At 63.1% G+C, this 56,016-nt stretch carries 55 protein-coding genes, 1 tRNA gene and 1 pseudogene (2 of these 57 cut by a window edge); 16 read left to right on the top strand and 41 right to left on the bottom strand.

The window, feature by feature from the left end; genetic code table 11:
* The 5 genes from AC0L2P_RS19550 to msrB form a co-directional block, all read left to right on the top strand.
* Window positions 1-625 carry the 3' portion of an AAA family ATPase gene (locus AC0L2P_RS19550; protein WP_473503109.1) on the top strand. The gene continues 215 nt to the left of window position 1, outside the view, so the window shows 625 of its 840 coding nt (coding positions 216-840); its start codon lies off the left edge, out of view; the stop codon is at window positions 623-625.
* A gap of 105 nt (window positions 626-730) precedes the next feature.
* Window positions 731-1,177: a GNAT family N-acetyltransferase gene (locus tag AC0L2P_RS19545; RefSeq protein ID WP_473503107.1), complete on the top strand. Its 447-nt coding sequence runs from the start codon at window positions 731-733 to the stop codon at window positions 1,175-1,177.
* Window positions 1,178-1,185: 8 nt separating this feature from the next.
* The gene (locus tag AC0L2P_RS19540) at window positions 1,186-2,376 is read left to right on the top strand and encodes a vWA domain-containing protein (protein ID WP_473503105.1); all 1,191 of its coding nucleotides are present in this window, start codon (window positions 1,186-1,188) and stop codon (window positions 2,374-2,376) included.
* The gene (locus AC0L2P_RS19535; RefSeq protein ID WP_473503103.1) at window positions 2,377-3,198 is read left to right on the top strand and encodes an MBL fold metallo-hydrolase; all 822 of its coding nucleotides are present in this window, start codon (window positions 2,377-2,379) and stop codon (window positions 3,196-3,198) included. It abuts the gene before it with no gap.
* A gap of 103 nt (window positions 3,199-3,301) precedes the next feature.
* Entirely contained in the window at window positions 3,302-3,706 is a 405-nt protein-coding gene (msrB, locus tag AC0L2P_RS19530; RefSeq protein ID WP_473503101.1) for a peptide-methionine (R)-S-oxide reductase MsrB, read from the top strand.
* 3 nt (window positions 3,707-3,709) lie between these two features.
* Here msrB and AC0L2P_RS19525 read toward each other — a convergent pair whose 3' ends face one another.
* The 13 genes from AC0L2P_RS19525 to AC0L2P_RS19465 all read right to left on the bottom strand — a co-directional run bounded on the left by AC0L2P_RS19525 (window position 3,710) and on the right by AC0L2P_RS19465 (window position 18,320).
* On the bottom strand, window positions 3,710-4,024 hold the full coding sequence (locus tag AC0L2P_RS19525; RefSeq protein WP_473503099.1) for a hypothetical protein: 315 nt from the start codon (window positions 4,022-4,024) through the stop codon (window positions 3,710-3,712).
* Window positions 4,025-4,093: 69 nt separating this feature from the next.
* Entirely contained in the window at window positions 4,094-4,534 is a 441-nt protein-coding gene (locus AC0L2P_RS19520; RefSeq protein WP_473503098.1) for a hypothetical protein, read from the bottom strand.
* A 50-nt stretch (window positions 4,535-4,584) separates the two neighbouring features.
* On the bottom strand, window positions 4,585-4,845 hold the full coding sequence (locus AC0L2P_RS19515) for a DUF2312 domain-containing protein (RefSeq protein WP_023719653.1): 261 nt from the start codon (window positions 4,843-4,845) through the stop codon (window positions 4,585-4,587).
* A gap of 160 nt (window positions 4,846-5,005) precedes the next feature.
* Window positions 5,006-8,464 (bottom strand): pyruvate carboxylase, encoded by a 3,459-nt coding sequence (gene pyc / locus AC0L2P_RS19510; RefSeq protein WP_473503097.1) that lies wholly within the window; start codon window positions 8,462-8,464, stop codon window positions 5,006-5,008.
* A 234-nt stretch (window positions 8,465-8,698) separates the two neighbouring features.
* Window positions 8,699-9,829, bottom strand: a complete 1,131-nt coding sequence (locus AC0L2P_RS19505; RefSeq protein ID WP_473503096.1) for a branched-chain amino acid ABC transporter substrate-binding protein — start codon at window positions 9,827-9,829, stop codon at window positions 8,699-8,701.
* 138 nt (window positions 9,830-9,967) lie between these two features.
* Complete coding sequence (locus AC0L2P_RS19500; RefSeq protein WP_254816421.1) at window positions 9,968-10,315, bottom strand: DUF6867 family protein; 348 nt, start codon at window positions 10,313-10,315, stop codon at window positions 9,968-9,970.
* A gap of 18 nt (window positions 10,316-10,333) precedes the next feature.
* Window positions 10,334-11,062: an ABC transporter ATP-binding protein gene (locus tag AC0L2P_RS19495; RefSeq protein ID WP_473503095.1), complete on the bottom strand. Its 729-nt coding sequence runs from the start codon at window positions 11,060-11,062 to the stop codon at window positions 10,334-10,336.
* Entirely contained in the window at window positions 11,062-12,228 is a 1,167-nt protein-coding gene (locus AC0L2P_RS19490) for an ABC transporter ATP-binding protein (RefSeq protein WP_473503093.1), read from the bottom strand. Before AC0L2P_RS19490 ends, AC0L2P_RS19495 begins: the two co-directional genes overlap by 1 nt.
* A complete protein-coding gene (gene livM, locus AC0L2P_RS19485; protein WP_473503091.1) occupies window positions 12,228-13,856 on the bottom strand; it encodes a high-affinity branched-chain amino acid ABC transporter permease LivM in 1,629 nt (542 codons plus the stop codon). The genes AC0L2P_RS19490 and livM overlap by 1 nt, the downstream gene beginning before the upstream one ends.
* A 4-nt stretch (window positions 13,857-13,860) precedes the next feature.
* Window positions 13,861-14,763 (bottom strand): branched-chain amino acid ABC transporter permease, encoded by a 903-nt coding sequence (locus AC0L2P_RS19480; protein WP_023678052.1) that lies wholly within the window; start codon window positions 14,761-14,763, stop codon window positions 13,861-13,863.
* Between the two features lie 334 nt (window positions 14,764-15,097).
* Window positions 15,098-16,099 (bottom strand): 4-hydroxyproline epimerase, encoded by a 1,002-nt coding sequence (locus tag AC0L2P_RS19475; protein ID WP_473503090.1) that lies wholly within the window; start codon window positions 16,097-16,099, stop codon window positions 15,098-15,100.
* A 28-nt stretch (window positions 16,100-16,127) separates the two neighbouring features.
* Window positions 16,128-17,378 (bottom strand): NAD(P)/FAD-dependent oxidoreductase, encoded by a 1,251-nt coding sequence (locus AC0L2P_RS19470; protein WP_473503088.1) that lies wholly within the window; start codon window positions 17,376-17,378, stop codon window positions 16,128-16,130.
* Window positions 17,379-17,426: 48 nt separating this feature from the next.
* Window positions 17,427-18,320, bottom strand: coding sequence for a dihydrodipicolinate synthase family protein (locus AC0L2P_RS19465; RefSeq protein WP_473503086.1), 894 nt, complete (start codon window positions 18,318-18,320; stop codon window positions 17,427-17,429).
* A 166-nt stretch (window positions 18,321-18,486) separates the two neighbouring features.
* On the opposite strand from AC0L2P_RS19465, the gene AC0L2P_RS19460 reads away from it, so the two are divergent.
* Window positions 18,487-19,077 carry a GntR family transcriptional regulator gene (locus AC0L2P_RS19460; protein ID WP_473503198.1) on the top strand — a complete coding sequence of 197 codons (591 nt, stop codon included), beginning with the start codon at window positions 18,487-18,489 and terminating at the stop codon, window positions 19,075-19,077.
* A 12-nt stretch (window positions 19,078-19,089) separates the two neighbouring features.
* Here AC0L2P_RS19460 and AC0L2P_RS19455 read toward each other — a convergent pair whose 3' ends face one another.
* Window positions 19,090-19,386 carry a hypothetical protein gene (locus AC0L2P_RS19455; protein WP_473503084.1) on the bottom strand — a complete coding sequence of 99 codons (297 nt, stop codon included), beginning with the start codon at window positions 19,384-19,386 and terminating at the stop codon, window positions 19,090-19,092.
* Between the two features lie 399 nt (window positions 19,387-19,785).
* Window positions 19,786-21,282 carry a CoA-acylating methylmalonate-semialdehyde dehydrogenase gene (locus AC0L2P_RS19450; protein ID WP_473503082.1) on the bottom strand — a complete coding sequence of 499 codons (1,497 nt, stop codon included), beginning with the start codon at window positions 21,280-21,282 and terminating at the stop codon, window positions 19,786-19,788.
* 375 nt (window positions 21,283-21,657) lie between these two features.
* On the opposite strand from AC0L2P_RS19450, the gene AC0L2P_RS19445 reads away from it, so the two are divergent.
* Complete coding sequence (locus AC0L2P_RS19445) at window positions 21,658-22,539, top strand: LysR family transcriptional regulator (RefSeq protein WP_473503080.1); 882 nt, start codon at window positions 21,658-21,660, stop codon at window positions 22,537-22,539.
* A 38-nt stretch (window positions 22,540-22,577) separates the two neighbouring features.
* Here the strand turns inward: AC0L2P_RS19445 and AC0L2P_RS19440 are convergent, their stop codons facing one another.
* The 8 genes from AC0L2P_RS19440 to rsfS all read right to left on the bottom strand — a co-directional run bounded on the left by AC0L2P_RS19440 (window position 22,578) and on the right by rsfS (window position 30,814).
* Entirely contained in the window at window positions 22,578-23,906 is a 1,329-nt protein-coding gene (locus tag AC0L2P_RS19440) for a D-amino acid dehydrogenase (protein ID WP_473503196.1), read from the bottom strand.
* Window positions 23,907-23,969: 63 nt separating this feature from the next.
* The gene (alr, locus tag AC0L2P_RS19435) at window positions 23,970-25,121 is read right to left on the bottom strand and encodes an alanine racemase (RefSeq protein ID WP_473503078.1); all 1,152 of its coding nucleotides are present in this window, start codon (window positions 25,119-25,121) and stop codon (window positions 23,970-23,972) included.
* A gap of 29 nt (window positions 25,122-25,150) precedes the next feature.
* The gene (locus tag AC0L2P_RS19430; protein ID WP_473503076.1) at window positions 25,151-25,672 is read right to left on the bottom strand and encodes an RNA pyrophosphohydrolase; all 522 of its coding nucleotides are present in this window, start codon (window positions 25,670-25,672) and stop codon (window positions 25,151-25,153) included.
* A gap of 1 nt (window position 25,673) precedes the next feature.
* Window positions 25,674-26,870 carry a divergent polysaccharide deacetylase family protein gene (locus tag AC0L2P_RS19425; RefSeq protein ID WP_473503074.1) on the bottom strand — a complete coding sequence of 399 codons (1,197 nt, stop codon included), beginning with the start codon at window positions 26,868-26,870 and terminating at the stop codon, window positions 25,674-25,676.
* A 201-nt stretch (window positions 26,871-27,071) separates the two neighbouring features.
* The gene (locus tag AC0L2P_RS19420) at window positions 27,072-28,397 is read right to left on the bottom strand and encodes a S41 family peptidase (protein WP_473503072.1); all 1,326 of its coding nucleotides are present in this window, start codon (window positions 28,395-28,397) and stop codon (window positions 27,072-27,074) included.
* Window positions 28,398-29,741: a murein hydrolase activator EnvC family protein gene (locus AC0L2P_RS19415; protein WP_473503070.1), complete on the bottom strand. Its 1,344-nt coding sequence runs from the start codon at window positions 29,739-29,741 to the stop codon at window positions 28,398-28,400.
* Window positions 29,742-29,892: 151 nt separating this feature from the next.
* On the bottom strand, window positions 29,893-30,375 hold the full coding sequence (gene rlmH, locus AC0L2P_RS19410) for a 23S rRNA (pseudouridine(1915)-N(3))-methyltransferase RlmH (protein WP_473503068.1): 483 nt from the start codon (window positions 30,373-30,375) through the stop codon (window positions 29,893-29,895).
* A 61-nt stretch (window positions 30,376-30,436) separates the two neighbouring features.
* On the bottom strand, window positions 30,437-30,814 hold the full coding sequence (gene rsfS / locus AC0L2P_RS19405) for a ribosome silencing factor (RefSeq protein ID WP_023678068.1): 378 nt from the start codon (window positions 30,812-30,814) through the stop codon (window positions 30,437-30,439).
* A gap of 237 nt (window positions 30,815-31,051) precedes the next feature.
* Between rsfS and AC0L2P_RS19400 the strand changes: the two genes are divergently transcribed.
* Window positions 31,052-31,906, top strand: coding sequence for a mechanosensitive ion channel family protein (locus tag AC0L2P_RS19400; protein ID WP_473503066.1), 855 nt, complete (start codon window positions 31,052-31,054; stop codon window positions 31,904-31,906).
* Window positions 31,907-31,932: 26 nt separating this feature from the next.
* Here the strand turns inward: AC0L2P_RS19400 and AC0L2P_RS19395 are convergent, their stop codons facing one another.
* The 5 genes from AC0L2P_RS19395 to obgE all read right to left on the bottom strand — a co-directional run bounded on the left by AC0L2P_RS19395 (window position 31,933) and on the right by obgE (window position 37,639).
* A complete protein-coding gene (locus AC0L2P_RS19395; protein WP_473503064.1) occupies window positions 31,933-33,222 on the bottom strand; it encodes an MFS transporter in 1,290 nt (429 codons plus the stop codon).
* 74 nt (window positions 33,223-33,296) lie between these two features.
* Complete coding sequence (locus AC0L2P_RS19390) at window positions 33,297-33,884, bottom strand: nicotinate-nucleotide adenylyltransferase (protein WP_352687105.1); 588 nt, start codon at window positions 33,882-33,884, stop codon at window positions 33,297-33,299.
* Window positions 33,885-34,150: 266 nt separating this feature from the next.
* Window positions 34,151-35,437 (bottom strand): glutamate-5-semialdehyde dehydrogenase, encoded by a 1,287-nt coding sequence (locus AC0L2P_RS19385; RefSeq protein WP_473503062.1) that lies wholly within the window; start codon window positions 35,435-35,437, stop codon window positions 34,151-34,153.
* A gap of 13 nt (window positions 35,438-35,450) precedes the next feature.
* Entirely contained in the window at window positions 35,451-36,605 is a 1,155-nt protein-coding gene (gene proB / locus AC0L2P_RS19380) for a glutamate 5-kinase (RefSeq protein ID WP_473503060.1), read from the bottom strand.
* 2 nt (window positions 36,606-36,607) lie between these two features.
* On the bottom strand, window positions 36,608-37,639 hold the full coding sequence (obgE, locus tag AC0L2P_RS19375) for a GTPase ObgE (RefSeq protein ID WP_473503059.1): 1,032 nt from the start codon (window positions 37,637-37,639) through the stop codon (window positions 36,608-36,610).
* Window positions 37,640-37,808: 169 nt separating this feature from the next.
* Between obgE and AC0L2P_RS19370 the strand changes: the two are divergent.
* Window positions 37,809-38,676 (top strand): annotated as a pseudogene (locus AC0L2P_RS19370) (endonuclease/exonuclease/phosphatase family protein).
* 185 nt (window positions 38,677-38,861) lie between these two features.
* Here AC0L2P_RS19370 and AC0L2P_RS19365 read toward each other — a convergent pair.
* From AC0L2P_RS19365 to AC0L2P_RS19355, 3 genes are all read right to left on the bottom strand, one after another.
* Window positions 38,862-39,449: a GNAT family N-acetyltransferase gene (locus AC0L2P_RS19365; RefSeq protein ID WP_473503057.1), complete on the bottom strand. Its 588-nt coding sequence runs from the start codon at window positions 39,447-39,449 to the stop codon at window positions 38,862-38,864.
* Between the two features lie 117 nt (window positions 39,450-39,566).
* A complete protein-coding gene (rpmA, locus tag AC0L2P_RS19360; protein ID WP_023678077.1) occupies window positions 39,567-39,836 on the bottom strand; it encodes a 50S ribosomal protein L27 in 270 nt (89 codons plus the stop codon).
* A 98-nt stretch (window positions 39,837-39,934) separates the two neighbouring features.
* A complete protein-coding gene (locus AC0L2P_RS19355) occupies window positions 39,935-40,585 on the bottom strand; it encodes a 50S ribosomal protein L21 (protein ID WP_473503055.1) in 651 nt (216 codons plus the stop codon).
* A gap of 336 nt (window positions 40,586-40,921) precedes the next feature.
* Here AC0L2P_RS19355 and AC0L2P_RS19350 point away from each other — a divergent pair.
* The 6 genes from AC0L2P_RS19350 (at window position 40,922) to AC0L2P_RS19325 (ending at window position 45,442) form a co-directional block, all read left to right on the top strand.
* Window positions 40,922-41,011, top strand: a tRNA-Ser gene (locus AC0L2P_RS19350).
* A 264-nt stretch (window positions 41,012-41,275) separates the two neighbouring features.
* Window positions 41,276-41,914 carry a DUF1326 domain-containing protein gene (locus AC0L2P_RS19345; protein WP_473503053.1) on the top strand — a complete coding sequence of 213 codons (639 nt, stop codon included), beginning with the start codon at window positions 41,276-41,278 and terminating at the stop codon, window positions 41,912-41,914.
* A 61-nt stretch (window positions 41,915-41,975) separates the two neighbouring features.
* Window positions 41,976-42,773, top strand: a complete 798-nt coding sequence (locus AC0L2P_RS19340) for a DUF2182 domain-containing protein (protein ID WP_473503051.1) — start codon at window positions 41,976-41,978, stop codon at window positions 42,771-42,773.
* 736 nt (window positions 42,774-43,509) lie between these two features.
* The gene (locus AC0L2P_RS19335; RefSeq protein WP_473503049.1) at window positions 43,510-44,424 is read left to right on the top strand and encodes an alpha/beta fold hydrolase; all 915 of its coding nucleotides are present in this window, start codon (window positions 43,510-43,512) and stop codon (window positions 44,422-44,424) included.
* Between the two features lie 107 nt (window positions 44,425-44,531).
* A complete protein-coding gene (locus tag AC0L2P_RS19330) occupies window positions 44,532-44,855 on the top strand; it encodes a hypothetical protein (RefSeq protein ID WP_473503047.1) in 324 nt (107 codons plus the stop codon).
* A 119-nt stretch (window positions 44,856-44,974) separates the two neighbouring features.
* Window positions 44,975-45,442: a hypothetical protein gene (locus tag AC0L2P_RS19325; protein WP_473503046.1), complete on the top strand. Its 468-nt coding sequence runs from the start codon at window positions 44,975-44,977 to the stop codon at window positions 45,440-45,442.
* Here the strand turns inward: AC0L2P_RS19325 and AC0L2P_RS19320 are convergent.
* The 10 genes from AC0L2P_RS19320 to uxaC all read right to left on the bottom strand — a co-directional run bounded on the left by AC0L2P_RS19320 (window position 45,360) and on the right by uxaC (window position 55,395).
* On the bottom strand, window positions 45,360-45,710 hold the full coding sequence (locus tag AC0L2P_RS19320; protein ID WP_473503194.1) for a DUF982 domain-containing protein: 351 nt from the start codon (window positions 45,708-45,710) through the stop codon (window positions 45,360-45,362). The two genes, AC0L2P_RS19325 and AC0L2P_RS19320, sit on opposite strands and share 83 nt — an antisense overlap.
* A 349-nt stretch (window positions 45,711-46,059) precedes the next feature.
* Window positions 46,060-47,895 (bottom strand): DNA helicase RecQ, encoded by a 1,836-nt coding sequence (gene recQ, locus AC0L2P_RS19315; protein ID WP_473503044.1) that lies wholly within the window; start codon window positions 47,893-47,895, stop codon window positions 46,060-46,062.
* A gap of 362 nt (window positions 47,896-48,257) precedes the next feature.
* Complete coding sequence (locus tag AC0L2P_RS19310; RefSeq protein ID WP_473503042.1) at window positions 48,258-48,596, bottom strand: cupin domain-containing protein; 339 nt, start codon at window positions 48,594-48,596, stop codon at window positions 48,258-48,260.
* 23 nt (window positions 48,597-48,619) lie between these two features.
* Window positions 48,620-49,387 (bottom strand): 2-dehydro-3-deoxy-D-gluconate 5-dehydrogenase KduD, encoded by a 768-nt coding sequence (kduD, locus tag AC0L2P_RS19305; protein ID WP_473503040.1) that lies wholly within the window; start codon window positions 49,385-49,387, stop codon window positions 48,620-48,622.
* Window positions 49,384-50,241: a 5-dehydro-4-deoxy-D-glucuronate isomerase gene (gene kduI / locus AC0L2P_RS19300; protein ID WP_473503038.1), complete on the bottom strand. Its 858-nt coding sequence runs from the start codon at window positions 50,239-50,241 to the stop codon at window positions 49,384-49,386. The genes kduD and kduI overlap by 4 nt, the downstream gene beginning before the upstream one ends.
* 23 nt (window positions 50,242-50,264) lie before the next feature.
* On the bottom strand, window positions 50,265-51,041 hold the full coding sequence (locus AC0L2P_RS19295; RefSeq protein WP_473503036.1) for a FadR/GntR family transcriptional regulator: 777 nt from the start codon (window positions 51,039-51,041) through the stop codon (window positions 50,265-50,267).
* Window positions 51,042-51,051: 10 nt separating this feature from the next.
* Window positions 51,052-52,332, bottom strand: a complete 1,281-nt coding sequence (locus AC0L2P_RS19290; protein ID WP_473503034.1) for a TRAP transporter large permease — start codon at window positions 52,330-52,332, stop codon at window positions 51,052-51,054.
* Window positions 52,333-52,338: 6 nt separating this feature from the next.
* Complete coding sequence (locus tag AC0L2P_RS19285; protein ID WP_473503192.1) at window positions 52,339-52,866, bottom strand: TRAP transporter small permease; 528 nt, start codon at window positions 52,864-52,866, stop codon at window positions 52,339-52,341.
* 103 nt (window positions 52,867-52,969) lie between these two features.
* Window positions 52,970-53,947 (bottom strand): TRAP transporter substrate-binding protein, encoded by a 978-nt coding sequence (locus tag AC0L2P_RS19280; RefSeq protein WP_352465632.1) that lies wholly within the window; start codon window positions 53,945-53,947, stop codon window positions 52,970-52,972.
* A 38-nt stretch (window positions 53,948-53,985) separates the two neighbouring features.
* A complete protein-coding gene (uxaC, locus tag AC0L2P_RS19275) occupies window positions 53,986-55,395 on the bottom strand; it encodes a glucuronate isomerase (RefSeq protein WP_473503032.1) in 1,410 nt (469 codons plus the stop codon).
* A gap of 176 nt (window positions 55,396-55,571) precedes the next feature.
* Between uxaC and AC0L2P_RS19270 the strand changes: the two genes are divergently transcribed.
* Window positions 55,572-56,016: the start of a mannitol dehydrogenase family protein gene (locus AC0L2P_RS19270; RefSeq protein ID WP_473503030.1), read on the top strand. The gene runs 1,058 nt beyond the window's last position; 445 of the gene's 1,503 nt are visible here — the first part of the coding sequence; its start codon is at window positions 55,572-55,574; its stop codon lies off the right edge, out of view.

The raw sequence follows: 56,016 nt of genomic DNA, 5'->3' as shown, positions 1-56,016 counted from the left end.
TGATGCCGTCTCGCGGCTGCGCGACAGCCAACTCGGCGACGAGCGCTTCAACGACATCCGCAATTACATCAAGCGCGGCAAGCTGTGGGACGCCTTTGCCGCCGGCAGGAAAGTCGTGCTTCTGATCGACGAGATCGACAAGGCCGATATCGAGTTCCCCAACGATCTGTTGCAGGAACTGGATCGGATGGAGTTCTTCGTCTACGAGACCGGCCGGATCATCCGCGCCACTGTCCGGCCGATCGTCATCATCACCTCCAACAACGAGAAGGAATTGCCGGACGCCTTCCTGCGCCGCTGCTTCTTCCACTACATCCGCTTTCCCGACGTCGAGACGCTGCACAAAATCGTCGACGTGCACTATCCCGGCATCAAGCAGAACCTGGTGCGCGCCGCACTCACGCAATTCTACGAGATCCGCGATGTGCCGGGCCTCAAGAAGAAGCCGTCGACCTCCGAGGCACTCGACTGGATACGCCTGCTGGTCGCCGACGACATCGCGCCGGAAAACCTGCGCGCCGACCCGAAGAATGCGCTGCCGAAACTGCATGGCGCGTTGCTGAAGAACGAACAGGACGTGCATCTGTTCGAGCGCCTGGCTTTCATGGCGAGACGGCAAGGGTGAGGGGCGGTCGACGAAGGCGCCGGACAGCACTTTCCCGTCGCTGGACCGTTGCCGCCAGCGAGGCGTGGAGGCAGCTTCGGGTTGCCGAGTTCAGAGGGAAATAAAATGACCGAGATCACCGTCCGCCCGCTTGCGCAATCCGACCATGCCGACTGGCGGCGTCTATGGACCGCCTACCTCACCTTCTACGAAACCAAGCTGCCGGAAGCGGTTTACGCCGTCACCTGGAAGCGGCTGTTCACGGCGGGCGAGTTCGAGCCAAAGGGTTTCCTCGCCACCCTCGACGGCAAGGCCGTCGGCCTGACGCACTATCTTTACCATCGCTCCTGCTGGTCGGAGGTAAACAACTGCTATCTGCAGGACCTGTTCGCCGACCCGGATGTGCGCGGCAAGGGCATCGGCGCCGCCCTGATCGAAGCGGTCAAGCAGGAAGCCGGCAAGATCGGTGTCAAGAACGTCTACTGGATGACGCACGAGACCAACACCACAGCGCGCAAGCTCTACGACCACGTGGCGCGCAGGACTGGCTTCATCGAGTACGATTTGATGTAGATGGTGAGATGTTCATCCCCTTCTTCCTCGAATTGAAGGCAGCGCGGGTTCCGGTCTCGCTCCGCGAATATCTGTCGCTGCTGGAGGGGTTGGAAGCCGGGCTGGTCGACTATGATGTCGAGGGCTTTTACTATCTCGCCCGCGCCGCGCTGGTGAAGGACGAGCGATACATCGATCGCTTCGACCAGGTCTTTTCGCACATCTTTGGAGGTGTCGAGGCACTGGCCGGCGAAGACCCGGTCGATGTCGCAAACATCCCGGAGGAGTGGCTGCGGAGGCTCGCCGAAAAGCACCTGACCGATGAGGAGAAGAGGCTGATCGAGGCGCTGGGCGGCTTCGAAAAGCTGATGGAAACACTGAGGAAACGGCTGGAGGAACAGAAGGGCCGGCATCAGGGCGGTTCGAAATGGATCGGGACCGCCGGCACCTCGCCCTTCGGCGCCTATGGCTACAATCCCGAAGGCGTGCGCATTGGCCAGCACGAAAGCCGCAACCGCCGCGCAATAAAAGTCTGGGACAAACGCGAGTTCAGGAATTTCGATGACGCCGTCGAACTCGGTACCCGCAACATCAAGGTCGCGCTGAAGCGCATGCGCCGCTGGGTGCGCGAAGGCGCCGAACAGGAATTCGACCTCCCCGGCACCATCCACGCCACCGCCGAGCACGGTTATCTTGACGTTAAGACACAACCCGAACGTCGCAACGCGGTCAAGCTGCTGATGTTCTTCGATGTCGGCGGCTCGATGGACGACCATATCAGGCGTGTCGAGGAGCTATTCTCGGCCGCCCGCGCCGAGTTCCGTCAGCTCGAATATTTCTACTTCCACAATTGCCTCTACGAAGGGGTGTGGAGGGACAATCGCCGCCGCCACGCCGAGGTGATTCCGACCTTCGATCTCCTGCATAAATATGGCCCCGACTACAAGGTGATCGTCGTCGGCGACGCCTCGATGAGCCCCTATGAGATCGCCCAACCCGGCGGCTCGGTCGAGCACTGGAACAAGGAGGCCGGCGCGATGTGGCTCGGCCGGATGCTGCAGCAATGGCCAAATGCCATTTGGCTCAATCCGGAAGACGAGAAGAACTGGGGCTATACCGATTCGATTGCCATGATCCGCGATATCTTTGGTGGCCGCATGTTTCCGCTGACGCTCGCCGGCCTCGAAGCCGCGACGAAGCAACTTTCAAGGAAGCACTGAATGGATCCACGCAAAACAGGACGGTCGACCTGTTTCCTTTGCCTGCAGTGTGGTGTCCAGTTCGCGGCGACAGCGGCGCCGCCGCGACATTGCCCGATCTGCGAGGACGAGCGGCAGTATGTGCGCTGGGAGGGCCAGGCCTGGACCACGCCGGAAGAGCTCGCCGCCGGCCATCGGGTCGTGATCAAGGATGATGCCGGCGTGCTCGCCTTCGGCATCGAGCCCCGCTTCGCCATCGGCCAGCGGGCGTTGCTGGCGCAAACGCCGCACGGCAATGTGCTATGGGACTGCATCTCGATGGTCAGCGACGAGGCGGTGGCCGAGATCAACCGCCGGGGCGGCCTGGCCGCGATCGCCATTTCGCACTGCCATTATTATTCGGCAATGGTCGAGTGGAGCGAGGCGTTTGGCGGCGTGCCGATTTATCTGCACGCCGATGATCGTCAGTGGATCATGCGGCCACATCCGGCGATCATCAGCTGGCAAGGCGAGACGCGCGCCATAAACCCGGCGCTGACACTCATCCGCTGCGGCGGCCACTTTGCCGGCGGCCAGGTGCTGCACTGGAAGCGCGACGGCGGCAATGCCATCCTGGCCGGCGACATCCTGCAGGTCACGCCGACGCGCCGTCATGTCAGCTTCATGTACAGCTATCCGAACTATATCCCGCTCAACGCGACGAAAGTGCTCGGCATCAAGGCTGCGCTGGAGCCTTTCGCGTTCGACCATATCTACGGCGCGTGGTGGAACCAGAACGTCATCGGAGATGCAAAGGCGGCATTTTCAACATCGGTCGCGCGCTATCTCGAGGCCATCGCCTGAGGAATTCTTTGCAGCAGGAATGGAAATACCGGCAAACGCCGTAACGAATGCCTATTTCAGGCGAAGTTGGGAAGGCAAATAGCGACGTAGCTAAGAGGAAAAAATGGACAGCCAAACCTACCCCGTTACCCGCACCGACGCCGAATGGCGCGCCCGGCTGACGCCCGAGCAATATGCGGTGATGCGCAACCACGGCACCGAGCGACCGGGAAGCTGCGCGCTGCTGCACGAGAAGCGCGCCGGCACCTTCTCCTGCGCCGGCTGCGACCAGCCCTTGTTTGAATCCAAGCTGAAATTCGAGAGCGGCACCGGTTGGCCGAGCTTCAACGACCCGGTTCCGGGCTCGGTCGAGACCACCGTCGACCGCAGCTACGGCATGGTCCGCACCGAGTGCCATTGCGCCCGCTGCGGCAGCCATCTCGGCCACGTCTTCGAGGACGGCCCGCCGCCGACCGGCCTGCGCTACTGCATCAACGGCGTGGCGCTCAAATTCGAGCCGGCCGCCTGATCGTCAGGCCACGACCACCAGGATCAGCCACAACGTGGCGCCAAGCGTCATCAGCGAGGGCTTGGCGCCTCTTGACTTTGCGGCAGTTCGCCAAACGGCAAAGGTCAGGAAGATATTGTAGGGCACTGGCACGAAATGCATTGCCAGCACCAGCGCAAGCGGCAGCTTCAGCCCGAGCAGAATGAGTGCCGCCACCGACGACGCGACATTGATCGCTGTGCCGACAACGACCAGGTCGCGCCAGAACAGCCGATCGAGCGGCACGCCGCCGAGCCAGCGCGAGCGGAAGAAAGCGGCAACGCGCGACATGATCGTCATCGATGACCGGCTCCCTCGCTGCTCACCAGAGCGATCCTTCCACAAGGATTGCGTCTGGAAATCCCTGCTTTATTCCTGACCCAGAACTTCGGCAATCGCGCGCTCGAAACGCGAGGCTTCCGTCACCAGCCAGTCGGTCATCGCCGGCCAATTGTCCTCGGCAAAACAATTGACCCGCCACATCGAATTGATGCCGAGGCCGGTGCAGCTTTGTTCTGGCCTGAGCTTCAGCCTGTCTTCGATGGCCGGCTGGAACGGCTTCAACCGCGACCAGGCTTGCGTGGCACCGAACTTCTCGTTGCGGCCGAAGAAGACGCCGACATGATTGTGCGCAGGCGCGACATACATTGAAATGACCAATGCGAAATCGGGCAGCCCACGCTGCCAGAACCACGGCCCGCGCCTCGCCAGCCGAGCCCTTTCATCCGGATGCCATTCCGCGAACAGCGTCCAGAAGCTGCGTTGGCGGAATTCAGAGGCGCGGCGGGCGCCAAAATCGAATTCGCTCATGTTCGAACCGTCGAGAGGCGCCGCAGCCGGCGCCCAAGGCTGTTACCGGCCTACACCATTCCTAGCGCGGCCTTGTACAGATCGAGAATGGATTCCTCTTCCTGCCGCTCGGCCTGGTCCTTCTTGCGCAGCCGGATGATCGACCGCATCGCCTTGGTGTCGAAGCCGGTGCCCTTGGCCTCTGCGAACACTTCCTTGATGTCGTCGGCAATTGTCTTCTTCTCTTCCTCGAGCCGCTCGATGCGCTCGATGAAGGCGCGCAGCTGGCCGGCGGCAACAGTCTGGCTGGTCTCGGTGATGTCGTCGGCCATAGTCTTCTCTCCGCGTCGTTTCTCGCCGCGACTCGGGGTGACCCGAGCGGCGAATTGCAGCGGTTCGATGCCCGACCGGGCGCGGCGGGTCAAGGTACTATCGATGCGGCATGGAGGGCTGCTGCCAGGCGCCGACGAGACGCTCTGACGCCGGCCTATTTCACCCGAACGCGATCAGCAGATCCTTGGCATCGATCTGGTCGCCGGCCTTGACCAGCACCTCGGCTATGGTGCCGTCGCGCTCGGCATGCAACGCCGTTTCCATCTTCATCGCTTCGATCGACAGCAGCACGTCGCCGGCCTTCACGGCCTGGCCGGCAGCGACCGCAAGCGCCGAGACGACGCCAGGCATCGGCGCGCCGACATGCGCCTCATTGCCCGGCTCCGCCTTGCGCCGTGCCTTGGCGGCGGACGCGCCATGCGCCCGGTCCGGCACCTTCACCCGGCGCGGCTGGCCGTTGAGCTCGAAGAACACGGTGACCATGCCCTTTTCGTCGACATCGCCCATGGCAAGGCAGCGCACCACCAGCGTCTTGCCTTTTTCGATGTCGACGAAAATCTCGTCTTCCGGCTTCATGCCGTAGAAATATGTCGGCGTCGGCAGCACGCTGACCGGCCCGTAGGTCTCCTGCGCGGCGGCAAAATCGGAAAACACCTTCGGATACATCAGCCACGACGCGAACTCGAAGTCACTGACCTTGCGCTCGAGCTTTTCCTCGACCTCCGTACGGCTGGCCTTGAGGTCGGCCGGTTTCAGCAGCGAACCCGGCCGCACCGTAATCGGCTTTTCGCTCTTCAGCACCTTCTTCTGCAATAGCTTTGGCCAGCCGCCCGGCGACTGGCCGAGATCGCCGCGCAACATCGACACCACCGAATCCGGAAAGGCGATGTCCCTCGCCGGATTCTCGACATGGGCGACGGTAAGGTCCTGGCTGACCATCATCAGCGCCATGTCGCCGACGACCTTGGATGACGGCGTCACCTTGACGATGTCGCCGAACATCAGATTGACGTCGTGATAGGTCTGCGCCACTTCGTGCCAGCGTGTCTCCAGCCCGAGCGAGCGCGCCTGTTCCTTGAGGTTGGTGAACTGCCCGCCCGGCATTTCGTGCAGATAGACCTCCGATGCGGGCCCTTTCAGGTCGCTTTCGAAGGCTGCATACTGGTTGCGCACCGCCTCCCAGTAGAACGAGATGTGCCTGATCCATTGCGGGTCGAGGCCCGGGTCACGCTCGGTGCCTTTCAGCGCCTCGACGATCGAACCCAGGCACGGCTGCGAGGTGTTGCCAGATAGCGAATCCATCGCCGCGTCGATGGCGTCGACACCGCTCTCCACCGCCGCCAGCACGGTTGCCGCCGACAGGCCGGATGTGTCGTGGGTGTGGAAGTGGATCGGCAGGTCTGTCGCCTCGCGCAGCGCCTTGAACAGCACGCGGGCCGCCGCCGGTTTCAAAAGCCCGGCCATGTCCTTGACGGCGATGATATGGGCGCCTGCCGCCTGCAATTCCCTGGCCAGGCCGACATAATACTTCAGATCGTATTTCGCCCGCGCCGGATCGAGTATGTCGCCGGTATAACAGATCGCCGCTTCGATCAGTCTGCCCTCGGCGCCGACCGCATCCATGGCGACGCGCATGTTGTCGACCCAGTTCAGGCAGTCGAAGACGCGGAACAGGTCGATACCGCCGGCAGCGGCCTGGCGGACGAAATGCTGGACGACGTTGTCGGGATAGTTGGTATAGCCAACGCCATTAGCGCCGCGCAGAAGCATCTGCAGAAGAAGGTTGGGTGCTGCCTCGCGCACCAGCGACAGCCGCTCCCACGGGTCTTCGGTGAGAAAGCGCATGGCGACGTCGAACGTGGCGCCGCCCCAGCATTCGAGCGACAAAAGCTGTGGCAGAGCACGCGCATAGGTGCCGGCGATTCCGGCGATGTCATAGGTGCGCACACGCGTCGCGAGCAAGGATTGATGCCCGTCGCGCATTGTCGTGTCGGTGACCAGCACCTCTTTTTGCTCGCGCATCCACGCCGCGAACTTCTCCGGCCCGAGCACGTCGAGCTTCTGCTTGCTGCCTTGAGGCACATTGCCGTTGAGATATGGCACCACTGGGGGCGCCGCATCGGCCTTTGGCCGCGGCCGGCCGCGCGTCTCGGGATGGCCGTTGACCGAAACGTCGGCAAGATAGTTGAGCAGCTTGGTCGCGCGGTCCTGCCGCTTAACGCTGGCGAACAGTTCCGGCGTCGTGTCGATGAACTTGGTGGTGTAAGAATTGTCGGCGAAGCTCGGGTGATTGATGATCGCCTCGAGGAAGGTGAGATTGGTCGCCACGCCGCGGATGCGGAATTCGCGCAGCGCCCGGTTCATACGGGCGATGGTCTCAGCCGGCGTCGGCGCCCACGCCGTTACCTTTTCCAGCAGCGGATCGTAGAAGCGGGTGATGACCGCGCCCGAATAGGCGGTGCCGCCATCAAGGCGGATACCGAAGCCGGTGGCGCCGCGATAGGCGGTGATGCGGCCGTAATCGGGGATGAAATTATGCTCGGGATCTTCCGTGGTGATGCGGCACTGCAGCGCGTGACCGTTGAGCCTGATGTCCTTTTGCGCCGGCACACCCGCTTCCGCCGTGCCGATGGCAAAGCCGTCGAGGATGTGGATCTGCGCCTTGACGATGTCGATACCGGTCACCTGTTCGGTGACGGTGTGCTCGACCTGGATACGCGGGTTGACCTCGATGAAATAGAATTTTCCGGTGTCGGCATCCTGCAGGAACTCGACCGTGCCGGCGCCGATATAGCTGGTTTCGCGCGCAATCCTCAGCGCGTAGCCGCAAAGCTCCTCGCGCTGTGACATTTCGAGGTAGGGCGCCGGCGCCCGCTCGACCACTTTCTGGTTGCGGCGCTGGATCGAACAATCGCGCTCGAACAGGTGCACGGCATTACCATGCGTGTCGCCCAGCACCTGCACCTCGACATGGCGGGCGCGCTCGATCAGCTTTTCGAGATAGACCTCGTCCTTGCCGAAAGCCGCCTTCGCCTCACGCTTGCCTTCCATCACCTCGCGGGCGAGATCGGCCTCGGAGCGGATGGCGCGCATGCCACGGCCGCCGCCGCCCCAGGACGCCTTGAGCATCACCGGGTAGCCGATCGTCTTGGCGAGTTCCCTTACCGCCGCCATGTCGTCCGGCAAGGGATCGGTCGCGGGAATTACCGGCACGCCGACTTCGATCGCCAAATTGCGCGCGGCGACCTTGTTGCCCAGCCGGCGCATCGTATCGGGCTTTGGTCCGATGAAGATGATGCCGGCCTTGGCGCAGGCCTCGGCGAATTCCGGGCTCTCCGACAGCAGCCCATAGCCCGGATGGATGGCGTCGGCGCCCGAAAGCCTGGCGACGCGGATAACCTCCTCGATCGACAGATAGCTTTCGATCGGCCCCATATCCCTGGCCAGATGCGGCCCGCGCCCGACCTGGTAGCTTTCGTCGGCCTTGAAGCGGTGCAGGGAGTATTTGTCCTCCTCGGCCCAGATCGCCACGGTTTTGAGACCGAGCTCATTGGCCGCGCGGAAGACGCGGATGGCTATTTCGGAGCGGTTGGCGACAAGGATCTTCGAGATTGCCAAGGACAAGGCTCCGGACGCGGGGAAGGGAACTGTCGGACATGATTAGCGCGAAAATGCTGCAGTGCAAACGAAATCGAAAAGAGAGATTAAACCGATTTAGTTTGATCTATCGCGTTAACACATTGCGTGCGCCGGGCCGGACAACGGCTGTCAGTCCCGATCCAGGCTTTCGGGAAACTCCCATAGAAAATGCCCGGCGCGAGGCGCCGGGCATTTTCATGTAGCAACGTCCGGTTATTTGCCGGGTTCGTTCTCGACATAGGTGTACTTGCCGTCGTCACCCTTCTTCCAGGTGTACATGACGTAGTCCGGACGGGTGATGTCGCCCTTCGCGTCGTAGCCGATCTCGCCGATCGCGGTCTTCCAGGGGCCGGCCGACTTGATGGTCTCGGCTACCTTCTGAGCGTCGTCTGCTGATCCGGTCTTGGTGATGGCGGCCGCGATGATTTCCATCGCCGCGTAGGAGTAGAGGGTATAGGCCTCAGGCTCGAAGCCGGCCGCGCGGAACTTCTCGACGAGTTCCTTGGCGTTCGGATTCTTGCGCGGATCCGGAGCGAACGTCATCAGCGTGCCCTCGACGGCGTCGCCGGCGATGGAGGCCAACTCGTTCGAGACGATGCCGTCGCCGGACATGAAGGTCGCCTTGAGGCCCTGGTCGGCGAGCTGGCGTATGATCAGGCCGGCTTCGGTGTGCAGGCCGCCATAGTAGACGACCGTGACGCCCGCGTCCTTCATCTTGGCGATGAGGGCCGAGAAATCCTTGTCGCCGACATTGATGCCTTCATACATGGCCTCGGTCACGCCGTTGGCTGCGAGCGCCTTCTTGGTTTCGTCAGCGAGGCCCTGGCCATAAGGCGTCTTGTCATGGATGACAGCGATCTTGGCATCCTTGAAGTTCGCGGCGAGATAGTCGCCGGCGACCTTGCCCTGCTGATCGTCGCGTCCGCAGGTGCGGAAGGTGTTCCACATGCCACGTTCGGTGAGCTTCGGATTGGTCGCGGCCGGCGTGATCTCAAGGATGCCGTTCTCGGCGTAGACTTCCGAGGCCGGAATCGAGACGCCGGAGTTGAAGTGGCCGTCGACGTACTTGACGCCGTCGGCGACGAACTTGTTGGCGACCGAGATGCCTTGCTTGGGATCGGAGACGTCGTCGCCTACTTCAAGCTTGAGCTGCTGGCCAAGAATGCCGCCTGCCGCATTGATATCGGCGACCGCCTGTTCGGCACCCTTCTGAAGCTGGGCACCGAATGCTGCATTCGGACCGGTGATCGGACCGGCAACGCCGATCATGATGTCAGCCCACGCGTTGCCGCTGAACGCGACAAGCGCGGTCAGGGCGACGGCGGACAAAAGTGACTTTTTCATTGAAACGCTCCCATTTACCGAGTGGGCGTGAATGTTGCTTTCATGCGATGCCCACTCTTACTCGCAGAAAGAGTACTTTGCCGATTTTCAGGCACTTGTCACGCCGATTCATCCCTGAAACGCCGTTAATGATAAATGTCAACCTTTTGGTTTCCAGCTCAAAAGAGAGGCTCTCTCGTAAAGCCAATTATACTGCGTTACCATCTGGTTGGTGCGCGTGTATTGGTAGCCGATGAAGCCCAATATCATCAGCACGATGGTATCGACCACGTAGTAATGCAGCGAAAACATCGTTCCGCCGAACAGCGCATGATGGATGAATCTTACGCCGATGCCGAGCCCGAGCATATAGGCGAATAGCTGGGCGAAGCTGCGCCATGTCTGGGCACACGCCTTGCCCGTCATCCAGGCCGCCCAGCCACCGAGCAGGCAGGTGACGAAGAAGAACTGCCAGATCGAGGGTTCCTCATAAAGAATGCCCTGCATGATTGAAGACTCCTGAACTCAGTGATGGCCGCCCTCAAGATAGGCGGCGCGCACTTCCGGATTGGCGAGCAGTTCCTTGCCGGTGCCGCTCATCGTCACATTGCCGTTGACCATGACATAGCCGCGCGTGGCGAGCTTCAGTGCGCCGAAAGCGTTCTGCTCGACCAGGAACACGGTCAGTCCCTGCGTGCGGTTCAGCTCGCGAATCGCGTCGAAGATCTGCTTGACGATCAGCGGCGCCAAGCCTAGCGACGGCTCATCCAGCAAGAGCAGCTTCGGCCGCGCCATCAGCGCGCGGCCGATCGACAGCATCTGCTGTTCGCCGCCCGAAAGCGTGCCGCCGCGCTGGCCGACGCGTTCCTTGAGCCGCGGGAACAGGGTGAAGACCTTTTCGACGTCCTGGTCGTAATGCTTGAGACCGTCGAGGCTGGCGCCCATCTGCAGGTTTTCCATCACTGTCATGCGCGGAAAGATGCGCCGGCCCTCCGGCGACTGGGCGATGCGCATGCGCGCGATCTCGTGGGTCGGCATCTGGGTGATATCGGTGCCGGCGAAAGTGATAGTGCCGGCACGAGCGCGCGGAGCACCGAAGATGGTCATCATTAGTGTCGACTTGCCGGCGCCGTTGGCGCCGATCAGCGCCACGATCTCACCCTGCCTGACGGTGACGTCGACGCCGTTCAGCGCTCTGATGTTGCCGTAGTAGGTCTGGACGCCCTTGATATCGAGCAGCGTTGTGCCGGTCATTATTTCCGCCCTCCACGCCGATTAGAGGTGCCGGGAGTTTTCGACTTCACCGGAGCCTTGGAGGCCGGCTTTGCAGTGGAAGATTTTGCGGCAGAAGATTTCGCGGCCGATTTGGCTTTGGCCGCCGATCCGGACTTTGCCGCGGCACTCGACCTTGCATCGATCTGCCCAGCTTTCGAAGCGCCCTTTGACACGGTGACATGTTCGCCCTCACTATGGCCGACCGTATCGACCACCGGTCCGGCGAGATAGGAAGACGATGTGCCTGGGCCGTGCGCGGAATCGGGACCGGTGTCCAGTTGCTCGATGACGTCTTCGTCACCGACCTCGGTCAGCACCGTCTCGACGTCCTCGTCTTCGACACCCAGATAGGCGGCGATGACGCGCGGGTCGGTCCGTACCGATTGCGGGTTGCCGTCGGAGATCTTGCGGCCATATTCGAGCACGACGACATGGTCTGAAATCTGCATCACCACCGCCATGTCGTGCTCGATCAACAGAATCGACGTGCCGGTGTTGTCCTTTATGTCCATCAGCAGCGCATTGAGCGCCGCCGATTCCTTCGGATTAAGGCCGGCAGCCGGCTCGTCGAGGCACAGAAGCTCAGGGCCGGTACACATGGCGCGAGCAATTTCGAGCCGTCGCTGCGCGCCATATGGCAGATCGCCGGCAGGATCGTCGGCGCGGTCGACGAGATCGGCCTTCTCCAGCCAGTGCTCGGCCAGTTCAACCGATTCCGCCGAAGCCCGTCTGTATCCGCTATAGCCGAACAGGCCGAGAATGGTATAGCCGGACGCCTTCATCAGCTTATTGTGCTGGGCGACCAGAAGGTTCTCCAGCAGCGTCATGCCCGAGAACAGGCGGATGTTCTGGAAGGTGCGCGCCACCTTGGCACGCGCCGGGATCTCATGGTTCGGCAAGCGTTCGAGCAGGAAAGTCGAGCCGTCGTGCCGGTTGAGCGTGATCATGCCTTCCGACGGCTTGTAGAAACCGGTGATGCAATTGAACACGGTGGTCTTGCCGGCGCCGTTGGGACCGATCAGCGCGGTGATCTCGCCGCGCTTGGCCTGGAAGGAGAGATCGCCGATGGCGACGAGCCCACCGAATTTCATCGACAAATGCTCGACCTGCAGGATGGCATCGTTCACGGATGGGCTCGCGTTCATCAGCCGTGTCCCTCCTTGGTGAAGGACCCGGACACCGCCCGGCGCACCTTCAGGAAGGCTGTCGGCTCGCGGCTGCCAACGAAGCCACGCGGCTTCCACAGCATGACGATTACCATGGCCATGCCGAACAACAGCATGCGATAAAGCTCCGGCGTGAAGTCGGGGCCGAACCCGGGTATGACCTTGATGTTGCCCCAACTCAGACCGGTCTTGAGGAAATCCAGTTCGCGCAGGATTTCGGTGCCGCCGATCATCACCATGGCGGCGACGGCAATGCCGACCAGCGAGCCCATGCCGCCAAGCACGACGATGGCAAGGATGATCGCCGATTCCAGGAAGACGAAGGATTCCGGGCTGACGAAGCCTTGGCGCGCGGCGAAGAACGAGCCGGCGAAGCCGCCGAACATCGCGCCCGTGGCAAAGGCCGTGAGCTTGGTGGTGGTGGTGTTGATGCCGAGCGAGCGGCAGGCGATCTCGTCCTCGCGCAGCGCTTCCCAGGCGCGGCCGACCGGCAGGCGCCTGAGCCTCACCGTGACGAAGGCGGTCAGCAGGCAGAGTCCAAGGATCAGGTAGTAGAGAAAGATCTTGTAATAGGCGCCGGACTGCGCGATGCCGAGCACCTTGGAGATGTAGTTCGGGTCGGAGACGTTGAACGACATCAGGCCGAAGAACGAGACCTTCGGGATACCGGAAATCCCGGCCGAGCCGTTGGTCACTTCGCGCCAGTTGATGATCACCAGCCTTATGATCTCGCCGAAAGCGAGCGTCACGATCGCCAGATAGTCACCGCGCAGGCGCAGCACAGGGAAGCCCAGCATCACGCCCCAGAATGCGGCCATCAGGCCGGCGGCGGGCAGCAGGATCCAGAAGGAAAGGCCGTAATGCGTGCCGAGCAGCGCATAGGCATAGGCACCGACGGCGTAGAAGGCGACATAGCCGAGGTCGAGCAGGCCGGCCAAGCCAATAACGATATTCAACCCCCAGGCCAGCATCACGTAGATCAGGATCTGGATGCCGAAATTGTCGACATACTTCAGCGAACCCTGGAAACCGACCGCCATGGACCCGGCGTATAGTGCCAGCACCAACACCACGACGATCGGGTAGAGCGCCAGTGCGGTTATGCCCAATGCCGAGAAATGGGCATGAATGAAGGCCCGGAAACGATAAATCAGCCAGGCCAGCGCATAGATGATTGCAAGCGCTCGCAGGAACCGCACAAAATCGGAAAGTTCCGGCCCTAAGGCCTCGGTCAGGAAGCCGCTGAGCGCCAGCAGAATAACGGCAACGGCGACCGCCACGATGAACGCGGGAAGGCGGAAGAATCGCGAAGCCAGGCTGACCGGCAGCAGACCGGTCGCGACGTCGGCGATCTTCTGGTTCGCCAGGAAGGGTTGGCCATAGGCGACGTAAAGGAAGCGTCCGGCCATGGTGGCGATCACGACGCCGGCGAGCAAGCCCCAGCGCTGCACCAGGATCAGTTCGTTGGAGATGTTCTGGTCGGTCTTCAGGCCGATGAACAGCACGAACAGACCGAGCGAGATGGCGCCGGCATAGAGCGCTTCGCGAAAAGCGCGCTGGACCGGGGTGGCGACGACGGTGCTTTCCGGAGACACGGTAACCGCCATGATCTCAGACCTTTTCGACTTCTGGCCGGCCGAGAATGCCGGAAGGCAGGAAAATCAGCACGATCGCCAGGATGGAGAAGGCGGCGACGTCCTTGTAATCGATCGAGAAATAAGCCGACCACATGCTTTCGATGAAGCCAATCATCAGCCCGCCGAGCACGGCGCCGGGCAATGAGCCGATGCCGCCTAGCACGGCGGCAGTAAATGCCTTCACACCGGGCGTAAAGCCGTCGGAAAACACCACCACACCGTAGTACATCAGGAACAACGTGCCGGCGACGGCGGCAAGGGCGGCGCCCATGATGAAGGTGATCGAGATGGTGCGGTCGACGTCGATGCCAAGCAGCGCCGCCATCTTGCGGTCCTGCTCGCAGGCGCGCTGCGCCCGGCCGAGCGAGGTCTTGTTGACCAGGTACCAGAACAGCGCCAGCAGGACTATGGTGACCAGGACGATGATGATCTGCTTCAGCGAGACGCTGATGCCTTCGATATTGTAGACCTTGGACACCATTGGCGGGACCGGCTTGTTGCGCGGCCCTTGCGTCACCTGGACGAAATTGGACAGCGCAATCGACATGCCAATCGCGGTGATCAGCGGCGCCAGCCGGAATGAACCGCGCAAAGGCCGGTAGGCCACCTTCTCGATCGTCCAATTATACAGGCTGGTCAGCAGCATCGCGACGATCATCATGATCAGCAGCGCGACGACGATCGGCAACGAATAGAACAACGCACCGAGGATAAGGAAAACGATGAGCGCGGTGAATGCGCCGATCATGAAAATGTCGCCATGGGCGAAATTGATCATGCCGATGATGCCGTAGACCATCGTATAGCCGATCGCTATCAGCCCATAGATCGATCCCAGCGTCAGCCCATTGATAAGCTGCTGGACAAAATACTGCATGCTGTCGTGGCTCCCCTGGAATGTCGCCCATGCAGACGCATTCCTTTTCGTATTTCCCCTAGTCGTAAAGTTTCGAGCCCGGATTGCAACGTGATTTTTCGATCATTATGCGTGTTTTCGCCGCACGCCATCCGATTGCCCGTTTTGTTCCCGTCCGGCCCCTGGACCATCGCGGACCCTATCATTGGCCTAACGCAATGTCTTTGACGATTCAATCGCAGCATGCGCCTCATTTCGAAGAAATCGTCGTCAAAATAAGTTGATGAGCGGGATCGTTGCGCCGTCCAAGCAATCCGTTTGCGCTCTCTTTCTTTCCCTCGCGTTAGCGTTTTCTTTATTTGACGACGAAGCCGTGCGCGAACGGATCGCGGTCGTCGATGAAGATCGTGTTCAATCCGGTCATCCGCGCCCAGCCGCCGATCGACGGGATGATTGCCGGCTTGCCGGCGACGGTGACCTGTTTCTCCACTCTGCCCTTGAACAGCGACCCGATGATCGATTCGTGGACGAAGTCGTCGCCGGCCCTGAGCTTGCCCTTGGCGTGAAGCTGCGCCATCCGCGCCGAGGTGCCGGTGCCGCAGGGCGACCGGTCGATTGCCTTGTCGCCGTAGAAGACGGCGTTGCGGGCATCGGCTTGCGGGTTGGTCGGCGCGCCGGTCCACAGCACGTGCGACAGCTTGTTGATGCCGGAATTCTCCGGATGCACGAAGGAATATTTCTCGTTGAGCCGCTGCCGCACCACCGGGCTCCAGGCGATCAGATCGCCCGCCGAATGGTCGGCCATGTCGCGATAGTTCTTTTGCGGTTCGACGATGGCGTAGAAATTGCCGCCATAGGCGACATCGACGCTGATCTCGCCGAGCCCGGGGCATTCGACCGTCAGCCCTTCGGCATAGAGGAAGGACGGCACATTGGTGATGCGCACCTCCTCGACATAGTCGCCGACCTGGTTGTACTCGGCGACGACCACGCCCGCCGGCGTATCCAGCCTGAGCACGCCCGGCGTCTTCGGCTTGATCAGCCCATGCTCGACGGCAAAAGTCACCGTGCCGATGGTGCCATGGCCGCACATCGGTAGACAGCCCGAGGTTTCGATGAACAGGATGGCGATGTCGCAATCCTCGCGCGTCGGCGGATAGAGGATCGAGCCGGACATCACGTCATGGCCGCGCGGCTCGAACATCAGCCCGGTGCGGATCCAGTCATATTCGGCCAGGAAATGCGCTCGCCGCTCCATCATCGTCGAGCCCTTGAGCAAAGGCCCACCGCCGGCGACCAGCCGCACCGGATTGCCGCAGGTGTGGCCGTCTATGCAGAAGAAGGAATTCTTGGCCATGCCGGCTCCCAACTGAATGTCTTCGAACTCAAAACCGTTGCGGGCTGAACGGGCCGAGATCGAGCGATGGACTCTGCCCGAGAACGAGTTCGCGGATCAGGCGCCCGGTCGCCGCGGCTTGGGTCAGGCCGAGGTGACCATGGCCGAAACCGTACACCACCGACGGCGTTTGTTGCGAACGTCCGATCACCGGCAGCGAATCCGGAAGCGACGGCCGGAACCCCATCCATTCGCGGCCATTGGCCGGACCCAGTCCCGGCAGGAATTTCTGCGCCTTTTCGAGCAGCGCTTTCGAGCGCGCATAATTGGGCGGCCTCTCGAGGCCGCCGAGCTCGACCGCGCCGCCGACGCGCAGGCCCGTCTCGAGCGGCGTGATGACGAAGCCATGCCCGGAAAAGATCAATTGCCGCCTTACGTCGAAGGCAGTCTTCGGCAGCGTCGTGTTGTAGCCACGCTCGGTCTCCAGCGGGATTCCGTCGCCGAGATGTCTCGCCAGCAGATGCGACCAGGCCCCGGCAGCGATGACGACGTGCTTCGCCCGTCGCCTCGTGCCGTCGGCCGTGGTCAGGATCGCGCCGTCCTGTCCCGCCTCGACACGCTCGATCCGGGCCTTTTCGAACCCCGCGCCCAACCTCTCGGCATAGGCCCACAAGCCCTTTCCAAGCAGCTTGGGATCGGCAACGGTTTTCCACCCCGGCACGAACGTCCCCTTGACGAAGCGCGGCGACAGACCTGGCTGCAAGGCAGCGAGAGCGTTGCCCTCGACATGGCTGAAGCCGATGCCGAAGCGCTGCCTTGCCGCCCAGCCGGGTAGCGAGGCCTTGAACTCGGCCTCGCTGTCATAGAGTTCGAGCGAGCCGTCCTCGTGCAGCATCGGCCGTGTCCCGGAACGGTCGAGCAAACCCATCCATTCCGCCTCGGCCAGCTTCATCATCCCGGCCTGCGCGGCAAGGCCGGCTTCATAGCGGTCGCTTCGGCCGGCGCGCCAGAAGCGGACCAGCCAGGGCAGCAGCTTCGGGAGATAAGCGGGCGGAATGCTGAGCGGGCCGAGCGGGTCGGCGAGCCATTTCGGCAACTGCCTGATCATGCCCTTGTGAGCCAGCGGCAGCACATCGGAGAAGGCAAAGGCAGCGGCATTGCCGGAACTGGTTTCCTCGCAGATCCCCGCCCGATCGAAGATCGTAACGTTTCGGCCCGCCTCGGCCAGAAAGGCGGCGGCACAGATGCCGATGATGCCGCCACCAATGATGGCGACATCGAGCGTAGCATTGTCATTCATTGCCATGCGCCGCGCTGCACATCTGAAAATACCCTCGAAGGGACTGGATCAGAATGCCGGCAGCTCTGACCGCACCGCCAGCGCATCCCTGACGATCTTTTCGACTGCCTTGCGCCGCTCGCCCGACAATGGCTGGCGCGGCATGCGCACGCGGTCGTTGGTGTTGATCGCCAACACTTCGGCCAGCTTGATGTTCTGCACCAGGTAGGTCGAGACGTCGAGGTCGAGCAACGGCCGGAACCAGCGGTAGATCTTCAACGCCTCCTCGCGGCGGCCCTGTCTCATCAGCTGATAGATCGCGACGGTCTCGCGCGGGAACGCGGTGACCAGGCCCGCCACCCAGCCGATGGCGCCGACCGACAGCGCCTCGAAGGCGAGATTGTCGACGCCGGTGAACAGGTCGTAGCGGTCGCCGAGGCGATTGATGATCTCGGTCGAGCGGCGGATGTCGTCGGAGGACTCTTTTATGGCGACGAAGCGCTTGTCTTTCGCCAACTCCTCCATCTGGTCGACGGTGACGTCGACGCGGTACGCAAGCCTGTTGGAGTAGATCATCACCGGCAGGTCGCCGGCCGCGGCGACAGCGCTGAGTGCCGCGACCGTCTCCTCGGCATTGGTATGGTAGATCGGGCTCGGCACCACCATCAAACCGTTGGCGCCTTCCTTGGCGGCGCGGCGCGCGATCGCCGCCGCCTCGCGTGTACCGGCCTCGTTGACCGTCAACAGCACCGGTTTCTTGCCGGCGATGTTCTGCGCGGTCTTCAGCACCCCGATCTTCTCGTCATGCGACAGCATCGGGCCTTCGCCGAGCGATCCGCAGACGATGATGCCGTCACAGCCGGCCTCCATCTGCAGCGCAAAGCAGCGCTCCATCTCGGCATGGTCGAGGCCGTCGTCCTCGGTGAATTTGGTCGTAACGGCGGGGAAGACTCCAGCCCACATGTCGATCGCTCCATCTGATATATCAGTCGTATATTTCTTAAGAAGCCGGCTGTCAACATTGAATCCGCTATGATATATCAACGATATATCAGGAGGCGCCGCATTGGTATATGACAGCCCGGGCTCCGAGCCGGCAACTGCGAAGGCCTACCGCAGGCTCGAGCACATGATCGTAACTCTCGAACTGGCGCCGGCGAGCTTCATCACCGAAGGGGCGCTAATCGACAGGCTCGGCTTGGGTCGCACCCCGGTTCGCGAAGCAATCCAACGGCTGGCCTGGGAGGGGCTGCTCGAGGTCCGGCCGCGCGCCGGCATCGCCATCGCGCCGCTTCACCCCGGCGACTGGCTGCGTGTCCTCGACGCCCGCCGTGGCGTCGAGGTGGTGCTTGCCCGCTCGGCCGCCCGCTTCGTCACGCGCGAGGCCGCCGACCTGTTCCATGACTCTGCCCTTGCCATGCAAAAGGCGGTGATTTCGGAAAACGTGTTTTATTTCATCCAGGCCGACAAGGCGCTCGACGAGGCGCTGGCGCTGGCTGCCGACAACCCGTTCGCCGCGCGCCTGGCGGCACCCCTGCAAACCCACAGCCGCCGCTTCTGGTTCCGCTACAAGGCCGATACCGGATTGGCCGAATCCGCCGAGCATCACGTCGCGCTGATCCGTTCGATCCTCGCGGGCGACGAAGAGGCCGCGGCAAAGGACGCCAAGCGGCTGATGGCGCTGCTGCGCGGCCATGCCGAGGCCGCTGCTACGCGCTAGCGTGGAACCTCATCAGGTGCCTGGCAGCGCCGCCGTCGTCATCGCGCTCTCCCAGCCTTCGCCGACCGAAATCACGCAGCTTTGACCTTTTGTGTCGCTGGCGAGGATGGTCCATGTGCCCTTGTCGGAAACGAAGACTTCAAGCACCACATTCGGATTGACGACGCCGACCGCGCTCGGGTTTTCATGAAACTTCTCACCGAGCGCCTTGACCATATCGGCGCGTGCCGCACATTGCTCGGCAGCCATTGCCGGAACGGCGGAAACCGCCATCGCAGCGCAAGCTATGGTCGCCATGAGACGTGTCATCTGAGACCTCCTTTGCGCCGGACGACGTCCCCCGGAGCCGTCACCAGCGCCGTTGGTTGATCTGCCAGCGTCTCCTTCGCGGCAGGACTGCAACCTAAGAGGATTGCTGCCTTCTTGGTTCCATCACATTAGTGTTCATGCCGATGAAAGACCGCGATAAAAAGGCCCGGGTCGAGCCCAGGCCTTTTTTGCTTTCCGTGATCTGGATCAGTTCACCGTCGGGATGACGAACTAGGCGCCCTCGTTCACGGGTCGGCGCCCGCAGCCGAAGGCGAGGACGCGCGGACAGAAAACCGTCCGGCTAGTTCATCGTCGGGATGACGAACTCGGCGCCGTCCTTCACGCCGGCCCGCGCGCCCGCAACCGAAGGCGAGGACGAGCAGGCAGAAAACCGTCCGGCTAGTTCATCGTCGGGATGACGAACTCGGCACCATCCTTCACGCCGGACGGCCAGCGCGACGTCACTGTCTTGGTCTGGGTGTAGAAGCGGAACGCGTCCGGCCCGTGCTGGTTGAGGTCGCCGAAGGAGGACGCCTTCCAGCCGCCAAAGGTGTAGTAGGCGATCGGCACCGGGATCGGCACGTTGATGCCGACCATGCCGACCTGGACCCGCGAGGCGAAGTCGCGCGCCGCGTCGCCGTCGCGGGTGAAGATGGCGACGCCATTGCCCATCTCGTGCTCGTTGGCGAGCTTGATGGCGTTCTCGTAGGTCGGTGCGCGCACCACCGACAGCACCGGCCCGAAGATCTCTTCCTTGTAGATGCGCATGTCGGCGGTCACATTGTCGAACAGGCAGCCGCCCATATAGTAGCCGTTCTCGTAGCCCTGCATGGAAAAGCCGCGGCCGTCGACGACCAGCTTGGCGCCTTCCTTGACGCCGGTGTCGACATAGGACTTGACCCGCTCCAGCGCCTGCGCGGTGACCAGCGGGCCGAAATCGGCGGACGAATCCGTCGATGGACCGACCTTCAGGCTCTCGACGCGTGGCACCAGTCTTTCCATCAGCCGGTTGGCGGTGTCGTTGCCGACCGGGACGGCCACCGAGATCGCCATGCAGCGCTCGCCGGCCGAGCCGTAACCGGCGCCGATCAGCGCGTCGACGGTCTGGTCCATATCGGCATCGGGCATGATGATCATATGGTTCTTGGCGCCGCCGAAGCACTGCACGCGCTTGCCGGCCGCGCAGCCGCGCGAGTAGATGTACTGGGCGATCGGTGTCGAGCCGACGAAACCGATGGCCTTGATGTCGGGATCGTCGAGGATGGCGTCGACCACTTCCTTGTCGCCGTTGACGACATTGAGGATGCCCGACGGCAGGCCTGCCTCGATGAACAGTTCGGCAATCCGCATCGGCACGCCCGGGTCGCGTTCGGACGGCTTGAGGATGAAGGCATTGCCGCAGGCGATGGCCGGCGCGATCTTCCACAGCGGGATCATTGCCGGAAAATTAAACGGCGTGATGCCGGCGACGACCCCGAGCGGCTGGCGCATCGAATAGACGTCGATGCCGGGGCCGGCGCCATCGGTGAATTCGCCCTTCATCATATGCGGCGCACCGATGCAGACCTCGACCACTTCGAGGCCACGCTGGATGTCGCCCTTGGCGTCGGCGATGGTCTTGCCGTGTTCGCGCGCCAATATCTCGGCCAGCGCATCATACTCCTTGGCGGCCAGCTCGAGGAACCGCATCAAGACGCGCACGCGCCGCTGCGGGTTGGTCGCCGCCCAGCCGGGCTGTGCCGCCTTGGCGTTTTCGACCGCCGCGCGCAGTTCCGCCTGCGAAGCCAGCGCCACCGTGCCGCGCACCGTGCCGTCCATCGGTTGCATGACGTCCTGCTTGCGGCCGCTGGTTCCGGCGACGCGCTTGCCGCCGATGAAATGACCGTATTCGATCATGATTTCTCTCCCTGGTTCGTGATTAGGCATTGTCCGCCTTTGCGGGAGCGATGGCAACGCGAGCGAAAACGCAACCGTTGTGCAGAAAATAGAGTGCGATGGATGTCTGTGCATCAAATCGCCCAAATGGTAGGGAGTGTACTCCTGTCGCTTGGATTACTGAGTTGAGTTTCTTCACACCCCCCTCTGTCCTGCCGGACATCTCCCCCGCAAGGGGGGAGATTGGCGGCTTCGGCCTTACCGCCCGTTTTGCGACGTTGAAGATTTGGCGAAAGCCGACCCGACTTCCGATCTCCCCCCTTGCGGGGGAGATGGCCGGCAGGCCAGAGGGGGGTGGGCGGGAACGCGGCGCGCCCTATCGAAACGGCCACCCCTATGAACTGGGATGACACCCGCATCTTTCTCGCAGTCGCGCGGGCCGGCCAGATCCTCGGCGCCGCCAGACGGCTGGAGCTCAATCACGCGACTGTCTCGCGCCGCATTGCCGCCCTTGAGGATGCGCTCAGCACAAAACTGTTTCGCCGGCTTACCACCGGCAGCGAGCTGACGCCGGCGGGCGAACGTTTCCTTGAGATCGCCGAACGCATGGAGGGCGACATGATCGCCGCGCGCTCGACCGTTTCCGGCGAAGGCAACGACGTCTCGGGCACCGTGCGCATCGGCGCACCGGACGGTTTTGGCGTCGCCTTCCTGGCCAGGCGCCTCGGCGCGCTGACTGCTCTGCACCGTGAACTCACCATCCAGCTGGTGCCGGTGCCGCGCTCCTTCTCTTTGTCCCGGCGCGAGGCCGACATTGCCATCACCGTCGAGCGGCCGACGGAAGGCCGCCTGGTGGCGGGAAAGCTTGTCGACTACACGCTCGGCCTGTTCGCGTCGCGCACCTATGCCGACACGCATGGCCTGCCCGAAACCGCCGCAGAGCTGGGCGGGCATACGCTGATCGGCTACGTGCCGGACTTGATTGTCAGTCCCTCGCTAGACTATGCGGCCGAATTCAGCGCCGACTGGCGCACCAGCTTTGCCATTTCCTCGGCGCTGGGCCAGGCCGAAGCGGTGCGTTCCGGCGCCGGCATCGGCATCCTGCACACCTTCGTTGCCCGCTCGATGCCGGAGTTGGTGCCTCTCGATATCGTCGCACCCATACGCCGCGCCTACTGGCTGGTCTATCATGAATCTGTCAGGCCGCTGCGCCGCGTGCAGGTCGTCTCGAGCTTCATCACCAAGGCCGTCGAACGGGACAGGGGTTTGTTCGCGTGAAGCCTATCGGCCGCTGGCTGTCTTTAGCTGCTGGCGTCTCACTTGGCGTATCGTCCCGGCCCGAGATCGCCAACGTCGATGTCTGGCACCCGGCTGGAGATGATGTCGGCTAGAACCTTGGCCGAGCCGCAGGCCATGGTCCAGCCGAGCGTACCGTGGCCGGTATTGAGATAGAGATTGGAGAAATCGGTGCGGCCGATCAGCGGCGGCCCGTCCGGCGTCATCGGCCGCAGCCCGCACCAGAAGGTCGCCGACCGCATGTCGCCGCTGCCCGGAAACAGGTCGCCGACCGAATGTTCGAGCGTGCGGCGCCGCGATTCGTGCAGCCGCAGGTCGAAGCCGGAAATCTCCGCCGTGCCGCCGACCCGGATACGGTTGCCGAGCCGGGTGATCGCTACCTTGTAGCTCTCGTCCATCACCGTCGAGACCGGTGCGGCCGCGGCGTCCTTGATCGGCAGGGTGATCGAATAGCCCTTGACCGGGTAGACCCGGATGGGCCGCTTCAGCATGCGCATGAACCGCGCCGAATAGCTGCCCATCGCCATCACATAGGCATCAGCGACCATCCAGCCCTTGCTGGTGCTGATATTGGTGATGCGATCGCGCTTCTTGACGACGCGCCGTATCTCCGTGTCGTATTCGAAGGTGACGCCGCGTGCCGCGCAAAGCTCGGCAAGCCTGTCGGTGAACATCTTGCAATCGCCGGTTTCGTCGCCGGGCAACCGCAGGCCACCGACGAATTTTTCGCGCACGCCGGCCAGCCCAGGCTCGGCCGCAATGCAGCCGTCGGGGTCGAGGACCTCGTAGGGGACGCCATAGGTCTTCAGCACCTCGACATCGCCGCCGACGCCGTCGAGCTGCTTTTGCGTTCGGAAAAGCTGCAGCGTGCCCTTGGTGCGCCCGTCGTAGGCGATGCCGGTCGCCTCGCGCAGCGCCTTCAGCGTGTCGCGGCTGTACTCGGCCAGCGGCACCATGCGCGCCTTGTTCAGCGCGTACCGTTCAGCCGTGCAATTGCGCAGCATCTTGACCAGCCATATCCACATATGCGGATCGAGCGCCGGTCGCACCACCAGCGGACCGTGCTTCATCAAAAGCCATTTGATGGCCTTCAGCGGAACGCCGGGCCCGGCCCAGGGCGAGGCATAGCCGGGCGAGATCTCGCCGGCATTGGCAAAGCTGGTTTCCAGCGCTGGGCCTTTCTGGCGATCGATCACGGTCACCTGATGGCCGGCCTCGGCAAGAAAATAGGCGGTGGTGACCCCGATCACGCCGCCGCCCAGCACGAAGATATTCATCGTTTGGTTCTCCGCAGCGGCATCTCGTCGGGATTCGAGACCGGGATCATCGCCGTCTTCTGTCTGCCGGATTCTGTGGCGTCAGCCAAGTGCCGATGCTGAGGGAGACATGCGTGAGGACAACAAGCTTGCGTCCTAGGCATTCACATAGCGCCGGTGGAAACGGTGGCCGAGGCTGGTCAAGACCTCATAGCCGATGGTCCCGGCCTGGCCGGCTACCTGGTCCACCGTCTGCGACGACGGCCCGATGAGTTCGACGAGGTCGCCGGCCTTCAGCCTGCCGGGCGGCAATGCGGAAATGTCGAGGATGATCGAATCCATCGACACCCGGCCGATGAAGGGCAGCCGCACATTTTCGAACCAGGCAGCGGAAGCGGCGCGACGATGCCAGCCATCGCCGTAGCCGAGAGAAATCGTCGCCGCGGCAAGCAGAGCCTTGGTGTGGAAAGTGTGACCGTAGCCGACACCGGCGCCAGCCTCCAGCATTCGCGTCTGGATGACCTTGGCCTGCAAGCGCACCACCGGCAGCATCGGATTTTCCGTCGCCGGCGTTGGATTGATGCCATAGAGAGCGGCACCTGGACGGACGAGGTCATAGTGATAGCGCTGTCCGAGAAAAATGCCCGATGAATTGGCAAGCGAAGCCGGCGCTTCCGGCAGCATCCGCCGCAGCCGTTCGAATTCCAGCCGCTGCCGCTCGTTGGCCGGGTGCTCGGGTTCGTCGGCGCAAGCGAGATGGCTCATCACGAACGTCAGTTCGACGCCGTCGAAGGCCTGAGGATCCCGCGCCACGGCTTTCACCTCGGACGGCGTCATGCCGAGCCGCGACATGCCGCTGTCGACCTGGACGGCGGCCGGCAACTTTCGGCCCACCCGCCCGGCCATCTCGCGCCATGCCGCGAGTTGGCTGGCGCTGTTGAGTACGGGGCAAAGCCCTGCCGCAACCGCTTCCCCTTCCGCACCCGGCGGAATGCCGTTCAGCACATAAATGGCCGGGTCTGAGCCGAGCGCCTTGCGCAGCAAGATGCCGCCGGCCAAATGCGCAACAAAGAAAGTATTACAGCCCTCAGCCATCAGCGCCAGCGCCACCGGCGCAGCGCCAATCCCGTAACCGTCGGCCTTGACCACACCAGCGCAGCCGACGCCGCCCAGCCGCGCCTTCAGCCGCCTGTAATTCTCACGGATGTCGCCGAGATCGACGGTCAGGATCGCCCCCGCCGCCGCTTCGCTGATCGGCTCGCTCGGAGTGACAGTCTGCGGAAGAGACTTGCTGGAGATGTCGTTCATGCCGACCTGTTTTAGCGGAAGGCCGGCGGCTACGCCACCAGGTGCCGGAACGCTGCCACCACGTCTTCGTAGACCTTGCGCTTGAACGGCACGATCAGGCCCGGCAATTCCAGCATCGGCCGCCACGCCCACCGGTCGAACTCGGCCTTGTGGCCTCCGGGCGGCGGATTGATCTCGATCTCGCTTTCGTCACCATGGAAGCGGAAGGCAAACCATTTCTGCGTCTGACCGCGATATCGTCCCTTGAAGGCGACGCCGACCAGATGGGCCGGCAGATCGTATTTAATCCAGTGCGGCGCCTCGGCCAGCAGCGACACCGAACGCATGCCGGTCTCTTCGTAGAGTTCGCGCTCGGCCGCGAGCAGCGGCTCCTCGCCATCGTCGATGCCGCCCTGCGGCATCTGCCAAAGCCGCGTGGTTCCAGCGAACTCGCTGTCCGGTTCCGCAATGCGACGGCCAACCCAGACCAGGCCGGCCCCATTGAGGACCATCACCCCTACGCAGGGCCGGTAGGGCAGAATTTCGGGGTCAACGAGCTTGTTCTTTGCCATGTCAGCCTTTTTCCGGATCTATGGCCACCGCCGAAACCGGCACGATCTCGATGCCGCGCTTCTTGGCCTCGGTTACCCAGGACGACACGGTATCCACCGTCAGATCGAAGGCCGAGCCGATGCCGACGGCAAAGCCTTTCGCTCGCGCCGTCGATTCCAGCCCATCCAGTTTCTTCAATATGGCGCCGCGGTCCTGCACTGCGTCGATCGCCGTGTCGCCGCCGACGAACGGTACGCCGTCCTTGAGCGCCAGTTCGGGTGCCAGGCTGCGCGCCGAGGAACCGTCATCGACATAGGCAAGGCCACGCTTGCCAAGCTCGGCCATCAATGGCCCCATCGCCGTCGCGTCAGCTGAAAAGCGGGCGCCCATATAGTTCATGACGCCGGTATAATTGGTCGTTCGCGACAGCGCCCAGCGTAAATTCTTCAAATTCTCGTCCGGCGTTGCAGCCACGGTCAGCGTGTTGCGGCCGGGATTGACGTTCGGATAATCGAACGGCTCGAGCGGCACCTGGATGATGACCTCATGACCGCTCTGCCGCGCCACCTGCATCCAGCGGCCGATGCTGTTGCCTTGCGGCGCGAAGGCCAGCGTCACCTCCCCCGGCAGCTTGGCGATGGCTTCCTGCGTGCCGGTCTGCGACACGGCAAGCCCGCCGATAACGAGCGCCACGCGTGCGCCGCGAGCCCCGGACCACGGCCGCGCATAGGCATCGAACGGGCGCCGCCCGTCGGCGGCGCGGATCGGCAGCGGACCGGTCTCGCTGGCCTCGATGAGCGCCTTGTCGGGAATGTGCGCGATCCTGAGGTTCTGGCCGATCGTCGAAGGGTCGCGGATGACGATGGCCGCCTTGGATGGACCGTCGCCCTCTTCGGTCTGGACATGGATGATCTGCGGACCGCCCGCCTTTTCACCGGTCTTCTGTTCGCTTGCGTTGCTTGGTGCTTCCATTTCGGGCGTCGCCTTGGCGGGTGCCGCGGCGGTATCCGCCGCCGCCGGCGTCTTCGGCGTCGAAACGGCGGCTTCTTGCAGCTTGCGGAATGGCTTGTCGCGCAAAGCGATCGCGCTGGAGACGCCGACCACGGACAGCACGACAAGCGCAGCAGCGATCGCACGGGCGCTGATCCCGCTGTCTGCGCGCGGCGGCCGAATCGCCTGTCCGAGAGGTCGTTCTATGTCCTTGCCGATATCAGCCAAGCCCGCACCCCCGGCGTGCATCCCCGAAGTAAACCTTTTCCGGAGGCGCAAAGTCCAAACTGTCGGCGCGTCCCCTTGCTTCACTGGACGCGCAGCATGCCGGCCGCAGCCCCGAATCAAACTGCCGGAGCCTTACGGCCCCGGCAGCATCGCATCGCTTGGCTCAGGCGGCCAGACCCGTTTGGCCCGGCTTGCCCGCCCTTACTGGTTCAACACGGCCTTTTGCGGATTCGGCGGGAACGCCGGATCGGTCTTCTGGCCGCGCAGCAGCTGCTCGGCATAGATGAGCTGCAAATCGTCCTTCGGCTCAGGCGGCACATAGGCTGCCGAGCCCGAACCGGTCGTGCCTTCTTCGGCGCCCTTGATATGGCCCTTGAGGTCCGATTCGCCGCGCGTCAGGTCCCTGCCCTGCAGTTCCGCCGGCAGCGGCTGGTCGACCTTGATGTCGGGCGTGATGCCCTTGCCCTGGATCGACTTGCCGGATGGCGTGTAATAAAGCGCCGTCGTCAGCCGCAGCGCCCCATTCTCGCCGAGCGGGATGATGGTCTGCACCGAACCCTTGCCGAAGGACTGCGTGCCGACCACCGTGGCGCGGCGCAGATCCTGCAGCGCGCCGGCAACGATTTCCGATGCGCTGGCCGAGCCGCCATTGACGAGCACGATCAGCGGCTTGCCGCCGATGTCGTCGCCGGCCCGCGCGTCGAAGCGGGTGACGTCCTTCGGATCGCGGCCGCGCGTCGAGACGATCTCGCCACGGTCGAGGAAGGCATCCGACACGCTCACCGCCTGGTCGAGCAAACCGCCCGGATTGAGGCGCAGGTCGAGCACATAGCCCTTGAGCTTGTCGTTCGGCACCTGCTTCTTGATGGTGTCGATGGCATTCTCGAGATCGTCGTAGGTCTTTTCGGTAAAGGAGGTGATCTTCATGTAGCCGATGTCGTTTTCGACCCGGAACTTGACCGCCTTGACCTTGATGATGTCGCGCACGACCGTTAGTTCGATCGGCTTGTCGGCGCCCTGGCGCAGGATGGTGAGCTTGATCGGCGTGTTGACCAGCCCGCGCATCTTCTCGACGGCGTCGTTGAGCGTCAGGCCGCGGACCTCCTCGCCGTCGATCTTGGCGATATAGTCGCCGGCGAGCACGCCTGCCTTGGCGGCCGGCGTATCGTCGATCGGCGTGATTACCTTGACCAGGTCGTTCTCCATGGTGACCTCGATGCCGAGGCCGCCGAACTCGCCCTTGGTTTGCACGCGCATGTCCTGCGCTTCTTCGGCGTTCATGTAGGAGGAGTGCGGGTCGAGCGAAGACAGCATGCCGTTGATGGCATTTTCAACCAGCGACTTGTCGTCGGGCGGCGTCACATAATTCGCCCGCACCCGTTCGAAGATATCACCGAAGATCGCCAGTTGCTTATAGGTCTCGGAGCCCGCAGCCTTCGCTGTCGAGCCGGGCGCGCCATAGACCAGGCTCATCGCCGATGCACCCATCAGCGCGCCGGCAAACAGAAGCGACAGTTTCCGCATCATTCACGTCCTTCCAGAAAAACGGTCCGCCCACCATGGGGCCGGATCGACGGGTTTTCCATCCTTGCGGAACTCGACATAGAGCTCCGGCGTGGCATTTCCATTCTTCGATGCCGAGGTGCTCGCCACCCGGGCCTCTCCCATCGCGCCGACCGGCTCTCCTGCGAGCACCGACTGGCCAGACGCGACGCTGATTCTGCTCATCCCCGCCAGGACGACATGATAGCCGTCACCCGCATTCAGGATCAAGAGTTGACCGTAAGAGCGGAAAGGCCCCGCATAAAGCACATTTCCATCCGCCGGCGCTGTGACGATGGCTCCCGATTGTGTCGCAACCATGTCACCGAGCATCACCGCGCCGTTACCGTCGTTGGCGCCGAAGCGCCGCTTGATCCTGCCGGTGACCGGCAGCGCGATCTGCCCTTGAAGCGCGGAAAACGGCGCGGCAGCGGTGAGCCTGTTGCTCTCCGGCACCGGCAGCGAGGCCAATTCCGTCGGCGCCGGCGCCGATGGCGAGCTCTTGTCGGCGTCCGCCGTCTTTTGCTCGGCTGCCTTGGCCGCATCCGCCGCCTTGCGAGCTCTGTCGGCCTCGAGCGAGGCGATCAGTTCTTTCAGGCTGCCGGCCCTGGCCGCCAGCGTCGCGGACCGCTGCTTTTCGGCGGTCAGCGCGGTTTGCGTATCGGCGGCGAGCTTCTGCTTGGCTTCGAGCAGCATGCCGAGCCGCTTTTTCTCCGCCGCCTGCTCGCCGACCGCTGCCGTCAGCCGCGCCCGCTCGGCCTCGATCGAGGCAGTCACCCGCGACTGCTCCTTGAGGTCGGCCAGTAACATCTCGGTCTGCTGGCGCAGTTCCGGCACCACGGCACCGAGCAGGATGGCGCTGCGCACCGACGACAATGCGTCCTCCGGCTTGACCAGGATCGCCGGCGGCGGGTTGAGCCCCATGCGCTGCAGCGCGCCGAGCACTTCGGCCAGAACGTCGCGTCTGGCGGCCAGTGAGGCGCGGAGCTTCTGCTCCTGCGCCTTCAGCCCCTGGAGCTTGCCGCCAATGTCCTCGATGTCCTGGCCGAGCTTCTGCTCGGTCATCGCCGACTGGATTAGCGCCGCGGTGATCGAGGCGTGGTCCTTCTTGACCGCCGCAATATCGGCGGCAAGCTTGGCCAGCCGCTCGGACGACAGCGTGATCTCTTTCGACACCTTTTCGTATTCGGCGCGGCTCTGGTCCGGGTCGGGCGCTAGGTCGAGCGTGTTCTCGGCCCGCGCGATGCCGAGCGAGAGCGCGATCGCCATCACGGCGATGCCGTAGCGCACGCGCCAGGAGCTCGTTGGTGATTTCCAGTCTTCAGACATTGAAGCCTAACTCTATGCGCGGCTTCGTTAACGAACCATCAACCATGTTCGAGCCCCAACCGCCATCCGCAAACCCCATGAGCCCAAACTGTCGATGAGCATTGGGGCAAAAATCCGGGCGGCTGGCGTCAATTCGCCGACCGAGCCGACTTCATGAACGATGGTAGGGGTGGCCGGAAAGGATCGTGGCCGCCCTGTAAAGCTGCTCGCCCAGCATCACGCGGACCAGCTGATGCGGCCAGGTCAGCGCGCCCAGCGACACCGTCAGCTCAGCCAGGTCGCGCAGCGACTGGTCATGGCCGTCGGCGCCGCCAATGGCGATCACCAGCGCCTTGCGCCCGCCATCGCGCAGCGAGCCTATGCGGCCGGCGAAATCCTCCGAGGAAAGGTTCTTGCCGCGCTCATCCAGCAGCATCAGCGCCGTGCCCGGCTGCAGGTGTGTCTGCAGCTTCTGGCCTTCCTCCCGCCTCCGCTCATTGGCCGTCTGCGCGCGGCCTTCGGCAATCTCGACGATCCCGGCGAATTCGAGGCCTACGGCAGGACCGCTCTTGGCGAAACGCTCGAAATAGCGGTCGGCCAACTGCTTCTCGGGGCCGGCTTTCATTCGGCCCACGGCATGAACGGTAATCTTCATCCCTGCCTCGAAGAGCCGCTGATGCATGTCGGACAACGACATGCATCGAGACGAATACGGCTCAGTGGAGGGTCTCCTCCTCGAGATCCGGCGCTTGCCACATCTTTTCGAGATTGTAGAAGTCGCGGACCTCAGGACGGAAGACATGGACGATGATGTCGCCCGAATCGATCAGGACCCAGTCGGCGCCAGCCAGCCCCTCGACGCGCGCCGTGCCGAGCCCGGCATCCTTGAGCGCCTTGAGGAGATGATCGGCGACAGCCGAGACATGACGGTGCGATCGGCCCGATGCGACGACCATGTAGTCGCCGAGGCTCGATTTTCCCTGAATGTCGATTGAGACGATGTTTTCGGCCTTGGAGTCTTCCAGACTGGCAAGGACTGTCTTGATGGCGCGGGACACGGCGTCGTTTACGCTGATCCCGGCCGGCGAAGGCACGATGTCGGCCTTCTTCCGCAGTGCTGTTCTCAGTGTATTTCCTTTCGCAGCAAGAACAACCAAATCACCTCTGAATCAGGTGACACTGCTTAGATAGGCAGAGTTAGGTTGCAGTTTCAAGACACCGCTCGCAAGCAGGTACCCGGCGGCGGCCGAATATGCGGCTTTTCGGGCTAGAAATCGGAACCGCCCCGCCCCGCAGCGGTTATCGGCTCATCCACGAACCGGAATCCCGACATGCCGATCGATCCCCAGAGCGCCCTCCTCACCGTGCAATCGGGCCTTGCGCAGCTCAGCACGCTGATCGTCTCCTACTCGCTTTCGGCGGTCGGCGCCGTGATCCTGCTGGTCATCGGCTACATCGTCGCCGGCCTCGCAGAGCGTTCGATCTATGCCGGCCTCGGCCACGTTCACGGTTTCGACGAAACACTCCGCCATTTCTTCTCGCAGGTCGTCCGCTACGCCATCCTGGGGCTTGTCGTGATCATGGTTCTCGGCCAGTTCGGCGTGCAGACGGCCTCGATCATTGCCGCTATCGGTGCCGCCGGCCTGGCCATCGGCCTGGCGCTGCAAGGCACGCTGCAGAACATTGCCGCCGGCATCATGCTCCTGGCGCTGCGGCCGTTCCGCATCGGCGAATATGTCGAAGTCGGCGCCATTTCCGGCACCGTCGAGGAGATCGGCCTGTTCGCCACAACGCTGAGGACGGTCGAAGGCGTCTATGTGCTTGCACCCAACTCGACCCTGTGGAACCAGCCAGTCCGCAATTTCACCCGCAACGGCGTGCGCCGCGGCGACATCACGCTCAGCATCGGCTCGTGGAACGACATCGATTTCGCGCAAAAGACCATGCTTGGCGTTGCCGCCGACCGGCGCGTCCGGCGGCAGCCGGCGCCGATTGCCTTTGTCGCGACCGTCGGCGACAGCACCGTCGCCATCACATTGCGCTACTGGACGGCGGCTGCCGATTTCTTCGCTGTCCAGATCGACCTCACCAAGAGTGTCAAGCAGGCGTTCGATGCCGAGGGCCTTTCGGTCCCTGCGCCGCCGCCGCAAGCGCCGCAGCCGGATGCCTCAGCCACGCGGCAATAGAGCATTTGAAACCAGCTGGAGGGCGTTCAAAGTTCTTCGCGCCCGCGCTGACCTTCGGGCGCGAAGGCGAGATCGACAGGCAACGGCGCCTGCGCGGTCATCGGCGCGAAACTGCCGGTCTCGGTGGCGGGCACCGGCCGCACCACGACGACGCGCCATAGAACGAACAGGCAGTAGGCGGCGGCGATGACGATCGCCACATAGATGAAGGCCTGCGTGCCGTAAACGGCGGAAAGTCCGGTCACAACGCCCGGCACGACGAAGCCGGACAGCGACCAGGCAAACAAGAGCGAGCTCGAGAGCGCCACCATATCGTCCTTGCCGGCGCGGTCGCCGGCATGGGCGCTGGCCAGAGAGTAGATCGATTCCGAGGCGCCGTCCCAAGCCACATAGATGACGAGCAGCGCCGCCAGCGCGCCACCGTCGAAACCCAGCGCAAACAGGCCGGCCGCGGCGGCAAGCGCCGAAGCCGCGATCAGCACAAAGCGCCGGTCGGTGCGATCGGAAATCCAGCCGAGCGGGATCTGCAGGATCAGCGTGCCGACCGGCATTGCCGAAAGCAGCAAGGCGACGTCGGCCTGGCTGTAGCCTCTGGCGGTAGCATGGATTGGCGCAAAACCCGAAATGGTCATCGACAGGCCGCCGACGGCAAACATGCCGGCAACGCCGACCGGCGAGATCCGCCAGGCGCGGCCGAGCGCCACGGACGCCGCTTGCGGCGCCGGCGGCTGCGCGAGCCGCGTCAGTCCGACGGGAAGGATCGACAGCGCGGTGAAGGCAATGCCGATCAGCGGCGCGTCAGCGGCGCGGATATCGATCAACGCCAGTGTCGAATAGCCGACGCCGAGCCCGGCGACATAGGCGACGTAGAAGATAGCCATGACCCGGCCGCGGATGACGTTGGCGACGACATCGTTCAGCCAGCTCTGCGCGACGATGAACAGGCCGCATATGGCAAAGCCGTAGAGCGCCCGTGCAGCGATCCATGGCAATGGGTGCGGCCCGGCGCCGACCGCGGCGTTGGACAGCACGATCAGAGCCGACAGCACCATGAACACGCGGGCGTGGCCGACACGCCGCACCAGCGGCCCGGTCAGGATACAGCCCGCGAGGCCGCCAGCCGAAAGGCCGGTGACGATCAGCCCCGCCCATGTCGGATCAAAGCCCTCGGCGCCGAGCCGGACTGGGATATAGGCAAACATCAGCCCATTGCCGACGGCGATCAGCGCCATGGACAAGAGGATGCTGGCAATGGCGATCGCCGGCGCCGGCTGCCCTAGACCGTTCTTGTCCTGGTCGCGCTCGAGAATCGACATGACCGAGGATCGCCCATCAAGCTGGCCAAGGCAGCGGCAAAAGCGACATCGGCGGTCTTGCCTTCCGCGCCGGCTCAGCCCCTTGCCACCTTGCGGATGGCGCTCGACGACAGCGACGAACGCGGTCCGTGGATGAAGGTCCAAGCCGGCGCGTCCATGCGGGCAAGCCGCGGTGCGTCGCCCTCGTCGACGCGGGCATAGTCGAACGTCTTGGCGACCACCGACGACAGGAACGACAGCGTCGCGCCTGGCCGGTCGACCACCGCGATCGGGAACGTCATGACGATGCGGCGCCAGCGCTGCCACCGGTGGAAGTCGCGAAGCGAGTCGGCCCCCATGATCCAGACGAAATCGACGCCCGGGTTACGCGCCTTGACCAGCGCCAGCGTGTCGGCGGTGAAACGGACGCGGTGGGCCGCTTCGAAGGCGGTGACCTTGATCTTCGGGTTCTTCGCGATCTTTTCGGATAGCTGCAACCGCTCGGCCAGCGGCGCCAAGTCTCCGGCATTCTTGAGCGGATTGCCGGGCGTCACCATCCACCACAGCTGGTCGAGCGCAAGGCGTCTGAGCGCGATCTCGGCAACCAGCGCATGGCCGGCGTGCGGCGGGTTGAACGAACCGCCGAACAGCCCGACCGCCACGCCTTTCCCGGCATGCGGCATCTGGAGGTAGCGGGAGGGGACGGGTTGTTCGGAAGGGGATAGCATCGTGCTAAACACCTCCCTCTGTCCTGCCCTCTTTGCGAAAACTTGGCATCTCCCCCGCAAGAGGGGAGATTGGACGTCGCATCGATGTTCGCCAATCTCCGGCGTCGCAGTGAAGGCGCCAGCGACGAAGCCGCCGATCTCCGCCCTTGCGGGAGAGATGTCCGGCAGGACAGAGGGAGGTGGCTGGGCGCACGCCTCTCAGGCTCTGATTGCGAACAGTTTCAAGGCCTCACCTGTCCCGACCCGCGCACGCGGTATTTGAACGAGGTCAGCTGCTCCACGCCGACCGGCCCGCGTGCATGCATCTTGCCGGTGGCGATGCCGATCTCGGCCCCCATGCCGAATTCACCGCCATCGGCAAACTGGGTCGAAGCATTGTGCAGAAGGATCGCCGAATCGATCTCGGTGAAGAACCGTTCGACGGCCTTTGCATCCTCGGCGACGATCGCCTCGGTGTGATGCGATGAAAAACTCTCGATATGCTCGATCGCACCGGCAATGCCGTCGACCAGCTTCACCGCAATGATGGCGTCGAGATATTCGGTCACCCAGTCTGCATCGGTCGCGGGCTGGGCATCGGCATAAAGCCTCAGCACCTCGGCATCGGCATGGATCTCGCAACCTGCCGCCCGCAAGCCTTCGAGGATCGGCACCAGATGGGTGGCGGCGACGGCACGGTCGACCAGCAGCGTCTCGGCAGCACCACACACTCCGGTGCGCCGCATCTTGGCATTGACCGCGATTTTGACCGCCATGTCGAGATCAGCCGATCGATCGATATAGAGATGGCAGATACCCTCGAGATGGGCGAACACCGGCACCCGTGCCTCGTTCTGCACACGCTCGACCAGGCTGCGGCCGCCGCGCGGAATGATGACCTCGAGATTGCCGGAAAGCCCTTTCAGCATTTCGCCGACGGCGGCGCGATCGGTGGTCGGCACCAATTGTATCGCATCCTCCGGCAGCCCGGCTGCCTTCAGCCCCTCGACCAGGCAGGCATGGATCGCGGCGGAAGAATTCGCCGAATCCGAACCGCCGCGCAGGATCACCGGATTGCCCGCCTTGAGGCAGAGCGCGCCGGCATCGGCGGTCACGTTAGGCCGGCTCTCATAGATGACGCCGACGACGCCGAGCGGCGTGCGCACCCGTTCGATATGCAAGCCGTTCGGCCGCTCCCATGCGGCAATGACATCGCCGACCGGATCGCGCAACTCGGCGATCTCGCTGATCCCCTCTGCCATGGCGCGGATGCGGGCGGGATCGAGCTTCAGCCGATCCATCGACGCTGCCGACAGGCCAGCCTCCTTGCCATTTCTGATGTCGATTGCATTGGCGTCGAGGATACCCTGCTCATGCCCAAGGATCGCCTGAGCCATGCCGATCAGCGCCGCGTGCTTGCGCTCGGGCGCAGCGATGGCCAGCGGTCGGGCCGCGGCACGCGCGCGGCGGCCGATATCGGCCATCAGGGCGACGGTACCGTCCCGGGATTTTTCATGCAGCGCCAGCATGGCTCATCCTCCGCTATGTAACCTGGTCACGGACTACTTGCTCGCCGCCGGCATGGCTCACCACAAGGTCGTCGCGGTGGATCATCGCCGAGCGCGCCTCGTAGCCGAGCACGGTTTCGATCTCGGTCGTCTTCAGGCCAGCGATCCTTACGGCATCGGCGGCATCATAGGCAACCAGCCCGCGCGCTATCTCGCGGCCCTCCGGCGACAGGATCGCCACTGTGTCGCCACGCGCAAAATTGCCGCTGACCAGTTTGACGCCGGCCGGCAGTAGCGACTTGCCGGAGAGCAGCGCGCCGATGGCGCCGGCATCGACGGTCAGCCGTCCTGCAGGTTCGAGCTGCCCGGCGATCCAGGTCTTGTAGCCTTTGACCGGATTGGCGCTCGGCCGGAAGAACGTAGCGCGCTCGCCGCGCTCGATTGCAAGCAGCGGCGACAGCCGCGTGCCCGATGTGATGATCATCGCGGTGCCGGCGGCGGTGGCGATCTTGCCGGCGTCGAGCTTGGTGCGCATGCCGCCGCGCGACAATTCCGAAGCGGCGGCGCCCGCCATTGCCTCGATGTCGGAGGTGATGCGGTCGACGACCGGAATGAACCGGGCTTGCGGGTCACGCGCGGGCGGTGCCGTGTAGAGCCCGTCAATGTCGGAAAGAAGCACCAAAAGGTCGGCGCCCATCATGGTGGCGACACGCGCCGCCAGCCGGTCGTTGTCGCCATAGCGGATTTCCGATGTCGCCACCGTGTCGTTCTCGTTGATGACCGGCACCGCCTTCATCTTGAGCAGCGTCGAGATCGTCGCGCGCGCATTGAGATAGCGGCGGCGCTCTTCGGTGTCGCCGAGCGTCAGCAGGATCTGGCCCGATTTCAAGCCATTCTTGCCGAGCGCATCCGACCAGGCGCCGGCCAAGGCGATCTGCCCGACGGCAGCAGCGGCCTGGCTCTCCTCGAGCTTCAGCGCTCGCTTGCCAAGGCCGAGGATGGTGCGGCCGAGTGCAATCGCCCCGGAAGACACGACGAGAATTTCGGTGCCGCCATTGGCCAGCACGGCGATGTCGTCAGCAAGCGAGGCCAGCCAGTCGCGCTTCAGGCCCGTCGTGCGGTCGACAAGCAGCGCCGAGCCGATCTTGACGGCAATGCGCGGATAATTTTTCAGCGATTGCGCGGCCATGGCTATGTGTTCCAACGCGTCTCGACCGGCGCAGCGACAGCCTCGCGCGCATCGGCCACCACAGATATCAGCGCGCGCAACACCGCTTCGACGCCTTCGCCGGTGACGGCCGAAAGCAGCATCGGCGCGCGGCCGGCGGCGCGTTTCAGCGAGGCGGCCTTCTTCTTGCGTGCGTCGGCATCGAGTATGTCGACCTGTGAAAGCGCGACGATTTCGACCTTGTCGGTCAGCCCGTTGCCGTAGGCTTCGAGCTCGGCGCGCACGGTCTTGTAGGCCTTGGCCGGATTTTCTTCCTGCGCCGAGACAAGATGCAGAAGGACACGCGTGCGCTCGACGTGGCCAAGGAAACGGTCGCCGATCCCTACACCTTCGTGCGCGCCTTCGATCAGGCCCGGAATATCGGCGATGACGAATTCGCGCCCGTCGATGCGGGCCACGCCAAGGCCAGGATGCAGCGTGGTGAAGGGATAGTCGGCGATCTTTGGCTTGGCCGCGGTTACCGCCGCCAGAAAGGTCGACTTGCCGGCATTGGGCAGCCCCACCAGGCCGGCATCGGCGATCAGCTTCAGCCTGAGCCAGATATTAAGCTCTTCGCCCGGCAGTCCGGGATTGGCGCGGCGCGGTGCCTGGTTGGTCGAGGTCTTGAAATGCTGGTTGCCGAAACCGCCATTGCCACCCTTGGCCAAAAGAAAGCGCTGGCCGACGACCGTCAGATCGCAGATCAGTGTCTCATTGTCCTCGGCAAAGACCTGTGTTCCGGCCGGTACTTTCAGCGTCACGTCGGCACCCTTGGCGCCCGTCATGTTGCGGCCCATGCCGTGCGTCCCGGTCTTGGCCTTGAAATGCTGCTGGTAGCGATAGTCGATCAGCGTGTTCAGCCCATCGACCGCCTCGACCCAGACATCGCCGCCGCGGCCGCCATCGCCGCCGTCAGGGCCGCCGAACTCGATGAACTTTTCGCGCCGAAACGACACCGAACCGGCGCCGCCGTCGCCGGAGCGGATGTAGACCTTGGCTTGATCGAGAAATTTCATCGGATTGTATGGTTTCTGCTATTGGCTTTGCGGGATTGCTCTAAACCAAGGCGGGTCGAAGGGCGAGGGCCGTGTTTGCTATTGTAACGTCGCGCGTATTTCTGGACGTAGCATTTGGTTGACCCCTTGCCGAAAATCGATCCTCGGCTTCCAAGCGCGAGATGTCGGAATGAAGCTGGTAACTTACAATATCCACTACGGCGTCGGTCTCGATGGCCGCTACGATCTCGGCCGTATCGCCGATGCCGTGCGCGGCGCCGACGTGATCGCGCTGCAGGAGGTCACCCGGGCCAATCCGAAGAATGGCGGCCGCGACATGGTGGCCGAGCTCGGCGAGGCGCTGCCCGACTATTTTGCCGTCTACGGCAGCAATTTCGAGGCCGACGCCGGCTCGCGCCTGGAGAACGGCCGTGCCATTACGACCACCTTCCAACTCGGCAACATGGTGCTGTCGAGAACGCCGATCCATCCGTCGCGTAATCTCCTTTTGCCGCGCAGCCGCAGTTTCGAGGCGATGAACTTCCAGCGGGCGCGCTGGAGGCGCTGATCGAAACGCCACTTGGTCCGGTCCGCTTCTATTCCACCCATCTCGACCATTGCAGCCCGGTTGAACGCCTGAGCCAGATTCGCTTTCTGCGCCAGCGCCTGTTGAACTACCGCTCGAGGGCGGCGGGCTCTCTGGCGTCGCCGCGATCGGCTTGCCGGACCTGCCTTGCCCCGAAGCCTTCGTCGTCATGGGCGACTTCAACATGCTGGCCGGATCGCCGGAACATGTCGAACTCGCCGGCCAGCCTGACCATGAATTCGGCATGCCGGTGACCGCCGATCTCGCCGTCGATGCCGCCGCGCGCCTCGGCGCTGCCGGCACCGATCTCGTCACCTGGGTCGCCCCCAAGCGGCCCCGCGATACCAGCCGCTACAAGCGCATCGATTACATCTTCACCAGCGCATCGCTTGCCAAATCGCTGAAGCGCCTGTGGGTCGACCGGCAAGCGGCCGGTTCGGACCACCTGCCGGTCTGGGTCGAATTGGCCTGACCCCGAGTTTGGTCCGCAATCTTTCGCGCCAAGCCACGCCTCAGAGACCGTTTCGAAATTCGCTCAGGCGAGTCATATGGTGGTGGTTTCGAGAACCGGTGCGCAGCGGACATTTGGGTCCGTGAGCACCGGAAGCGCAGAAAACGCCATCAGATGGCCGCCAGAGTAGAGTTTCCAAACGGTCTCTAAAAATGCACCCAGTTCCTGAGGCTCGTCCAAGTCTTCCTGTCGAGCCGGTAGCGCTCGACCGGCACCTGGCCGGCGACGATCGAGTTCAGCATGCCCTGGCCGGCATACTGGAAGCCGCACTTGTGAATGACGCGGCGAGAGGCCGGATTGATAACCCGCGTCGAGGCATGCAGCACCTGGATCGACGTCCTCTGGAAGGCAAGATCGACCAGCGCATGCGCTGCTTCCGTCGCATAGCCCTTTTTCCAGTAGGGCTCGCCGATCCAGTAGCCGAGCTCCAGCCCGCGATCCGTGGTGTTCAGCCCGGCACAGCCGACGAAGGTGTCGGTACCGGCCAGCGTCAACGCATAGGCAATTCCGGCCCGGCGCGATGCTGTCATGGCCAGGAAAGCACGTGCCTCGGCCTCGCCATAGGGATGTGGCATGCGGGCCAGCATTTCCGCGACATGGCGGTTGTCGGCGAGCGCCACCAATTGCTCGACGTCGCTTTCACGCGGGGCACGCATGACCAGGCGCTCGGTCGCGAGCACCGGGCAATCTATCGTGTAACTTTCGTCGTCTGAGTCTTCCGCTTCGGCAACCATGTCAAAGTCCTCCAGGCAAGAAAAAAGGGAGATGGAAACCCATCTCCCCTGATCCTTTTCCTGGCTTGGCCAGACACCGGTCCCGAGATGGGTGCCGGTGTTCTCTTGCGGAACCGGCTACTCCGCTGCCTTCGTCATCGGGTTCACCGATACGTAGGTTCGGCCATTGGCTTTTTTGTTGAAGGTGACTGCGCCAGCTTCGAGCGCAAACAGCGTGTGATCCGTGCCAATGCCGACATTGGTGCCGGGATGCCACGTCGTGCCACGCTGACGAATGATGATGTTGCCCGGAATCACGGCTTCGCCGCCGAACTTCTTCACGCCGAGCCGCTTGGAATGGGAGTCGCGACCATTGCGCGACGAACCGCCAGCTTTCTTGTGTGCCATCTAACTACTCCGATGCGCCGTGAGGCGCCTAAACGATCTTATGAACGCGTTCGCGTTCCGTTTCAAGTCCGATCCGGCGATGATTGCGCCAGTTCGTTCTACTTCTTCGCCAATTCCTTGGCCTGCTCGCGCCAGTCCTTAATCTGGTCGGCGCTGAACGGCATGTGTTCGTCGATCTTGGCGACATCCTTGTCGGACAGCTTGGCGATCTGGGCGAAAGTGGTGATGCCCTGTTCGTTGAGCTGGCCGGCGGCAACCGGGCCGATGCCCTTGATCACCGTCAGATCGTCCGGCTCGCCCTTCGGCGCCTTGAACAACGGCGCGGCGGCTTCACTTGCCTCGGCCTTCGCTTCGGCCTTCGGCGCGGCTTCAGGCTTCGCCTCGGTCTTCGCCGCAACTTCGGCCTTGGCGGCGGCCTTCTTCGCCGGCTTGGCGCCGCCCAGCAGGATCTCGGCGATCCTGACGGTGGTCAAAAGCTGGCGATGGCCGATCTTGCGGCGCGAATTCTGCCGGCGGCGCTTCTTGAAGGCGATGACGGTGCGGTTTTTGCCTTGCTCTACAACTTCGGCGGTGACCATCGCACCGTCGACGAACGGCGCGCCGAACGTGACGTTTTCGCCCTCGCCATGCGCGAGCACATTGCCGATCTCGACGATGTCGCCGACATCGGCTTCGAGCTTTTCGATCTTCAGGAGATCGTTGGCGGCAACGCGATACTGCTTGCCGCCCGTTTTGATGACTGCGAACATTTTTTGCCTTTCGCTGTTCGGTCGGCCTTGATGAACCGCTTCAGGCGGTTCGGCCGTCTTTTTGTCAGTCTGCGGGTTCAAAAGACAAGCGGCGCGGAAGATCCTCCACGCCGATTGCGCGCTGTCCCTAACCGAAGGTTCGGCTTGAGTCAAGGCAAGCGCCGCGCGCAAGCTGCGAATGGGTTGAGTCCAGACCTTGCAAATATCGAGCAGTGGCCACCGGAGCCTCGAAGAAGCGTGGACAGAAGCTGTCGCGCCTGGGCAGATTGGCCCTTGTAACCTGCCTGTCCAGCCGTTATCTAGTGCGCCGCGCCGGCAACGGCGGACCATGACCGCGGAGAGGTGGCAGAGTGGTCGAATGCACCGCACTCGAAATGCGGCATGGGTGCAAGCCCATCGGGGGTTCGAATCCCTCCCTCTCCGCCAGTGATAATTTTTTGATTTTGCCTGCCGAACTCAGGCATAAACGCTCGTGACGGCGCGAAGCTCAATTGGAGACCTGCGACGATTTTTACCGGAACGGGGGTGAGCGCATGGCGGCTGGGTTCTGTCGCGAGCAGTTGCTGATGAAAACGCGGTGACCTGTGTCTGGCGCGGCAAGTCCACCAAGATCAGCGAGCGATGCACTAACTGCTGGAGTGCGCCCCGCCTTCGACGTATAAATGGCCCTATATTCCGGGAGGAAGAGCCATGAATGCAGTGCCTCAATGGCGGCTCGCAGGCGACTGGTTCGACATCTGCAGCTGCGATATCCCTTGCCCTTGCGAGTTCGCCCAGCGGCCGACCGGCAATCACTGCCAAGGCGTGCTCGCCTGGCATGTGCGTGAGGGTCAGTATGGCGACGTGAAGCTCGACGGCCTGTCGCTGGTGGCGCTCGGCGAGTTCGAAGGCAATCTATGGGCCGGCGAGGCAAAGGCCGTGATGGGCATGTACCTCGACGAGAAGGCGAACGAGCGGCAACGTGAAGCCCTGCAGGCGATCTTCGGTGGGCAGGCCGGCGGCTGGCCGGCGGGCTTTGCCGCCAACATCGGCGAGATGCGTGGCATGGAGTTCGTGCCGATCACTTTCGAGATGGCGGGCGACCTCGCTACCTGGCGGGTCGAGATTCCTGGCCTCGTCGTCGGGCATGCGGAAGCGCTTTCAGGTCCCACAACACTACCGGGCAAGCGGGTGCAGACGATCAACGCGCCGGGCTCGGAGGTCGGCCCGGGCCAGGTTGCCACCTGGGGGCATTCGGTCGAGGTGAGCACCAAAGGCTTCGGGCTCGACTGGACGGGCACGGCCCGCTCCAGCAAACACATTCCGTTCGACTGGACCGGCCCGAACTAGGGGCGTGCCGATGCCTGACGCGTTGCTCAGGAAATCGTCGTGGCTCCGGAACTTGCGTGGCATGCCGGTCGGCCTTCTCGCATCGCTCGTTGTGCTAACAGCGGCGGCGTGGGCGCTGACCCTCAGCATGGATATGCCTATGGGCATTGCGGTGCGCGGCGGCACGGAGGGTATGGAAGGCATGGCCGGCATGGCGATGGCCGGAATTGCCGCCGACGGCTGGTCACTCGCCGGCGCCGCCGTCTTTCTTGCTGTATGGACGGTAATGATGGCCGCTATGATGCTGCCGGCGGCCGCGCCCATGATCTTTATGTTCGCGGCGGCGCAGGCCAGGCGCGAACAGCACGTTGCCATCCCGGCGTGGATATTCATCGCGGGCTACATGCTCGTCTGGGCGGCGGCGGGCCTTCTCGTGTATGTCGTGGTCCAACTCGGAAGCGAGTTCGCGACGAGCCTCGATCCGCCTCAGCGTTCGAAATGGGCGCCGCTCGCGCTCGGCATAACGCTTGGCCTCGCCGGATTCTACCAATTCACGACCCTCAAACACATTTGCCTCAGCCATTGCCGTTCGCGGCTCGCTTTCCTTGCGCAGCATTGGCGCGACGGGCGGGTTGGCGCACTCGAGATGGGGCTGCGGCACGGACTCTATTGCCTTGGTTGCTGCTGGGCTCTGTTTGCCGTGCTGGTCGCGGTGGGCATCATGAGCGCCGCCTGGATGCTGCTGTTGACGCTGGTCGTCTTTGTCGAGAAGCTGCTTCAGCGCGGCCGCCGCTTCGAAGTTGCTTTGGGCATTGTGCTGATGGCCCTCGGGATCGCTGTATCGTTCGGCGCGATCGAGATGCCTTGGATGAGCGGCTAGCACACGGGGCGCGTAGTCGCTCCAGGCCTGTCACCACGCCGAACATCTTTGGATTGCCATAGCCCGTGCCGAAGGCATCGCGCCGCGAGCAGTCGCCATGAACTCTTCAGCCTCGGCAAGAGAGATACTCATCAGCTGAAATCGGCCGTGCCGCGCCGCCGCCACATGCAGCACGGATGTAAGCCACGCTGGCAGGCCTTCGACCACCGGATCATCGCAATCGCCGCGCGGCTCTGGGCGTTTGCACCGACTGCGCTATCTCCCCCCATCGTTAGCCTCTATCGCTGGTTGAAGATCGCGAGGTGTCCATGGATCCGGCGACTATTTTTGACAGGAATGTTTGGCATTGCCGGGGCGGCGGCCCTTGCAAGCACAGTTCGGCCAATCAACGCGGTGGCCGGCGTTCCAACTGCCAGAAGCGGCATTCTCGATGAACTCGAGGCGCCGGATGTCGAGACCTTCGACGACGACGATACTCAAGCAGAGTTGCAACCAGTCTATCATCGCCGGTGGCACCGGCCGCGCCGGCGCCGCCGGCGTGCTTGGAGAAGGGTCTGTCGCGTTTACTGGCGAAATGGCTATGGCAGCAGAAGGTGCTTCCGCAGCCGAGTGTGGGTCTGGTTTCGATACTAGCAACTAGCCGGCTTGAACCCTGGCCAGCGCGGCCGGGGTTTTCGCCTCAGGCGACTGTTAGCGCCCTTAGAGAGCTTTCCTAAGGGCGCAGAGGAGGCTGACGGTGTTTGCAGGTTTCAGAGCCACCAGCCTACGACTGGACGATAAGACGATTTTCGCAAGGACCGGTGGCACCGGTCCGCCGCTGCTGCTGCTTCACGGTTTTCCGGAAACGCATCTGATGTGGAGGGATATCGCTGTAGCCTTAGCGCCCTGCTTCACCGTGGTCGCCGCCGACCTTCGAGGCTATGGCCAAAGCGGATGCCCGACTTCCTCTGCCGATCATAGCCCATACGCCAAACGCGCCATGGCCGGCGACATGGTTCAGGTGATGAAGCAGCTGGGGTTTGAGCGGTTCATGGTTGCCGGGCATGATCGTGGCGGAAGGGTTGCCTATCGCCTGGCGCTCGATCATCCCGGCAAAGTGCTCAAAATCGCGGTCCTCGACATCATTCCCACCTCTGCAACATGGGATCGGGCGGATGCCAGACTCGCGCTCGGCTTCTGGCCCTGGAGCCTTCTCGCCCAGCCGGAGCCCCTGCCGGAGCGTCTGATAGGCGCGGCTCCCGATGCCGTCGTCGACGATGCGATAACGCAATGGGGATCGTCGGCGAGAATGGTCACCAAGGAGGTCAGGAACGCCTATGTTGATGCGCTTGGCGATCCCGCTCATATTCATGCCATCTGCGAAGAGTATCGCGCCGCTGCGACGATCGATCGTGACCATGACGCGCTGGACCAGGCAAACCGTCGTCGCATCGAGTGTCCGCTATTGGCGCTATGGAGTGGCGAAGGCGCCCTGGAGAATTGGTATGCGAGAGAAGGCGGGCCACTGGCCATCTGGAGAAAATGGGCCGACAGAGTTGAAGGACGCGCGGTCCAAGGCGGGCACTTTTTCCCGGAAGAGCACCCCGACAAGACGGCAGCGATTCTCTCGGAATTCTTTGAAGACAAACAGGACGGTCGGCACAGAGTATAGTAGAGGTCACATGCTTCAGTTACGCGGAAACTCGGGAGCGCTTCGCGGCCCGAGATCGAGAACGCTCCGAAATCCGCCCGTCCGGCATCAACGTGCTTGATAAGGGAATGAAGGCGATCTCCACGGCCACGCCTCTGATATGCAGCCTGATGTTTGTCGGAAGTTGCGCATCGCCTCTGGCTGTATCCTTTGATGCTACGAAATACGACAACATGAGTTGCGTCGAGCTCAACGTGGCGATGGGCGCAGTCGCCGACGAAATGTCGGCGACAGCCATCGCTCGTGGCAAAGTCGTCCACACCAACATTCCGGGCTGGCTGTGGGGAGGGCAGCGTGTCGCCTCGACCGTCGCTGCCCGCCAGAGTGCGAAGATTGAACGCCTGCGGCAGCAGGAGGCGGCGATTGCAGCGGCAAGGCGAAGCAGGTGCTAAACTACAATGCCGGGCTGGATTGAAGGCATCATCTCGCAGGCTAAGCCTCCGGCAAACTTAAATTTGCCGCAGCCGCTATCCGGTATGGACGGTACATGAGACTCCGCTAAATAAAGCCCATGAAGCGTTTTCTGCTGAGTTTTGTGCCAATGCTCTTGTTCACCACGCTGCTTCAGGCGCAAGCTTGGCAGCCTTTTGGCATCAGGCAATTAGGCTTCACCTTTGATGTTCCCCCAGGCTTTGTCCTGGCCCAGCGTTCGGACGAGGGCGCGGCTTTCGAGGGAGGCAACGATGCCTTTCTTGCCGTGTGGGGCGCAAGGCTCGGCAAAGCCAGTTTCAGGGCCGAGATCGAGCACCGCATGGTCGAGGACGAGAAGGACGGCTGGAAGTTGACCTATCGGCGCGTGACGTCAAGCTGGGCCAGCTATTCGGGCATCAAGAATGACCAGATCCGCTATGTTCGCGCTATTAAAGTCTGCAGCGACCGTGCCGCGCTCTTCACCCTCAGTTATAGCCGCCGCGAAAAGACCTCCTACGATCCGCTTGTCGTGCGTATGGTCCGTTCACTGAAACCGGAGGGTTGCTAGTTTTGCCGGCTCGCTGTGGTGTGGTTTCGCTCGTAAGTGAGCTGGTCAGTTCGTCGAAGTGACTGAGAGCCCGGTTCTTCTTTGGGGAAATAATCAGTCCCTCCTCGCGCGCCGCCTTCTTGAAAGCATTAAACGCAACAGCAGGTTTGCAATTGCCGTCCACTGCCGCGGCAATAAGGCGCTTCGCTTCTCTGAAGAGGTGTTTTTCCTTGTCGTTCCATTCCCGGCCAAGCGCACTCTTGGCCTCGATAATCGAGGAAACCGTCATGGATCCGCCATCGACAAACCGCATGTGGAGTGAGGGAAGATTACTCATGGCCGCGCGCCGTGCTTATGATCCAGCCGGTCGAGTGCTCGCGATGTAGGGACAACGCCAGCGAACGGAGCGGCCATGACGGTCAAAATGGTCGGGAAGCCGGCTCTGGCAGTGATCATCTGACGCCACGAACACCTCGGTGTTGAACAACAACAACGCGGTGAACGCAAGAAGGTTGCGGACGCAAGCGCCCGCTAGCTGAACCGCGGTGTGGCATGATTGTTCCTCGGAGGGAGCTTTTGGTTAATTTCGTACCAAATTCTGGGAGTTGGTACGAGTCCGCCAACGCTCTTTGGCAGTCTCACGCCGATCCACCGGACTGATGTCCAGCGATCGCGCCGAGGAATATCTCGCCGAAATCCTTGAGCTTGGCGGCGCCGACGCCGTTGACCGCGGCGAAGGCGTCCAGATCACGCGGGCAGCGTTCGGCCATATCGATCAGTGTACGATCCGAAAAGATCACGAAGGCCGGCACCTGGCGCTCCCGGGCAAGGCGCAGCCGGACCGCCTTGAGCGCGGCCAGCAGAGCCGAATCCAGACCTTCCGATTCTGCGGTATCCTGCGAGGGACGTATCTTGCCTCGCGATGACTGGCGCGCGACCACGCGATACCGGAACGAGGCCTCGCCCCGAACCAGTGCACGGCCCTTCTCGGCAATGGCAAGGCCGCCATGGCCGGCTGAGTCCAATGTCAGGAACCCTCCCGCAACGAGCTGGCGGACCAACGAAAGCCATACATTCTTCTTGTGCGCGACACCGGCGCCGAAGCTGGCAAGCCGGTCGTGCTTCCGGTCCAGGACCTTCTCGGTTTCGTGGCCGAGCAGGACATCGACGACATGGGCAGCGCCAAAACGCTCGCCGGTCTGTATGATGGCCGCCAGGATGAGCCGCGCCTCCGCCTCGCCATCCGCATGCGGCGCCTGGTCGAGGCAGTTGTCGCAATTGCCGCAAGGCGAAGCACTCTCGCCGAAATAGCCAAGCAGGATCTGACGGCGGCACTGCGTCGTCTCGCAATAACCGATCAGCGTATCGAGCCGGCCATGCGCGCGCCTTTTGTGCTCAGCCGGCGCGTCCTCGTCTTCGATGAAAAGCCGGCGCATGCGGATATCGCCGAGGCCGAAGAGCATGTGTGCCTCGGCCGCCCGCCCGTCGCGGCCCGCCCGCCCGATTTCCTGATAATAGGCCTCCAAGCTGCCCGGCAGGTCGGTATGGAAGACATAGGCGACATCCGGCTTGTCGATCCCCATGCCGAAGGCGATGGTCGCCACCATCACGACGCCGGACAAGGTCATGAAAGCGTTTTGATTCGCTTCACGCGCATCCTTGCTCATGCCGGCATGATAGGCGAGCGCGCGTACGCCGTTCCGCTCGAGGAACGCCGCCATCTCTTCGGTCTTTTTTCGTGACAGGCAGTAGACGATCCCGCTGCGGCCCGCATGGCGCTGCACGAAGCCTAGCAGTTGGCGCTTGCTGTCCTGCTTGGGCTCGATGCTTAGCTTGATGTTCGGCCGGTCGAAGCCGAGCACCAGGGTATCGACGCGCCCGTCGAACAGTTGCGCGGCAATGTCGGTGCGCGTCGTCTCATCCGCCGTCGCCGTCAGCGCAATGATCGGCACTTTCGGGAAGACATCACACAGTCGCGACAATTCTTCGTATTCGCGCCGGAACGCCGGTCCCCATTGCGAGATGCAATGTGCCTCGTCAATGGCGATCAGCCGGACATCGAGCTTGGTCAACGCCTCGAGCATCCGTATCGTCATTAGCCGCTCCGGTGCAAGATAGAGCAGGCGTGTCTGGCCTGCCGCGACGCGGCGCCATGCAGCGACATTGGCATCGCGGTCGAGCGAGGAATTGATCGTATCGGCTGCCACACCAGCAAGGCGCAATGCGGCGACCTGGTCCTGCATCAGCGCCACCAGCGGCGAAACGACAATGGTAAGCCCGCCCAGCACCAGCGCCGGGACCTGGTAGCAGAGCGACTTGCCGGCGCCGGTCGGCATGACAGCCAGCACATGATGCCCGGCCAGCAGCGCCTCCATCACGGCCGCCTGGCCGAGACGAAAATCATCGAAGCCGAATACATCCTTCAGGACGCGCCGCTTGGAATCCTCTGTCGGGATGCTCGCTGCAATCTGCATTACAGAAGTTTCGGGGACACGATCTGCCGAAATTCTCCGGCGAATCGCCAGGTGATTGCCTGGACAGCAGATTCGAACATTTATCGACCCCTCCGGTCCTGATCTCGGCACCGCCTGAAGCGAACTTCTCTCTCATTGGCCGATATCAGAGCGTCGTTCCAGCCCTATCCGCCTCGGCTGTGAATATCGCGCCGCCTCGGAGCGGTTAATCCTATCTTCACCATCATTCGGCAGGTTCAGGTTCTGCGGTGATGTTTTGAGTACCGCGGCGCCACAAGCGCCCAGGCAACACGCCCGCGTCTCTCCGGAGGCGCGGGCTTTTTTGTTCCGAGAACCGGGTGCCTGATCTTCGGGCCTGCAGCTCAGTCGAGGAAATCGGCGCGATGCGGCGTGAAGCTGTCGACCAGTCGTCCCGCCTCAAGCGCCTTGACGCCATGGACCAGGTTGGAAGGCACGATGAAGCTGCTTCCCGTTTCCAGGATCTCGGTCCTGCCGTCGATGGTGACCTCGAAACGGCCTTGGGCGACGTAGCTCGCCTGGACGTGCGGGTGCGAATGCAGCGCGCCGACGCCGCCCTTGTCGAAACCGAACTCGACGATCATCAACTCGTTCGTGTGCAGGAGCACGCGCCGGCGGTTGCCATCCGGCGTCGGCGTCCACTCACCCTCGCCGGCAGGCGAGAAGATTTTGGTTCCGGTCATCGCAAAACTCTCATCGTTGCTGTTCATCGCGCCAGCCAGCCGCCGTCCACCGGCACCACCGCGCCATGCATATAGTTCGACGCCCGTGCCAGCAGGAACACGGCTGCGTCGCCGATATCTTCCGGCGCGCCCCAGCGCCCGGCCGGAATGCGCGCCAGGATCGACGCGCTGCGGTCGGGATCGGCGCGCAGCGCCTCGGTGTTGTTGGTCTCGATATAGCCTGGCGCAATGCCGTTGACGTTGATGCCCTTTGCCGCCCACTCGCAGGCAAGCAGCCGGGTGATGCCGAGTACGCCATGTTTGGAGGCGGTGTAGGAGGCGACGCGGATGCCGCCCTGGAAACTCAGCACCGAGGCGACGTTGACGATCTTGCCGCGCCGTTCCGGACCGGCAAGCACGCGCCTGGCAAAACGCTGGCTGAGAAAGAACACCGTCTTCAGATTGACGCCGATGACGTCGTCCCAGTCGGCTTCGGTCAAGTCGACCGCATCGGCACGCCGGATGATGCCGGCATTGTTGACCAGGCCATCGAGCGGCCCCGTATCGTCCCAGACGCGGTCAAGCATCGCCTGGGCGGCGGCATCATCGCCAAGATCGCAGCGGACCGCCTCGAAGCGTCCGCCGGCCGCTGCAATCTTCTCCGACGTCTCGTCCATCGCCGAGCGGCCGACGCCGACGATCATGCCGCCGGCGCGCGCGATCGACACGGCGATGCCCTGGCCGATGCCGGTATTGGCGCCGGTGACGAGGATACGCTTGCCGGCAAGGCTGAAGGCCGAGAGGTCGCTCACTTGAGTTCCTCCATCGCTACCAGATCGACATCGGTATAGTCGACATTGTCTCCGGCCATCGCCCAGATGAAGGCGTAGTTCGAGGTGCCGGCGCCCGAATGGATCGACCATCCCGGCGACAGCACCGCCTCCTCGTTGCGCATGACGAGATGGCGCGTTTCATCCGGTTCGCCCATGAAGTGAAACACCCGCGCCGCCTCCGGCAGATCGAAATAGAGATAGGCTTCCATGCGCCGGTCATGCACATGACATGGCATGGTGTTCCAGACCGAACCGGATGCAAGCTGGGTCATGCCGACGACAAGCTGACAAGTCTTTGCGCCATCGGCATGGATGAACTGGAAGATCGAGCGCTCGTTGGAGGTCGCCTGGCTGCCGAGATTGAGCCGCTTGGCATCGCCGATGCGGATCAGCCGGTTGGGATGGCTCTGATGCGCCGGCGCGCTGAGCAGGTAGAATTTAGCCGGCTCAGCCGGGTTGGTCTCAGCGAACGACACCTCATCCGTTCCCATGCCGAGATAGAGCATGTCGCGCGGCTGCAGCTCGTAGGATCGACCGCCGGCTGTCACGATGCCCGCGCCGCCGATGTTGACGATGATCATCTCACGGCGGTCGAGAAAATTCTTCGTCCCGGTCGGCTTGATTGCCTGCAGCGGCAGCGGTGCGCCGGCGGGCATGGCGCCGCCGACGATCATGCGGTCGTAATGGGTGTAGGTCAGGCTGATGCGGCCGGGCTGGAACAAGTCCTCGAGCAGAAAATTGTGACGCAGTTCGTCCGTGCCCATGGCTGCGGCAGAAACAGGATCGATGGCGAAGCGGGAGGTGAAATCGGTATGATTCTCAGTGTGATTCATTGCTGTCCCATTACCTAAATTGCTTATTCAGTTGCCGCGGCTTTGACCGAGTCGGCATAGAAAACCTGGCGCGCGTGCAGGCGCTCGCGATAGCGCTGCTGGCTGGCACCGAGATGCGCGCGCATCGCCTCCCGGGCCGCCTCGGCATCGCCTGCCGAGATGGCATTGAGGATCACCAGGTGCTCGCGCTGCAGGCCGCGCTGATAGGCGTCCGATTGGGCGATCTCGGTCGACCAGGGCGAGGTCACGTCACAAGGGATCGCGCGGCGGCCGAGCACGTCGAGCATCTCGACATAGAATGGATTGTTGGTGGCGCTGGCGATTGCGCGGTGGAAGGCAAGGTCGGCCGGTCCCGTCGGCTCGCTGTTGAGGAGCAGCCGCTCGAATTCGAAAAAAGCTTCCTGGATCGCCGCTTCCTGCGCGGCGTTGCGGCGGATGGCAGCGAGCCCGGCGGATTCGATCTCGATCGCCAACCTGACTTCGAGCACGTTGAGGGCAATCGAGTCCTTGCTGCCCATCTCCGCTGCCAGCGCACCGAACGCAGTCGAGATATGCTCGGTGACGAAGACGCCGGCGCCTTGGCGCGGCTCGACCAGGCCGTCTGCGGCAAGCTTGGCCAGCGCCTCGCGTACTACGGTGCGGCTGACCCCGAAGGTTTCAGTCAGCTGACCCTCGGTCGGCAGCTTTTGCCCCGGCTGGATCTCGCCCGCCTGCAACTGCTTGCGGATCGCCGCGACGACGGTTTCCGAAAGCTTCGGTCTTCGTTCGACGCGGAGCCCGACCGCGGTATCCGATGCCATGTCGCACCCCCTATTTGAAGACGCTCGGCAGCCATAGCGAAATGGCCGGGATGTAAGTGACGAGCGCCAGCACCACGAGGCCTGCGCCATAGAACGGCCAGATCGAGCGCATTGATTCCCACACGGATATCTTGCCCACCGCACACGCCACAAACTGCACGGCGCCCACAGGTGGCGTGTTCAGCCCGATGCCGAAATTGAGGATCATGATGACGCCGAAATGCACGGGATCGACGCCGTAGGCCTGCGCCACGGGCAGGAAGATCGGCGTGCAAATGATGATCGTCGGCCCCATGTCCATGAACGTGCCGAGGAACAGCATCAAGAGGTTGAGCAGGAGAAGCACGACCAGCGGATCGTCCGAGATCGCGTTCATGGAGGCTATCAGCGCTGCCGGCACTTTCAGGAAGGCCATCAGCCACGAGAACGCCGCCGCCATGCCGATGATGAGCAGCACCATGGCCGTGGTGCGCACTGCGCCATGGGTGGCATGAACGAACCCTTCCCAGGTCATCTGCCGGTAAACGAAGACGGTCACGAGCAACGCATAGATGACGGCGATACAGGAACTCTCGGTGGCGGTGAAGACGCCCGATCGTACGCCTCCGAAGATGATCGCGATCAGCAGCAGGCCAGGGACCGCTACGGCGAAAAGATGCGCGACGGCGGTGAAGCCCGGGAACGCCTCGGTCGGATAGCCGCGGGAGCGTGCCACGATATAGGCGGTGACCATCAGCGACAGGGCCAGTAGCAGGCCCGGGATGATACCGGCCGTGAACAGATCGGCGATGGAGATCTTTCCGCCTGCCGAGATCGAGTAGATGATCATGTTGTGCGACGGCGGCAGCAGCAGCGCGATCAGCGCAGCCATCGACGTGACGTTGACGGCGTAGTCCGCTCCATATCCACGCGCCTTCATCTGCGGGATCATCAGGCCGCCTACCGCCGCTGCCTCCGCCACCGCCGAGCCGGAAATGCCGCCGAACAGCGTAGCGGTCGCGATATTGACCTGGCCGAGGCCGCCGCGCAAATGGCCGACGAGCGAGCCGGCGAAGGCAACGATCTTGCTGGCGATGCCGCCGCGCACCATCAAGTCGCCGGCGTAGATGAAAAACGGAATGGCCAGCAGCGAAAAGACGCTCATGCCGGAATTCAGGCGCTGGAACACGATGAGCGGCGGCAGGCCCAAATAGAGGACGGTGGCAAGGCTTGCGACACCGAGGCAGAAAGCGATTGGCGTGCCGATAAGCATCAGCAGGGTGAAGACGCCGAAGAGAATCCACAGTTCCATGGCGCGTCAGACCTTCACGTTGGCGGTGTCGAGTTCGGCTGCGACTTCGGCCGGCGGCAATTCATCGAGGGCGTCGTCGATCGGAGCGCCGGAGAGGCGAAGCACGATGCGCTCCAGCGTGAAGAGCACGATGAGCGCGCCTCCCGCGACAAGCGGGACATAGTCCCAGCCCCCCGATATGCCGAGTGACGGCAAGACGGAGCCCCAGGTCAATGCGACCAGCTGGCTGCCATACCAGATCATGCCAATGCCGAAGGCGAGCGCGACGAGGTCCGAAATCATCCGCAGCCAGCGCTTGCCGCCTTTCGGCAGTACGTAGAGCAGGACGTCGAAGCCAAGATGGTAATTCTCGCGCACACCGACGGCAGCGCCGAGGAAAATGAACCAGCTCATCAGCATCACCGAGCCCGGCTCGGTCCAGCTCGGCGAACGGTTCAGAACATAGCGGCCGAACACCTGCCAGGCGACGAAGGCGGTCATCAGCACCAGACCGATGCCGGCGAGCGACAGCGCCGCCGTGCTGACGCGCGACATCACTTGCGCGATGCCGGACAGAAGCGGTCTTGGTTTTGGACTGGAAGGCACCGGTTTTCTCCCCAGGAGGCTGGCGGCGCGGAATGTCCGCGCCGCCGCTTGATCACTGTACGGCCTTGATGGCTTCGACCATGGCCTTCAGCTTGTCATCCTTGACGTGCTTTTCGTAGACCGGCCCCATCGCGTCGATGAAGGGCTGCTTGTCCGGCGTCGTGATCTGCGAACCGGCCGCCTCCACCTTGGCGCGCGATTCCTTGACCTTGGCGGTCCACAGCTCGCGCTGCTTGGCGACGCTTTCCTTGGCGGCCGCCTTGAAGATCGCCTGGTCTTCCGGTGTCAGCTTGTCCCAGCTCGACTTCGCCATGACGAAGGCTTCCGGCACCATCGTGTGCTCGTCGAGCGAATAGTACTTGGCGACTTCCGCGTGCTTGGCAGTGTCGTAGCTCGGAAAATTGTTTTCCGCGCCATCGATGACCCCGGTCTCGATCGCCGAATACACCTCGCCATACGGCATTGGCGTCGCGTTGGCGCCGAGTGCCGCCACCATGTCGACGAAGATGTCGGACTGGATGACGCGGAACTTCATGCCGGCCATGTCGGCTACGGTGTTGATCGGCTTCTTCGAATTGTAGAAGGAGCGCGAACCGCCGTCGTAAAAGGCGAGTAGCACCAGCCCGACCTGATCGAACGCCGCCGCGATCTGGTCGCCGATCGCCCCGTCCATGACCTTGTGCATATGCTCTTCAGAACGGAAGATGTAGGGCAGCGAGGGCACGGTGGTCTCGGGGATGAGCCCGTTGAACGGCGCCATCGAGACGCGGTTGAGATCGATCACGCCGGTGCGCACCTGCTCGATCGTGTCCTTTTCCTCGCCGAGTTGCGCGGAAGGATAGATCTCGACCACATAGCGGCCGGCCGTGCGCTCCTTCACCAACTCGCCGAAATATTTGACCGCCTCGACCGTCGGATAGCCGTCGGGGTGTGTGTCGGACGAGCGCAGGACCGTCTGGGCGCTTGCCGTTCCGGCCATCAGTGCGGCGGCAAGTAGCGTAGCTCCCGCCAATCTCGAAAAATGCAGCATTGGTTTCCTCCCGTTTTGAACGATGGCGGCAAGCGCCGTTAGAGCCGGTACGCCTTTTTCGCGAGCGTATAGGCAAGTTCCTGCGCCAGCTCGTGCGCCTCGTCCTCGCCGAGCCAATGCTCGGCGACGAGACGCGCCAGATATGCGCAATCGACCCGGCGCGCCACATCATGGCGGGCCGGTATGGATGGAAAGGCGCGGGTGTCGTCGTTGAAACCGACGGTGTTGTAGAAACCGGCCGTTTCGGTGGTCATCTCGCGGAACCGGCGCATGCCTTCGGGGCTGTCGTGGAACCACCAGGCCGGTCCGAGCTTCAATGCCGGGTAGACGCCGGCGAGCGGCGCCAGCTCGCGCGCATAGCTGGTCTCGTCGAGGGTGAAGAGGATGATGGTGAGGTCGCGCTCCAGCCCGACGCAGTCGAGCAGCGGCTTAAGCGCCGTCACATAATCGGTCCGCGTCGGGATATCGAAGCCTTTGTCCCGGCCGAACTTGTGAAAGATAGCCGGCGAATGATTGCGCCAGGAGCCGGGATGGATCTGCAGGACCAGCCCGTCGTCGCGGCTCATCTTGGCCATCTCGGTCAGCATCTGGGCGCGAAACAGTTTTCGCTCCCGCTCGTCGTCCGAGCCTCGGCGGATACGGTTGAACAGCTCCTGCGCGGCGGCATCCGAGAGATTGGCGGTTTCGGCCGTCGGATGGCCGTGATCGGAGGAAGTCGCACCGAAACTTTTGAAGAAGGCCCGCCGCTGGCGATGTGCATCGAGATAGCCGGCCCAATTGCCGGTATCGCAGCCGGTGATTTCTCCCAGCCGGTCGAGATTGGCCGAGAAGCCTTCGAAATCGGGATCGACGACCGCGTCCGGCCGATAGGCGGTGACGACGCGGCCCTCCCAGCCGCTGTCGCGGATCATCTGGTGCCATCTGAGATCGTCGAGCGCTCCTTCGGTCGTCGCGATGACCTCGATGTTGAAGCGCTCGAACAGCGCTCGGGGGCGAAAATTCTCCCACTGCAGCAAGGTCGAGATCGTGTCGTAGTGGCGGTCGGCCGTCTTGGCATTCAGCGGCTCTTCGATGCCGAACAGATGGGCGAGCACATGATCGAACCACAGCCGGGTCGGCGTGCCGCGGAACAGGTAATAATGCTCGGCGAAGCGCCGCCAGATCGTCCTGCCGTCGGTCTCCACGGGCGAGCCGTCAAGCGTCGGTACGCCAAGCTCCTCAAGCCGAACGCCCTGGCTGAACAGCATGCGGAAAATGTAGTGGTCCGGCACGATCAGCAATTGCGCCGGATCGGGAAACGCCTCGTTGAGCGCATACCAGCGCGGGTCGGTGTGGCCATGCGGGCTGACGATCGGCAGGTCCTTGACCGCGGCATGGAGATCGCGGGCCAGCGAAAGCAGGCGCCCCTCGACGGCAAACAGCAAATCCGGATCCGTCAATGCGGCCACGTAAATCCTCCCCAATCCGGACATCGGTAGGGTTGCAAAGAAATAATGTCAACATACAAAACTTTGCTTGTTGTATGATGACTTTTCGACCGCCATTGGCCATTGTGCGTGACGGCATCGGGTGTTACGCCGCCTGCCAGCAGTGACCCAACAATCTCGATCAGACACGTGGCGCAATGACTGATAGACGCCTTTCCAACAGCACGCTGAAGACATTGCCGGCTTCGGTCGCGGTTCCGCGCTACGACCGCGGCGGCATCGCACCGGGCATCGTCCATCTCGGCGTCGGTGCGTTCCATCGCGCCCACCAGGCGGCCTATGTCGACGACTGCCTGGCGGCGGGAGAGGCGGACTGGGGCATTGCCGGCGTGTCCTTGCGCAGTTCAGACACGCGCGACGCACTGGCGCCGCAGGATGGCCTCTACACGCTGGCGATCAGGAGCAGCATCGGCGAAGAGCTGCGCGTCGTCGGTTCGATCCTGTCGCTGCTGGTGGCGCCGGAAGATCCGGCTGCCGTGCTCGCCGCTTTGACCGATCAGCGCACCCGCATCGTCACGCTGACGATCACCGAAAAGGCCTATCTGAGAGCAGCCGGCGGCGGTCTGGACAGCACTCATCCGG

The sequence above is a fragment of the Mesorhizobium sp. WSM4836 genome (assembly GCF_055811815.1).
The sequence above is the reverse complement of the archived record's forward strand: the minus strand, read 5'-3'. Positions and strand labels throughout refer to the sequence as shown.

Coding starts and splice junctions, on each gene's coding strand:
- AC0L2P_RS19545 (WP_473503107.1), top strand. CDS start 731: ATGACCGAGATCACCGTCCGCCCGCTTGCGCAATCCGACCATGCCGAC.
- AC0L2P_RS19540 (WP_473503105.1), top strand. CDS start 1,186: ATGTTCATCCCCTTCTTCCTCGAATTGAAGGCAGCGCGGGTTCCGGTC.
- AC0L2P_RS19535 (WP_473503103.1), top strand. CDS start 2,377: ATGGATCCACGCAAAACAGGACGGTCGACCTGTTTCCTTTGCCTGCAG.
- msrB (WP_473503101.1), top strand. CDS start 3,302: ATGGACAGCCAAACCTACCCCGTTACCCGCACCGACGCCGAATGGCGC.
- AC0L2P_RS19525 (WP_473503099.1), bottom strand. CDS start 4,024: ATGACGATCATGTCGCGCGTTGCCGCTTTCTTCCGCTCGCGCTGGCTC.
- AC0L2P_RS19520 (WP_473503098.1), bottom strand. CDS start 4,534: ATGAGCGAATTCGATTTTGGCGCCCGCCGCGCCTCTGAATTCCGCCAA.
- AC0L2P_RS19515 (WP_023719653.1), bottom strand. CDS start 4,845: ATGGCCGACGACATCACCGAGACCAGCCAGACTGTTGCCGCCGGCCAG.
- AC0L2P_RS19505 (WP_473503096.1), bottom strand. CDS start 9,829: ATGAAAAAGTCACTTTTGTCCGCCGTCGCCCTGACCGCGCTTGTCGCG.
- AC0L2P_RS19500 (WP_254816421.1), bottom strand. CDS start 10,315: ATGCAGGGCATTCTTTATGAGGAACCCTCGATCTGGCAGTTCTTCTTC.
- AC0L2P_RS19495 (WP_473503095.1), bottom strand. CDS start 11,062: ATGACCGGCACAACGCTGCTCGATATCAAGGGCGTCCAGACCTACTAC.
- AC0L2P_RS19490 (WP_473503093.1), bottom strand. CDS start 12,228: ATGAACGCGAGCCCATCCGTGAACGATGCCATCCTGCAGGTCGAGCAT.
- livM (WP_473503091.1), bottom strand. CDS start 13,856: ATGGCGGTTACCGTGTCTCCGGAAAGCACCGTCGTCGCCACCCCGGTC.
- AC0L2P_RS19480 (WP_023678052.1), bottom strand. CDS start 14,763: ATGCAGTATTTTGTCCAGCAGCTTATCAATGGGCTGACGCTGGGATCG.
- AC0L2P_RS19475 (WP_473503090.1), bottom strand. CDS start 16,099: ATGGCCAAGAATTCCTTCTTCTGCATAGACGGCCACACCTGCGGCAAT.
- AC0L2P_RS19470 (WP_473503088.1), bottom strand. CDS start 17,378: ATGAATGACAATGCTACGCTCGATGTCGCCATCATTGGTGGCGGCATC.
- AC0L2P_RS19465 (WP_473503086.1), bottom strand. CDS start 18,320: ATGTGGGCTGGAGTCTTCCCCGCCGTTACGACCAAATTCACCGAGGAC.
- AC0L2P_RS19460 (WP_473503198.1), top strand. CDS start 18,487: ATGATCGTAACTCTCGAACTGGCGCCGGCGAGCTTCATCACCGAAGGG.
- AC0L2P_RS19455 (WP_473503084.1), bottom strand. CDS start 19,386: ATGACACGTCTCATGGCGACCATAGCTTGCGCTGCGATGGCGGTTTCC.
- AC0L2P_RS19450 (WP_473503082.1), bottom strand. CDS start 21,282: ATGATCGAATACGGTCATTTCATCGGCGGCAAGCGCGTCGCCGGAACC.
- AC0L2P_RS19445 (WP_473503080.1), top strand. CDS start 21,658: ATGAACTGGGATGACACCCGCATCTTTCTCGCAGTCGCGCGGGCCGGC.
- alr (WP_473503078.1), bottom strand. CDS start 25,121: ATGAACGACATCTCCAGCAAGTCTCTTCCGCAGACTGTCACTCCGAGC.
- AC0L2P_RS19430 (WP_473503076.1), bottom strand. CDS start 25,672: ATGGCAAAGAACAAGCTCGTTGACCCCGAAATTCTGCCCTACCGGCCC.
- AC0L2P_RS19420 (WP_473503072.1), bottom strand. CDS start 28,397: ATGATGCGGAAACTGTCGCTTCTGTTTGCCGGCGCGCTGATGGGTGCA.
- AC0L2P_RS19415 (WP_473503070.1), bottom strand. CDS start 29,741: ATGTCTGAAGACTGGAAATCACCAACGAGCTCCTGGCGCGTGCGCTAC.
- rlmH (WP_473503068.1), bottom strand. CDS start 30,375: ATGAAGATTACCGTTCATGCCGTGGGCCGAATGAAAGCCGGCCCCGAG.
- AC0L2P_RS19400 (WP_473503066.1), top strand. CDS start 31,052: ATGCCGATCGATCCCCAGAGCGCCCTCCTCACCGTGCAATCGGGCCTT.
- AC0L2P_RS19395 (WP_473503064.1), bottom strand. CDS start 33,222: ATGTCGATTCTCGAGCGCGACCAGGACAAGAACGGTCTAGGGCAGCCG.
- AC0L2P_RS19390 (WP_352687105.1), bottom strand. CDS start 33,884: ATGCCGCATGCCGGGAAAGGCGTGGCGGTCGGGCTGTTCGGCGGTTCG.
- AC0L2P_RS19385 (WP_473503062.1), bottom strand. CDS start 35,437: ATGCTGGCGCTGCATGAAAAATCCCGGGACGGTACCGTCGCCCTGATG.
- proB (WP_473503060.1), bottom strand. CDS start 36,605: ATGGCCGCGCAATCGCTGAAAAATTATCCGCGCATTGCCGTCAAGATC.
- obgE (WP_473503059.1), bottom strand. CDS start 37,639: ATGAAATTTCTCGATCAAGCCAAGGTCTACATCCGCTCCGGCGACGGC.
- AC0L2P_RS19365 (WP_473503057.1), bottom strand. CDS start 39,449: ATGGTTGCCGAAGCGGAAGACTCAGACGACGAAAGTTACACGATAGAT.
- rpmA (WP_023678077.1), bottom strand. CDS start 39,836: ATGGCACACAAGAAAGCTGGCGGTTCGTCGCGCAATGGTCGCGACTCC.
- AC0L2P_RS19355 (WP_473503055.1), bottom strand. CDS start 40,585: ATGTTCGCAGTCATCAAAACGGGCGGCAAGCAGTATCGCGTTGCCGCC.
- AC0L2P_RS19345 (WP_473503053.1), top strand. CDS start 41,276: ATGAATGCAGTGCCTCAATGGCGGCTCGCAGGCGACTGGTTCGACATC.
- AC0L2P_RS19340 (WP_473503051.1), top strand. CDS start 41,976: ATGCCGGTCGGCCTTCTCGCATCGCTCGTTGTGCTAACAGCGGCGGCG.
- AC0L2P_RS19330 (WP_473503047.1), top strand. CDS start 44,532: ATGAAGGCGATCTCCACGGCCACGCCTCTGATATGCAGCCTGATGTTT.
- AC0L2P_RS19325 (WP_473503046.1), top strand. CDS start 44,975: ATGAAGCGTTTTCTGCTGAGTTTTGTGCCAATGCTCTTGTTCACCACG.
- AC0L2P_RS19320 (WP_473503194.1), bottom strand. CDS start 45,710: ATGACGGTTTCCTCGATTATCGAGGCCAAGAGTGCGCTTGGCCGGGAA.
- recQ (WP_473503044.1), bottom strand. CDS start 47,895: ATGCAGATTGCAGCGAGCATCCCGACAGAGGATTCCAAGCGGCGCGTC.
- AC0L2P_RS19310 (WP_473503042.1), bottom strand. CDS start 48,596: ATGACCGGAACCAAAATCTTCTCGCCTGCCGGCGAGGGTGAGTGGACG.
- kduI (WP_473503038.1), bottom strand. CDS start 50,241: ATGAATCACACTGAGAATCATACCGATTTCACCTCCCGCTTCGCCATC.
- AC0L2P_RS19295 (WP_473503036.1), bottom strand. CDS start 51,041: ATGGCATCGGATACCGCGGTCGGGCTCCGCGTCGAACGAAGACCGAAG.
- AC0L2P_RS19290 (WP_473503034.1), bottom strand. CDS start 52,332: ATGGAACTGTGGATTCTCTTCGGCGTCTTCACCCTGCTGATGCTTATC.
- AC0L2P_RS19285 (WP_473503192.1), bottom strand. CDS start 52,866: ATGTCGCGCGTCAGCACGGCGGCGCTGTCGCTCGCCGGCATCGGTCTG.
- AC0L2P_RS19280 (WP_352465632.1), bottom strand. CDS start 53,947: ATGCTGCATTTTTCGAGATTGGCGGGAGCTACGCTACTTGCCGCCGCA.